The following is a 57,671-nucleotide window of genomic DNA, read 5'->3' on the forward strand; positions in this document are numbered from 1 at the left end:
CCACGTCACGCCACGGCAGGCCGGCGGTGAGCACCAGGCGGTTGAAGGCGTCGTTCTCGGCGTCGCCCTGGACGATGTGGACGAAAGCGTCCTGCAGCACGTCGTTGAGCTGCTGGATGTCCAGGCTCAAGCCTTCGCTGTAGGTGAAGGCGAAGTCGTGGATCCAGTACTCGCGACCACTGGCGTGGCGCAGGCGATACGGGAACTCGCCAAGCACGCGCAGGCCCAGGTTTTCAAGAATAGGCAGCACGTCCGACAGCGCCAGGGGGGTGTCGGCGTGGTACAGCTTGCAATGCAGCAGGCGTTCGCCCAGGCGCGTCAACGGCTGGTAGAAGCTCATCGCCAGTGGCTTGCTTTCGGAGAGTGCCAGCACGTGCTGCAGGTCGACCACTGCCGAGTGCGCAGCGAAGCGCTCGCGGTAGCCGGCCGGGAAGCCTTTGGGGAAGTCGGCAAGGATGTTGGTGCCCTGGGCCTCACCGAAGTTTTCGACCACCAGCGCCGAATAGTCGTCGTGCCACGAGCGGCACGCCTGGATCACTTCGTTTTCCAGCTGCTGCGGGTCGATGTCGATACGGTTTTTCGGGTCGACCCGCAGAATCAGCTGCACGCGCGCCAGCACCGATTCGGAGAAGAAGGTCCAGAACTCGCAGTCGCTGGCCTTCAGGCGCTCCATCAGCACCTGCTGGATCTTCTGCCGCACTTCGGTGGAGTAGATTTCCCGCGGCACGTAGGCCAGGCAGTAGCAGAAGCGGCCGTAAGGGTCCTTGCGCAGGAACACGCGGATCTTGTTGCGCTCCTGGATCTGCACGATCGACATCACGGTGCTGAACAGCTCGTCGATCGGGGTCTGGAACAGGTCATCGCGCGGCAGTACTTCGAGTACCTGGGCCAGCTCCTTGCCCAGGTGGGCTTTCGGGTCAAAGCCCGAGCGGCGCTCGACTTCGGCGACCTTGACGCGGATATACGGGATGGCATGCACGCTCTCGCCGTACACCGAAGAGGTGTACAGGCCCATGAAGCGGTGCTCCTTGATGACCTTGCCGTCGGCGTCGAGCTGGCGAATCGACACGTAGTCAGGATAGGCCGGGCGGTGCACGCGGCTAGGCAGCGCGGCCTTGGCGAACGACAACAGCAGCGGCTCGGCCAGGTAGGCTACGGCGTAGTCTTCGATACGCAGTTCTTCAGGGGTCAGGCCTACGCGCAAGCGGCGTGGCAGGCCGAGGAAGGAGTGCTCGTCGTAGAGCATCTGGCCGCCGGCGCTGCCGCCCTGCACGGTGAATTCTTCATAACCGAGGAAGGTGAAATGGTTGTCCAGCAACCATTCGAGGAACGCCTTGACCTCGCCCTTCTCATGCTGGACCGGCGCAAACGGAGTCTGCTCCACCAGTGCCACGACTTCCCGCAGCTTGGCCTTCATCGGCTCGAAATCGGCCACGGCCACGCGCACTTCGGCCAGCACCTGCTCGATCTCGCGTGTCAGCACGTTCAGTTCGGCGGCGTTGGCGCAGCGGTCGATTTCCAGGTACATCAGCGACTCGTGGCGCACGCCTTCGCCGTGGGTGCCCTTGGGCAGCAGTTCGAGCAGCTCGCCCTTGGGCCCGCGGCGCACGCTGAGCACGGTGGTCTGCAAGGTATGGATGCTGTAGCCACGGCGGTTCAGCTCGGTACGTACCGAGTCGACCAGAAATGGCAGGTCATGGTGCAGCACTTCGACCACGGTGTGGGTCGATTGCCAACCGTTGCGCTCGTAATCAGGGTTGTACACCCGCACCTGCGGTTGTTCGGGGTCGAAGCGCTCGATGATACGCCAGGCCGACAGGGTGCAGCCGGCAAGGTCCGACAGCCTGCGCTGAGTGAGTTCGTCCAGAGAGATGATGCCGAAGAACTGCTCGGCAAACAGCGCCACTTGTGGCAGTGACTGTTCGCTGATGTGCTGCGCCAGGGCCGCCTGCAGTTGATGCTGGAAGTCGGCTTTGCTGGCTGCGGTGAAGAACGCCATCTGTGGTACTCCGCTTGGGCTTTGTATTGATTGAAGCGTCGCGTACGTCCGACGTTTACGGATCAACGATAGCCAACCCGTGGCAAGCCGGACGTAAAGTTCAGGGCTCGCCGAAGCTTAACGACTGATCGGTCATTGCCGCTTGCAGCGCTGCGACAATTTCGGTCAAGGGGCGGTAACTTTACGTTTATGGATACCCACAACACTGTCAGAATTCCCTTTCATTTCATTGACCCGAGCCCGCCATGCAAATCAATACCGCCCTGCTCTTCGCCACCCCCTGCGACGACGAGGAAGACAACATGGCGACCTTGTGCTGCCACAGCGACAAGGGGCAGATGTTCCTGCTGACCCGCTATCCGGACGAGGACACTGTCGACCTGACCCTGGATGACGAGCCGTCGACGCTGGATGGTTTGAAGGTGACCTTGAGTGCGCAGCGGCTGCTGATCGAGGTGGCGGCTGGGGATCGGGATGCGCTGAAGGGGGATGAGGCGTTGGAGATCGTGCTGACCTCAGCGGGCACTGACCTGGAAGAGGTCGCGCTGACCTTGCGTAATATTCTTGATGGCACCGGGACGTTCATCAGCGAGCTTTGAGTTGCCTGCACTGGCCCCATCGCCGGCAAGCCGGCTCCCACAGGAACACCACAGGCCCGAGCAGTGCGGGGCCCCTGTGGGAGCCGGCTTGCCGGCGATAGGGCCCTGCCGAACACCCTCATAACCTTCTGAAATCATTGACATCCCACACCCTCGACAGGCATTGTCTGACAACCTGACCACTAGGCAACCGCTTCCATGCTTGAGCTCCAGCGCCCCGACACCCTGGTCGAACGGGTCGTCAGCGCCATCCGCGCCGAGATCGATTCCGGTCGCCTGGCCGCCGAATCGCGCCTGCCCACCGAACAGCAACTGGCTGAACAGCTCAATGTCAGCCGCTCGGTGGTGCGCGAAGCCGTGGCGCAGCTCAAGGCCGATGGCGTGCTGATTGCCCGCCGCGGGCTTGGTTCCTATATCTCGCAAACCCCCAACGGCACCGTGTTCCGCTTCCCCGGCAGCCAAGGGCGCACGCCAGACCTGGTGCAGATGTTCGAGATGCGCCTGTGGATCGAAACCCAGGCCGCAGCCATCGCCGCGCGCCGACGCGACGCGGATGACCTGGCGAACATGGCCAAGGCCCTGCAGGCCATGCTCGACAAAAGCAGCGACTTCGCCACTGCCTCGGCCGCCGACGTGGCCTTCCATCGGGCCATCGCCGAAGCCAGCAAGAATGACTACTTCGTGGCCTTCCACGACTTCCTCGGCGGCCAACTGGCCAGCGCGCGGCGCACCGCCTGGGAAAACTCCGCCGTCCATTCGGCCGGGGGTTCGGCCGATGCCAGCCGTGAGCACCAGGCGCTGTACCAGGCCATCGCCGACGGCGACCGGCAAGCAGCGGCCGCCTGTGCCGAAGCTCACCTGCGCGCCTCGGCCAAACGCCTGAAAATCGACCTTCCCGCCCTCGACTGACCCTGGAGACCGGATCGCGGCCTGGCGAGGCATTTCGCACGCACTACTTAGTCTGACAACCTGATAAGCAGATCCACCGACAAGAACACCAAGGTACCCCTGCATGACTTACGACTACTGCATCATCGGCGGCGGCATCGTCGGCCTCGCCACCGCAATGGCCCTGCTGCAACAGCGCCCCGGCGCGTCCCTGCTGATTCTGGAAAAGGAAGCCAGCCTCGGCCGCCACCAGACCGGCCACAACAGCGGCGTGATCCATGCAGGCATCTACTACGCCCCCGGCAGCCTCAAGGCCGAGTTGTGCAAGCGCGGCGCCCAGGCCACCAAAGACTTCTGCCGCGAACACGACATCGCCTTCGACGTCTGCGGCAAGCTGCTGGTAGCCTCCAACCCGCTGGAAATGCAGCGCATGGAGGCGTTGTACCAGCGCTCACAGCAAAACGGCCTGAAGGTCGAGCGCCTCGACGCCGGTGAGCTGAAGCGCCGCGAGCCCAACATCGCCGGGCTCGGTGCGCTGTTCGTCGACGCCACCGGCATCGTCGACTACAAGCAGGTGTGCTATGCCATGGCCAAGGTCATCGAGCAGGCTGGCGGCGAAGTGCGCCTGTCCACCACCGTGCAGGCCATCCGCGAACTGGGCGAGCACGTCGAGATCCGTGACCATGAGCAGACCTGGCGCGCCCGCCAGCTGGTCGCCTGCGCCGGCCTGCAGTCCGACCGCCTAGCGCGCCTGGCCGGGGTCAGGATCGACCACCAGATCATCCCCTTCCGCGGCGAGTACTACCGCTTGCCGGCCAGCAAGAACCAGATCGTCAACCACCTGATCTACCCGATCCCCGACCCGGAGCTGCCGTTCCTCGGTGTGCACCTGACGCGCATGATCGACGGCAGCGTGACCGTGGGCCCCAACGCCGTGCTTGGTTTTGGCCGGGAAAACTACCGAAAGTTTGCGGTGAACTGGCGCGATGTGGCCGAGTACGCGCGCTTCCCGGGGTTCTGGAAAACCCTCTGGAACAACCTCGGCTCCGGTACCGCCGAGATGAAGAACTCGCTGTTCAAGCGCGGCTATCTGGAGCAATGCCGCAAGTACTGCCCGTCACTGCAGGTAGATGACCTGCTGCCCTATGAAGCCGGCATCCGCGCCCAGGCGGTAATGCGCGACGGCACCCTGGTGCATGACTTCCTGTTCGCCGAGACGCCACGCATGGTGCATGTCTGCAATGCCCCGTCGCCGGCTGCCACGTCGGCCATCCCGATCGGCCAGATGATCGCCGAGAAGATCCTCAAGGCCCGCTGAACACTGCTGCAACACACCACTACAAAGACAATAAGGAACCTCTGATGTCGGTACACGAGGCGGCGCTGGCCGCAACCGAAACCCCGCAACAGCAACGCAAGCGCCTGCGCAAGGTGGCCGCGGCGACCATCTTCGGCTCGATGCTGGAGTGGTATGACTTCTATCTCTACGCAACCATGGCGGCGATCGTGTTCTCGAAGATCTTCTTCGATGCGAGCAACCCGGCGGTGGCCTCGCTGCTGGCGTTCTCCACCTTCGCCATCGGTTTCATCGCCCGCCCCTTCGGCGGCGTGCTGTTCGGCTACCTGGGCGACCGTTTCGGGCGCAAGCACGTGCTGGTCATCACCTTCTGCATGATGGGCGTGTGCACCGCGCTGATCGGCCTGATCCCGAGTTACGCCGCGATCGGCATCTGGGCGCCGATCCTGCTGGTGGTGATCCGCATCATTCAGGGCCTGGGCGCCGGTGCCGAGCTGTCGGGCGCGGCAGTCACCTCCTACGAGCATGCCAGCGAAGGCAAGCGCGGCAGCCAGGGCGCCTGGCCGGCACTGGGGTTGAACCTGGGCCTGCTGCTGTCGTCGTTGACCGTGTACTTGCTGACCATGAACGGCAATGAGTTCCTGCTGTCCGGCGGCTGGCGCATTCCGTTCATCGCCAGCATCGCCCTGGTGGCGATCGGCCTGTGGGTACGCAAGAGCATTCCAGAAACGCCGGACTTCGAAAAGGCCCATGACAAGGCCGACGACAAGCCCCAGGTGTCGCCACTCAAGCTGCTGTTCAAGAACGACCTCAAAGGCCTTGGCGTGGTGTTCTTCGTGGCCATCGGCTACAACGCCCTGAGCTACATCTTCAAGACCTTCTCCCTGGCCTACCTGACCCAGTTCAAAGGGGTCGAGGCCCACGTCACCTCGCTGTCGGTGACCATTGCCAGCCTGGTGGCGATCTTTACCGTACCGTTCTTCGGCTGGCTGTGCGACCGCTGGAGCAGCAAGACCGTGCTGATGCTCGGCGGTGTGCTGTCGGCACTGTTCGCCTATCCGTTCCTGGAGCTGCTGAGCACCGGCGAGCCAACCATGATCTACCTGGCCATCGGCATCGGCACCGGCATCCTCGCACCGATGATGTTCGCCCCGCAGGGCTCGTTCCTCAGCCGCCAGTTCCCGACCCAGACGCGCTCTTCAGGGTTTGGCACCGGCCGGGAGATCGGTACCGCCGTGGCCGGTGGCCTGGCGCCACTGGGCGGGCTGGCCCTGGTGGCCGGGTCAGCGACCCACTCCACCGATGGGGTGGCGTTGATCCTGGCGATTTCCGGGGTGTTGGTGGTGTTGTTCGCGCTGTGTGACCAGGGCCGAAAGCACTCGACCTCGAAGAATTGAGGCTGTGCGGCAGTATTGGTCTCGTCGCAGAGGCCAATACTGCCGACCTCGCAGATCAATCCAGCGGATTCTCATGCATGACCCGGCCACTCTCTTCCGGCCGGTTGATGTACAGCATATCCAGCGAACTGTTGCGCATCCCCGCCAGCGCATTCCAGTGCGCCGATGTATGCACATATTTGCTGTGCAACAAGGCGCGCTCGGCAAGGGTCAATTGCAGCTCAGGGCAACGCCCCAGGGCAAAGTCATGCAATTTATCGCTGATCACCTGCAGCTCCTCAGGCAGCCGATGTGCTTCATCCTCACCCAGCACAGCGAACGGCACCCCGCTCCTCACGGCCAGTTCGCGCATGATGCTCAGGTACACCCGCGACAAATGCCCACTTACTTCACGTTCCCGATACACGGCGACGTAGACCTGTTTTTCGGGACCATCCCGCTTGGCGCGATCCGTGGCAACAGGTTCCTCCCACACCTGCAGGCGCGGCCGAGGCTCGCCCAACTCCGCGAACGCCGAGGCCAGCAAGGCCTCTACAGCTGCATAAGCGCGGGTGCGCTCAGGCGCAGTGGTTGCAGGCACCCGGTTCGATTGCGGCTTGCACAGCAGCACCTGCTCGCGCACGGAGGCTGGGTAACCGCCGCCGATGTTCGAGTGCACGCCGGGCACGACAATGTCGTTACCACTGCGTAACAACGGGAAATTGTGTCGGCGCTCGTCGCCCGCCACCAATTGCACCAGGTGCCGTGCAATACCCTGGCCTAGCCCCAGCAGCAGGCCGTCGTAATTGTCATTGGCAGGGTCGAAGTTGCCTCGCAACGGCGCGACGATCGCCGCCACGGTGTCGAACAGGCCGATGAACTCGATCACCTTGTGACTTTGCAGCTCGCTCGGCAGGGTCAGCGTCTCCCTGGTCAACCTGTTGGCCAAGTGCCTGGCGGCCGTGGCGCCGCGGCTGAAACCGAACAGATCGAAGGCGATATACCCCGGCAATACCTGCGAGCAATTCGCCAGGCATTGGCGAACTTGTTGCGCCACCTCCAGTAACGCCTGATCCACGCGGGCCCGAACACCTGTTCTGCCTCTGCCGGTCATCCCGTCAAATGCCGAGTCGGACGCACCTGCAGTAGTACCGATGCCCTCCACATAGTGCTTGAGGAAGAATTGGTCACCTACGCGGCCGCTGGGGTATAGCGCGTGCAAAAGGGCGATGTTGCTCAGGGCTTTGCCGTAACTCCCCGTTTCATCGGTTTCAATGGCCTTGGTATTGGCCTGATTGTTGCCGGTTCCGTCAAAGAATATGCCCACCCGTAACCTGGCTGGGCCGTGCTGCTTTTCCATCGTCACGCTCCTGGATGATTTGGAGCGTGTAAGCAAGCGATAGCAGGCGCCGGGAGAAAATCGGCAAATGCCGCAAACATCGAGCGCAGATTTCGACGTGGCACCGCGGATGCATTAAAGTATCCCCCCTTGCCAGGTCAGTTGCCTTTCGCGCTCGCCCTGGCCCCATTCCAGGAACCGCCACCGATGGAACACCGTGAAGCGCTGATCGCGCTACGCACCTTTCTTTCCACTCAGATCCTCGGCCAGGAGAAACTGGTCGAACGGCTGCTGATCGTGCTCCTGGCTGACGGCCACATGCTGGTGGAAGGCGCACCAGGCCTGGCCAAGACCAAGGCCATCAAAGAGCTGGCCGAAGGTATCGAGGCGCAGTTCCATCGCATCCAGTTCACCCCTGACCTGCTGCCGGCGGATATCACCGGCACCGAAATCTATCGCCCGGAAACCGGCAGCTTCGTGTTCCAGCAGGGGCCGATCTTCCACAACCTGGTGCTGGCTGACGAAATCAACCGTGCGCCAGCCAAGGTTCAGTCGGCCCTGCTCGAAGCCATGGCCGAGCGCCAGGTCAGCGTCGGCCGCAGCACCTACGACCTGTCGCCGCTGTTCCTGGTGATGGCCACCCAGAACCCGATCGAGCAGGAAGGTACCTATCCGTTGCCCGAAGCCCAGCTCGACCGCTTCCTGATGCACGTGAAAATCGGCTTCCCCGACGCCGCCGTGGAGCGGCGAATCCTCGCCCAGGCCCGCGGCGAGGCCCTGGGTGGCGAAGTGAAGCCCGAGCGGCGCGTCAGCCAGTTGGCAATTTTCGCCGCACGCAAGGAAATCCTTGGCCTGTACATGGCCGACGCAGTAGAGGAATACCTGGTGCAACTGGTCATGGCCACCCGCACCCCGGCCAAGTTCGACAGCGAACTGGCCGACTGGATCGCCTACGGCGCCAGCCCGCGTGGCTCCATCGCCCTGGACCGCTGCGCGCGTGCCCATGCCTGGCTGGCCGGGCGCGACTTCGTCAGCCCCGAGGATATCCAGGCCGTGCTGTTCGATGTACTGCGCCACCGCATCATCCTGTCGTTCGAGGCCGAAGCTGCGGGCATCGACCAGGACCGCGTGGTCCAGCGCATCCTCGACGTCGTTGCCGTTGCCTGAGCCCATGCCCACCGCGCAGCAGGCTGAACCCGGCATCCGCATCGGCCTCGCCGAGCTGATCGACATGCGCCACCGCGTGCGCGAGATTCAGCTGTTTTCCCGCCCGGGCCAGCGCAGCCCGCTGGTCGGCCTGCACCATTCCAAGCTGCGCGGACGGGGCGTGGACTTCGACCAGGTGCGCGTCTACCAAGCCGGCGACGACGTGCGCAACATCGACTGGCGTGTCACTGCCCGTACCCAGGAGCCGCATACCAAGCTGTTCCACGAAGAGCGCGAACGGCCTATTTTCATCTTGGTCGAGCAGAGCCAACGCCTGTTTTTCGGCTCGGGGCTGATGTTCAAGTCGGTGCTGGCGGCCGAGGCGGCAGCACTGTTCGGCTGGGCCGCGCTGGGCCATAACGACCGCATCGGCGGCCTGGTGTTCGGCGACAACGAACACCACGAAATCAAACCGCGGCGCAGCAAGCAGAGCCTGCTTCAGTTGCTCAACCGACTGGCCAAGGTCAACCAGGCGCTGCACACCGAAGTTTCGCCCCAGACCGACAGCCTGGGCCTGGCCCTGCGCCGCGCCCGTGAAGTGCTGCGCCCGGGCAGCCTGGCCATCGTGATTTGCGATGAGCGCTCGCTCACGCCCCAGGCCGAGCAGCACCTGGCCATGCTGTCACGCCATTGCGACCTGCTGCTGATGCCGGTCTCCGACCCGCTTGACCACGCCTTGCCGGCCGCCGGCCTGCTGCGCTTCGCCCAGCGCGGCGCGCAACTGGAGCTCGACACCCTGGACGCCAACCTGCGCCAGGCCTACCGACAACAGGCCGAAGCGCGCATTGAACGCTGGGACTTGATGGCGCAGAAGCTGCGGGTGCTGCTGATGCCACTGAGCACCCAGAGCGAGATGATCGAGCAGTTGCGCGAGTACCTGAACGCCCAGCGTCCAGGGAGCAGCCAATGAACCCCCTGGATCAGTTGCAACCGTTGATCGCACCGCCTGCAATCGGCCTGTGGCCACCGGCGCCCGGCTGGTGGCTGCTGCTCGCGGTGCTGCCACTGTTAGCCTGGGGCCTGTGGCGGCTGCGCCGCTGGCGACCGGGCAAGCGCCCCGTGGTGCGCGCCGAACTGCCGCTCGACCCAGTGCGGGTGGAAGCCCTCGCCGAACTGGCCCGCCTGCCCCGCCCCTACGACGGCGCCCCGGCGGGTGCCTGGCTGCAGCAAATCAATGCACTGCTCAAGCGCTTGTGCCGCAACCACTACCCCGGCGCCAACAGCCATACCCTCAACGGCCGCCAGTGGCTGGCATTTCTCGACAACCGCTGCCCAGCCGCCGGCCTGACGCGCTGGATGGTGCTGGTCGAAGGCGCCTACAAACCCGAGTGCAAGCTCGACGACAAGGCCATTGCTGGGCTCAGCCAGGCCGTCGAAACCTGGATCCGCAAACATGTTTGAACTGGCCTGGCCGTGGATCTTCCTGCTGCTGCCGCTGCCCTGGCTGGCACGCCTGCTGCTGCCGGCCGCCGACAGCGGCGAGCCCGTGCTCAAAGTCGGTTTTCTCGACGAGCTGGAAAGCCTGGCCGGGCGTCGGGCGCGCCTGAACCTGCCGACCTGGCGGCAGCAGGCACCCTACGTGGTGATCTGGCTGTTGCTGCTACTGGCCGCTGCCCGCCCGCAGTGGCTGGGCGACCCGGTACCAGTGGCCGCCAGCGGCCGCGACCTGCTGGTGGCGGTGGACGTGTCCGGCTCCATGGACTTCCCCGACATGCAGTGGAAGGGCGAAGACATCAGCCGCCTGGACCTGGTCAAGATGCTGCTCGGCGACTTCCTCCAGGACCGTGAAGGCGACCGGGTCGGCCTGATCCTGTTCGGCAGCCAGGCCTACCTGCAGGCCCCACTGACCTTCGACCGACGCACCGTGCGCACCTTCCTCGACGAAGCGCAGATCGGCATCGCCGGCAAGAACACCGCCATCGGCGATGCCATCGGCCTGGCAGTCAAGCGCCTGCGCCAACGCCCGGCGCAGAGCCGGGTTCTGGTATTGATTACCGACGGCGCCAACAACGGTGGGCAGATTCACCCGCTGACCGCCGCCCGGCTGGCGGCCCAGGAAGGCGTGCGCATCTACACCATCGGCATCGGTGCCAACCCCGAGGCCAGCGGCACACCAGGCCTGCTCGGCCTCAACCCGAGCCTGGACCTGGACGAAGCCTCGCTCAAGGAAATCGCCGACATCACCCACGGCGCCTACTTCCGCGCCCACGATGGCGCCGAACTGGACGCCATCGGCGACACCCTTGACCAACTCGAACCGGTCGCCCAGCAGCCCACCCAGGCACGTACTGCCAAAGCCCTGTATGCCTGGCCATTGGCCCTGGCACTGCTGCTCAGCGTGCTGCTGGTGGTGGCCGTGCAATGGCCGGACAACCTGCTGCAACGTACGCTGCGCCGCCCGCGCTTTCTGCAACCCCACCCAGAGTGGCGTGAGCGCCTCAAACGGCTGCGCCTGAGGAAGCGGCGATGATCGATCTCTGGCCGCAATGGCTGCGCCCACTCTGGCTGCTTGTCGTGCCGCTGCTCGCCTGGCTGCTGTTCAAGCTATGGCACCGGCGCAAACGGGCCGGGCGCTGGCAAATGATCTTGCCGCCGGCTTTCCACCCGGTGCTGCTCGGTGGCGGCAGCGGCAGCAACAGCAAGCTGCCCTGGGTGGCCCTGGGCCTGGCCTGGCTGCTGGTGGTACTGGCCCTGCTCGGGCCGAGCTGGCAACGCCTGGAAGAAACCCGCCAGCGCCCGGCCGACCCGCTGGTGATCCTGCTTGAACTGACCCCACAGATGCTCGCCGAAGACATTGCCCCCAACCGCCTGGAACAGGCCCGGCGCAAGATCCTCGACTTGCTCGAACACCGCAACGACAGCCAGACCGCCCTGATTGTCTACGCCGGCAGTGCACATACCCTGGTGCCACTGTCCGACGACCTGGGCACCACACGCAACCTGCTCGAAGCGATCGACCCGTCGATCATGCCGCAACCTGGCCAACGCGCCGACCTGGCCGTACAAAAGGGCCTGGCCCTGCTGGCCCAGAGCGGCCTCGGCCAGGGCCGTCTGCTGCTGATCGGCTCGGGGCTGAGCGCGCCGGAGCGTCAGGGCATCGTCCAGGCCCTGGGCCGGCAGGGGCCAAGCCTGCTGATGCTGGGCATCGGCAGCGCCGAAGGCGCACCGGTGCGCCAGGCCAATGGCGAATTCCTCAAGGATGAGCAAGGTGGCATCCTCGTGCCACGCCTGGACAGCCCAGGCCTCAAGGCGTTCATCAGCGGCACCGGTGGCCGCTACCGCCATGCCCGTATCGACGACCTCGACCTGCGCGGCCTGGGCCTGTTCGACAACCCGCGCAGCCTGCGTAACGACGGCCACAACGTGCAACTCGACAGCTGGGCCGACCAGGGTTACTGGCTGCTGATCCCCCTGCTGCTGCTGGCCGCCTGCGCCGGCCGCCGTGGCTGGCTGTTCTGCCTGCCGCTGCTGCTGGCCTTGCCGCAACCGAGCCAGGCATTCGAGCTCGACGACCTGTGGCTACGCCCCGACCAGCAAGGCCAGCGCCTGCTGGAGCACAATCGCCCTGTCGAAGCCGCTCGACACTTCCAGGACCCGCAATGGCTCGGTATGGCCCTGTACCAGGCCGGTGACTATGCCGGGGCTGCCAAGGCGTTCGCCCAAGGCAACAGTGCCGCGGCACACTACAATCGAGGCAATGCCCTGGCCCGTGAGGGTGAGCTGGAAGCTGCCCTGGATGCCTACGAACAGGCCCTGGAGCGCCAGCCCGACCTGCAACCGGCCTTGGCCAACCAGGCGCTGGTCCAGCAGCTTCTGCAGCAGCGCCAGGCGCAGGCCGAGGAACAACCGGCCAACAGCGATGCCCAAGGCACGCCCGGCAGCGAAACCGAGGGCAACAGCAGCTCGGCCAGCAGCCCGACCCAAGGCACGCCCGGTCAAGAACAACCCGCCAGCGCCGATCAGCCCGGCGAAGGCAACAGCGACAGCCAGGCAACACCCGGCAACCAGGCAGGCGATGACGACAGCGTGACCCAACCGCCCCAGCGGCCGGTCTCGACCAGCCTCGACGCCGAGCAGCGCCAGGCCCTGGAACAATGGCTGCGGGAGATCCCGGACAACCCGGCCGAGCTGCTGCGGCGCAAATTCTGGTATGAACAGCAATTGCATCAGGAAACCCCACGATGAGTCGCCTCGGCGTCTTGATTCTCGGCCTGTTGTGGGCCCTCCTCGCCCAGGCCGAACCGACCCTGCAGGCCAGCGTCGACCGCGCGCGCCTGGAAGCGGGCGAAACCCTGGAACTGACCCTGGAAAGCCAGGACGTCACCCAGTTCGGCAAGCCAGACCTACGTGCCCTGGAAGGCGACTTCGAGGTGCGCGGCACGCGCCAGCTCAATAGCCTGCATACCCTCGACGGCGAGACCCGCGCCAGCACCCGCTGGATCATCACGCTGCTGCCACGGCGCAGCGGCAGCCTGCGCATTCCCGAACTGCAACTGGGCCAGTCGCACAGCCAGGCCATCGACCTGCAGGTACTGCAGGCCGACGCCAACCGGCAGGACAGTGCATCCCAGGTGTTCGTCGAAGCCACCCTCGACAGCAACGAGGTGTACGTCCAGGCCCAGGCCGTGCTGACCTTGCGCATCTACCACTCGGTATCGCTGTACGACGACAGCAGCCTCAGCCCGCTGCAACTGGAAAACGCCAAGGTCGAACCGCTGGGCGAATCGCGTACCTATGAAAAAGAAATCAATGGCGTGCGCCATGGGGTGATCGAGACCCGCTACGCCGTGTATCCGCAGCAAAGCGGCAGCCTTGAAATTCCGCCCCTGACCTTCACCGCCACCGCTGCCGACAACCCGCAACCCTCCAGTGGCACGGCGCGGCCAGGCCGCCAGGTGCAGGTCAGCTCGCTGCCTCTGCGTCTGGCCGTGCGCCCCATCCCCGCCGACTGGCCGGCTGGCGCGCCCTGGCTGCCAGCGCGCAGCCTGACCCTGGAAGAACACTGGAGTCCCGACCCGAGCAGCCAGCAGCCGCAGATCGGCGACTCCCTGACCCGTAGCATCACACTGCGCGCCGAGGGCCTGTCGAGCACCCAGCTCCCGCAGTTGCCGGCCACCGAAATCGTCGGCCTGCGCCGCTACCCGGACCAGCCGGTGCTGCGCAACGAAATCAGCGAACGCGGCATGACCGCCAACCGCGAGGAGCGCGAGGCGCTGGTGCCGACCCACAGCGGCGAACTTGCCCTACCCGCGCTGGAAGTGACCTGGTGGAACACCCGGGAAGACCATCTGGAGCACAGCAGCCTCCCCGCACGCACCTTGAACGTGCTGGACAACCCGGCCCTGAGCGCGGAAACCCCGGCCGACGACAGCAGCGGCGTTCGCCACCTGCTGTGGCCCTGGCAGCTCGCCACCCTGCTGTTCGCCCTGACCACCGTGCTCGGTTTCGCCCTGTGGTGGCGCGCCCGTTCGCAACCGGCGGTGCTGCGCGCCGCCCAGAACGGCCCGAGCCCGCGTACCCTGCTGGACGACCTGAAGCGCGCCTGCCTGGCCAACGACCCCCAGGCCACGCGCCAGGCGCTGGATGCCTGGGCGCGACAGCAGCCGGAGACCCTGGCCGAGATGGCGGCGCGCTTCGTGCCGTTGTCGGATGCGCTGGATGGGTTGAACGGGGCGTTGTATAGCGAGAGTGGGCAGTATTGGCAGGGTGAGGATTTGTGGCGAGCGATCGGGACCATTCCGCCGGCGGAGCAGGTGTTGTTGCCGGCAAGTGAGAGCGGAAACCTGCCGCCGCTCTACCCCAAGTAATCCAAGGCAACCACTGCCTCCAAAGACCCACCACAGGCCTGGAGAGCAGTGGCGTACCTGTGGGAGCCGGCTTGCCGGCGATAGGGCCCGTACACTCAGTGCAACCCCATGGTGTTCAGCCCGAGAGAATGCACCAGCGCCTTCTGCCCAAATTGCCCAAAGCCATGACCGGCTTCTGCCTGCACCGGCCTCATCGCCGGCAAGCCGGCTCCCACTGGGCCTCTAGACTCAGATGGCTTTGTGCCCCTCGAACGGATTCCAACCCTGCTGCCCCTTACCCTGCTTCAGGTAATAGGCATAGTTGGTCAGGTTGGCATACACGAATGCGAAGGCCATGCTGATACCGTTGTCCAGCGCCTGAGGCACCACATTACCGGTCGCTGCCTCGTAGACCGCTTCCAGCACGCCAACGGCCACGATGATCCCCAGCATCACCAGGTTCTTTTTCCACAAACCCAGCACGAACCAGTAGATCGGGCCGAAGAAGAAGGCGATGACATTGAAGTTGATCAGCAGCTTCTTGCCCAACGGCAAGGCGCGAAATGCGGCTTTGTAGGTCGCAGCGGCTGGGCCACCGTGCTGGTCGAAGAAGGCGAAACGCTCTTGCCATTTGGGCTTGAGGTGGGTCGAGCGAGCTTCGGTTTGCGGGGTAGTTTCCATGATGACTCCTGTCTGCTTTTTCCGAGGATGACTGGCCTTGCGGTGGCCAGCGGGGCGGAGATTAAATGAGCGACCTGCCTGACACAAGCCAAAAGGCAGGTTGAGTGGGAACGGGTTCACAGCTTGTACACCGCGGCTGTCGCGAGAGAGTTAGAAAAAAATCTATATCCGCATGAGTCAGAAAGTCATCAGATTTGAAGCCATGAGTGCCCTACCACACCTGCTTTATTACATATCCGACCAACCAACTAATTAACAAACCAATCAGCATTCAACCACACGGACGGCGCCCCCCTAAACCCAAGACATCCATCACATCGCAATAAAATCAGGCGAATCGCGACAAGTCCACAGGCGCACGATTACTATTTAGCGTATTGATCTCTTGATCTGAAAGCAAATCATCAAACGCATTACCACCAAATTCTTCAATGAAAACCCGCTCCTCCTCATAAGTCGAGATGCACTGCAGCCAATTTATCTTTAGCGAATTATATTTAAGCTCTGGAAAATGAGCATCATTCCACATAAACGGGATTGTCAAATAAATATGCGGCATCTTAGGCTTATCCATATAATCACTAAAAATATTAGCGATCACATCCCCAGGCATTACAAAACGCTGATGCCGCTTAATATGGAAAGCAGCGGAAGCCACAGCTTTCTCCCAAAAAATCTCTTCGGTAAGCGCACCAGCGCAAAGCTCAACTCGCGTGGCGAACTCCTCACCATTATCAATAAGCAGAGGGACTTCCGAAAGCCCTATCGTGCCTATAGATTTTACGCCAACATGCAATGAATCAAGCGTAGTCAACAGGTCCACAGAGATACTTTTACTATCATCGTAGTAAGCCTGAACTTTCAGACTTCCCCCGAATACTTGCAAGGCATGTTTAGCCGCCGCCTTACACAGCGCACTTTGAGTAATCATTTATGACTCCAACTTCCCATACAGAATCTAGAGCCGGAGCTCGCAATCAAAATTCGTATGCTATTAAAGATAATTACCAACCTAGGTGTTTATACCTTGCAGATTCACTCAGCCAAGACAAAATTACTCAAAGCCTCGATCAACTGCGAATATAGGCAATACAACATCCTTACTCACCATATCTTGAACTTCTTTACTCGGCGTCTTCGCTCGCAACTTCTGGCAAAGATCTGGCGACATCACTCTCTTGGGTGCGAGCGCAGGCGCAGCCCGTTTTACAACTTTAACACTCCCGAGGTTGGAGCCAAACCCTTGAGACCGGATCTCATATCGGGCGTCAATCGCCTTACCGCCTTTAGGGATTCTCCGATCAAGTCAGCACAGGTCAGATGGCATGTACTGACTTGATCGGAGAATCCCTAAATCCTACTCATTGCGTCACGCAGTTAAACGAAAGGCAATTACAACTCGCAAGCGTAAGAAATTTTACTTCAGCTAAAAATTCACCTTTCCAGTAGTATAGTCAGCAATAAGACGCGCCTGAATAATGAGCTTTAAAATAGCGCACACTCACAAAACACAAACAAAGCCAAACTTAATTAAACCGAATAATATGCGAATACTTAAGCAGCGCATCTCTATATTTCTGCGCATAAACAGACTTCATGATAACCTCCCCTGGCTCAGCCAATATTTTTTTTAAATGCACCACCGACAAGTCAACTCCCAACGACTTCTTTATGCCAACAACCTCTTCGAGACTTGGCTTACAACCTCCTATGGTGATGATATCACCTACACCCGCCCCTGAATCACCTTCCTCGCCCTCTTCTATAAAATCTAAAAGTTTTTCTAGCGATTCGAATCTATCAAATTCGTCTAGTGACACACTACCTGAATCCACCAGCCAAAACCCAGGCACTCCGCTTTTATCGATCAATATCATTCTGCCACCAGAATCATCCCCGACAGCAATCTTACCTTTAAAATTTTTATCGACTTCAAATGTACTATTACGCTCCTCGATATCCCCCACTGAATAAATCATAACCTGATCATTCAGGAGCGCTCCGTCACTCACCTTCCAAAAACCAACCACCCATGAGTCACTAGCAAGCCCAAGGCGCTTGCTTGAAGCCTCAATATCTTTATCAGAAGCAGCATCGCGACGCTCAGTATGAACTACCATTAATTAAATGCTCCCAAAGCCTCATAGTATTTATAAGATTTACTTGCTGCACGTTTTGCTGCACCAGGGCTAACCCCGGCGCCAATCATTTCCTTGTATGCAACATTGAATTCGTCGCGCAATGTCCCTCCAAACCCAGATCCGCTACGCCTCGACCGTTGCATGGCAGAAATCATAGCATGTGGCTCACCCGTGCTACTCTTTAGCAAAATGGCTGGCGCGCTATTCCTCTTGTATCCTTTTACATTAAGCCTAGCCCACTCATGTTGGATAAAGTGGTGGGACTGTACAAAACCATCTGCGGCAACATTCTTATTCCCGACTGCCCTGTTCACTTGCGGCGATAGGTTACCGTGTACATCGACATCACCAGATTTATATCCACCGGGCTTATTGCAAGCCCAGCCCCATGGATCCACCCAGCCAGTCGGATTTGGAACGTAACGATAGAGATTGAACCCACCCTCTATACTGATCGGGTCTTGAGTAGTGAAGCGACCTACTTCGGGATCGTAGTAGCGGAACGTGTTGTAGTTCAGCAGTGATTCGCTATCTAGGTATTGGCCCTGCAATCGTAGATTTTGCTCGACTTCATTTACGGCCAGATGCTCGATCGAACCCCAGGACCGATACGTCGCCTGCCAAACAATCTCACCCTCAGCGTTAGTCAACTCCAGCGGCGTACCGATCTGGTCAGTGTGGAAATAGTAGACCTTCTGCGCTTCACCTTCAGCCTGATCAACCCGCGCCAAAGGCGCATAGCTACCCGGCTCATACAGGTACAAGATGTTCTGCCCAGGCGTCTCCTCACGCAGCATCCTAAGCCCTTGCCAAAGGAACCGCTTCTGCTCCACCACTCCATCGATTTCAGCGTGCTTGGCCACCCGGCGCCCGAGGCTGTCGTAACGGTACAGCCCCGTACTCTCCAACTTGCCATTGCGCAGCGTTTCCGTCCGAACCAGCCGGTTCTCGCAGTCATAGCTAAAGCTCTGCAGCTTGCTATGCCCCGAGCACTTCTCGATCAGGTTGCCCCATGGGTCATACCGATACTCCTGATCCCGCCAGCGCTTGATCCGGTTGTCTTTGACCTGGTCAAACTGCCGCGCGTTGAAGTCCAAACGGTTGGCCGCCGCGTCATAGCGAAACTCTTCGCTGCCCACCAGCGAACCGGTGTCACGACTGCGCAACTGGCCGTTGGCCTCGTACGCGTACTTGATCTCGCCACGCAGCTTGTCCAGGGTGCGCACCAACTCGCCCGCCGGATCGTACTGATAGCGGCGGTGAATCGGGTTGTAGGCATGCTCCACCAGCAACGAGGTGTGGATACCCGCGTTGTGCACCTGGGAGAGTTTGTCGGCGGGTAACGTTGACGCAAACTGCCACGCCTTGCGCCCCATGGCGTCGTAACCGAAGCAACTGGTGAGCTTGCCTTGGGTCCGGTACACCTCACGGTGCAGGTCATCGCGTTCTATGTCGCTGATCACCTGCCCGTCCAGGTTCAACTGGTGCAGGTGGCCGCTGCCGTAGTACAGATGGTTGAGCTTGCGCCCGTCCGGCAGGGTCAGCGTGGTCAAGTTGCTGAGCGCGTCGTACTCATAGTCCAGCGCGCCGTCCGGCGTAAGTTCCTGAGTAAGCCGGCCCAGCAGGTCATAGCTGTAACTCAGTTTCTCCTCGGTAATACCAAGCCGCTTGCCTACATTGGTCGGCTGGCGGTGGATGCTCAGAATCCGATCCGCTTCGTCGTACTTGAAATTCTGTCGTGCATCGTGGTTGATCTTGGCGATCAGACGGCCAATGGCGTCGCGATCGAACAGCGTGTCGCGTTCAGGGCGCTCGCCATTTTCGCCATAGCCAATCTCATCCATGCGTACCAGGTGGCCGCCCTCGTTGTAGCTGAAGCGCCGAGTGAGGTTATCCACCCGCACTTCTTCAATCAGTCGATCCGACGCATCGTAGGCAAAGCGATAACTCGCGCTGTTCTCGTTGACCAACGCGGTAAGGCGCAGGGCCTTGTCGTACTCGTAGCGGATCCACTGCCCTTTGGCATCCTGGCGGCTGCTCGGCAGGCCGCGGGAGGTACGCTGCAGGCTCGTGGTCTGGCCCTTACCGTCGGTATGCGTCAGCACTTGGCCGAGGGTGTTGTAGGTGAAGCGTTCGGCCGTGCCATCGGGGTGCTGAATGCGCAGCACTTCACCGTCAGGTTTGCGCTCCAGGGTCGTGGTGGTGTTCAGCGCATCGGTGACGGCCACCAGGTGCTGGCGATCGTCGTAGCGGTAATAAGTACTCTTGCCTGAACAGTCTTCGAAACGCTCGACCTGGGCGTAGGCGTTCCACCAGAGGTACTTGGACTTGAAATTGGCGTCAATGATCGTGTGCGGCAGACCGTCATCACTATTGAGGTACTGGGTCTTGTTGCCGAGCGGATCGATCTCGGTGAGCAGATTGCCTTTGGCGTCATAGCGCGACTGCCAGACGCTGCCATCCGGGAAACGAGTTTCGGTTACCAAGGGCGTGGCGAAGTGGTGTTTGTAGCTGATGGTGCGGCCCAGCGGGTCGGTTTCCTCGATCAGCCGGGAGAAGTCATCGTACTTGAGCGCGAGCTGGTTGCCATCGGGCAAGGTGATGCCGACCAGGTTGCCGGAAGCGTCCAGGTCCATAGCGTAGCGTTCACCGCCGAAGTCGCGGCTGGCAATGACGCGGTTGTCTTCGTTGTAGTGGATCTCCAGCTCGCGGCCCAGTACGTCCGTGGCCCAACTGGTGCGGCTAGCGAAGTCGTATCGGAAGTGATAGTGCTCGCCGTCACTGGTCCAGTGCTCGACTACCCGTGGTTTGTTGCCTTGGTTTTCCCATCGATACTCGCAGATCAGGCCCAGCGCGTTGGTGTGCCGGGTCATGACATTTTCGGCATAGCCGAAGTGGCGCACCGAGTCGCCGTTGCGGTTGATCACTTCTGCGAGTTGACCATTATCGTCATAGCGGTAACGCACCAACGTTTCGACCGCACGCTCACCGATTACACGTTTCACATCAGTAAGACGGCCGAGAGGATTGTCGTAGTGCAAATGCACGCGCACAGCCCCAGGTGCAGTAATGTCCGTCAGACGGCCGTCGGCAGTACGGGTGAAATGCAGATAGTGACCAAGCGCATTTTCCAGGCGCTGCAGGGGCACCCCCGTATTGTCGTTCGGCACTTCGCCAAAGTAGAAAAAGACATTATCAAGCGTTTGCAGGACATAGTGCCCACCCTGGGTACGCACCAGATGGATGCGCTCATGGGGGTTGTAGATGCTTTCGCCGGGCTCAAGATCAATGAACGGGACACTGCGACCCTGGTTGTCAGTGTGATAGACAAAGCCACCGCTACGACGCAGGCTCTGTTCCCAAGGTAAAATCCAACCTTGGCCCAATACGCTGTCGACGGTAAGGTCGCTGGCATAGAAGCGGGACCAGTCGATTGGCATCAAACCCGGCAAAACGAAGTCCACTTCGTTGGCCAGGAGTTTGCGGCCGCGGGTCATGTCTACTGGATTGCCGGTAAAACCACCAATGGCCCGCTCCACGGCGGGCCCGATGATGAAGCGCCCGGCAAGATAACTAGCAGCGATGGTGGCGCCGGTCTGTAATGCGCATGGGCCGGCGGCTTTGAGTCCAGACTGCAGGCCCAGGCGGCCAATCGAATACACCGATCGCCCCATGGACGCCACAATCATCAATACATCGACCGTGACGCGTAGCCATTCTGGAACTTCATCATCCACGGGCAAGTAGCGCTCCGTGCCTCCGCCGATGAAGACGTTATGGGAGCCTCCGGCAATCTTGGCTCCGCAAGTAAGCTTGTCACCCTTGCGAGAGGCCGCGACACCGTTGATGAATACGTTGGAGGAGCCTTCTGCGACCAATACAGGCGCAGGATGTTTCTCGCACTTGGCGGTACTCAACGTAGCGTGGGCCGCATTACGGTTGTTGATGAACACGTTCGTCGAACAACCGGCCAACTCTATCTGCCCCGCCGGTGAGCTGGACTTCGCGCCATACCTTTCACCCAACCCTGGTAGCATGCCGGCGCCAATGCCAATAGCCGCCACCAACAGAAAACTACCGAAGCCTACGGTGCATATCGCAAAGGCAGCCGCCGTAGCGATTGCCAAGCCAACCACTGCTCCAGCCAAAAAGCCTGCCAAGGCATTGGTATGTTCAATCTCGTCATGTAGCCGCGCAGCTTCGAACATAGGTTCAATCCTGCGCTGTATTTTCTGTGGCGCCGACCTGGCGAGGCTCGAAGCTGTTCAACAGGTCTAACCAATTGTCGTTCTGTTTTCCGCTGAAGTCGGCCTGGCTTGTCGTGGAGAAAACCAGGATGCGCCCCGGAGCCACCTCGAACGCCGCCTGACGCTGATAAACAGGCCTGCCGTCCTTTAGGTAATAGCCATCAACCTGGATACCGGCCTGTGGCTGGGTGGAGGACAGCTGTGCAGGTATTTTGCCGAGGACCGTGTATCCGCGCAGTTGTGCTGCGATCAGCTTGACCTGGCGCTCGATATAAGCTTTCAGGTCTTCACCTGGCAGCAGGTTGTCACGCGAAACGGTGAAGTTGAGAGGAGCTGGAATGCTGTCTCCCAGGATGAACATATTGACGGTTCGATCCGTGAAGCCCTCGGGCAAGGTGATAGATCCTTCCTGCAGCGGGTAGTCCATTGAATATCTATTCCATGAAAGGTAAAAAATTGCGCGTTACTGCGCTGTCATGCCGGCAAGCATCGCGTCGAATTCAATGAGCCATTCGGCCAATAGTGATTGGCTTGGGTCGATGACCGTAGAAACGTCCAGCCACTGCCGCGTATTGCCATCAGCAGAGACGATGATCGCGCATACCGCACGCCCGTGGCGGCGCTCTGGGCCATCATAGAATTGGTAGTCGAGACTGATCGCTGGATGGCCTGCAAGGAGCGATTCAGCCTGACGTACCACGGTCATCTCGGCATGGCGCTCACGCAGCTTCTTGGTAAACAACTCGACTGCCTTGCTCAGGTCGAGGCCCTCTGGCGCGGCGCGGCGCCGCGCACCGAACGACACATGGCAACCGGCGCGTTCAAGCGTGGTTTGGATATCGCGAAAAGCGAAGCTTTGCGCAATGAGCAGGTTCAGGCCGGCAATACGCAGCGCATTCTGCTCTGGCGCCAGTTCCAGCACGGGCGGTGCCTGCACAACTGCGGCTGCAGCCTGCTCTGCAAGGCGTTGTTGCTCCGCTTGTTGTCGGGCAAGCGCCTCGGCGGCTTCCCGCTTCTGGGAAATTCTGTCGTAGATGCTAGGTTTGTACATCAGCGTGCACCTTACTCGTTGATATCAACGCGATCACCTTTGACAAAGGTGTTCTTGCCAAGAATGTCGATCTTGTCGGCTTCGATAGTGATCCCTCCTGGCGTGAGGGTGATCTTGCTGCCCCCCACCTGAAGCAGAATGCTTTCCATTGCACTCACCTGGATAAACTTCTGATCTACCTTCAGGGTGTAACTGCTCTCCTGCACATTCACCACGGTATCTTTCTTGATGACCTCGGCGTGCGTTCCACCTACCTTGATTGACCGGTTGTTCCCCACTTGGTGGGTCTCATCCAGCTCGATCTCGGTATCCATGTTGCGCTCGGCATGCATGATGATCTGCTCGGCGCCGGCCTTGTCTTCGAAGCGGAAGAAGTTGGCGGTTCCGCCGTCACCCTTCATCGACCGGGTCAGGAAGCCGCTCTGGGTCTTGTTCGCCGGCAACGCCCACGGCGGGGTGTTGGTGCTGTTGTACAGGCTGCCCATGATCAGCGGGCGGTCGGGGTTACCGTCGAGGAACACCACCACCACTTCATCGCCGACGCGGGGGATCTGGATGCTGCCAAAGCCACCGCTGGCGCCGGATTGGGCGACGCGGACCCAGCAGGAGCTGTGGTCGTTGAACTGGCCCTGGCGGTCCCAGTGGAATTGCACCTTCACCCGGCCCAGTGCGTCAGTGAAGATCTCCTCACCAGGCGGGCCGACGATGATGGCGGTCTGCGGGCCGGAGATGGTCGGCCGTGGGGTGCTCAGCTGCGGGCGGAACGGGATCTTCTTGCGCACGCAGCTGAAGGTGTTGAAGTAGCTGGCTTGCTGGCCGGTGAGGTAGTTGTTGTGGCCTTCGCTTTCAACGCTCATCAGCAGGAACTGGCGGTCTTCGATGGCGCCCCGTTCGTGGGCGTAGTGCTGCAGCAGCTCGAAGGTGTAGCCAGGCTTCATGGCGCGGCAGTTACTGGCCCCTTCGAATTTCTTGCCACGCAGTTCCAGGGCCTCGATACGCAGGCGCAGCAGGGTTTCGCCTTCGTCGTAGGTACCGTGGGTGTAATGGCCGGGAAAGTCGTAGACCTCGAAGCGCTCCACCTCGCCTTGCTGATTCTTGCTGTTCATCGCCACCGGCAGGCGGTTGTTGGGCTGGCGGTAGTCGAAGGTTTGCGTGGCCATCTTGCCGGATTGCAACTGGCGGTTGCCGGTCCATTGGGTGATGGCGTCGGCGGTCTCGGTGACCGAAGCGCTGTGGAAGCGGATCTGCGGTTGTTCGGGGATGTCCACGAGGGTGCTGGAGTCATCGCAGATGATCATGGTGTGGCCTTCGGCGGTGTGCTCGAAGTAGTAGAACATCCCCTGTTCCTCCAGCAGGCGCTGGACGAAGTTGAAGTCGGTCTCGCGGTACTGGGTGATATAGGTGTAGCGCTTTTGCGGGCGGGTCAGGCGGAACGCGTGGCGGGAGAACGCCGGGCACAGGGCGAACACTGCGCTGACCACTTCCTCGACCGTGTTGCCCTGGAAGATGCGCGTGTCGAAGCGGTTCTTGAGCATCGAGAACCACGGGTTGAGCGTGGCGGTGTAACGAGCCATGCCGCCGTCGCTGCCGACGCTGGCAAAGCGCGTGAGGTAACCGGTGATGTGGCGCGGACCGCCTTCGGACAGCTCGATTTCGATGCTGACTAGCTGGCCCATCATCGACTTCAGTGGCACGCCGGAGTCTTCGCACACCAGCAGCAGTTCGTAGTTGAAAGCCTGCGACAGCGCCTCGGTGCCTTTGAAGGTTTCCAGCAGCAGCTCCTGCTCGGGGTCGGCCAGATGGTGAAACTTGAACAGTCGGCGGTGCTGCGGCGACGGCCGCACGGCCAATTCCCTGATCATTGCGCTCTCTCCTTGTCGGCACGGTTGTGGCACTCGTGCGTTGAAGGGGCGCAGGTTAGGTCAACAGGTAAGCGCAGCCAATGAACATGGCGTTGAGGGGAAACGGCCGCGTGTAGGGTAGATCCTACGGTGAGTTTCATCGCTTCTGAGGGAAGCGATCGGCCCACTTTAAAGCGGGAGGGGGCAGCGCAGTAATGGCGCAGGATTCAGGCATCCGGGGGCTGGCCCTTGATCGCGTATCAATCCGCTTCTACAAGGGCGCGCTGAATCAGCCGGTTACAAAGTTGTTGAAGAACGTCCGAGCCGCCAGGTACGACTGCATCCTCGCCCCGGGTTGGGTTACCATACCCGGCTCCGCGAAGCCCACCCTTCAAGCCAAGCCCTGCGCTTGCCTGACTCGACACCAACAGGTCATTCATGCGTCTGTTTCACACCTCCGACTGGCACCTGGGCCAAAGCCTGCACGGCCAGGAACGCGACTTCGAACACGCCTGCTTCCTCGACTGGCTGCTCGGCCAGTTGCGCCTGCGCCAGCCTGATGCGCTGTTGATCGCGGGCGATATCTTCGACACGGTCAACCCGCCGGTCAAAGCCCAGGAGCGGCTCTACGACTTCATCGTCCAGGCCCACGAGCAGCAGCCGAAACTGGACATCGTGATGATCGCCGGCAACCACGACTCCGGCTCGCGCATCGAACTGCCCGCGGCGCTCATGCGCCGCCTGCGCACCCATGCGCTGGGCCGGGTGCACTGGCTCGACGAAGGCCAGCTGGATGCCGAGCGCCTGTTGATCCCGCTGACCAACGGCCGCGGCAAGGTCGCCGCCTGGTGCCTGGCCCTGCCCTTCCTGCGCCCGGCCGAAGTCACCGGCCCGCAGCTAGGCGACGACTACCTGCAGGGCATCACCCAGGTGCACCAGCAACTGATCGCCGCCGCGCAGAAAAAGCGCAAGAAGGACCAGGCGCTGATCGCCATCAGCCATGCGCACATGGCCGGTGGCGCGGTGTCCGAGGATTCCGAGCGCAGCCTGATCATCGGCAATGCCGAAGCCTTGCCGGCCAAGCTGTTCGACAAGGCCATCAGCTACGTTGCCCTGGGCCATCTGCACAAGCCGCAGAAGGTCAATCGCGAAAGCCGCATCCGCTACAGCGGCTCGCCGATTCCGCTGTCGTTCGCCGAAATCAATTACCCGCACCAGGTGCTGGAAGTCGAGCTGCAGGGCAGCGAACTGCTCAGCGTCGAAGCTCGCCCGGTACCCCGCGCCGTGGCATTGCAACGGCTCGGCCCGGCACCCTTGGGCGAGCTGCTCGAAGCGCTCGCCGAGCTGCCAGTGATCGACCTGCTGGAAGACCCCAACCGGCAACCCTGGCTGGAAGTGCGCGTGCAACTGGATGAGCCGCAACCGGACCTGCGCCAGCAGGTCGAGACAGCCCTGCAAGGCAAGGCAGTACGGCTGGTGCGCATCAGCGCCGAGTATGCCGGCCGTGGCGGCCAGGACGATGACGCGCTGGCCTTCGTCGAACTGTCGCAGATGACCCCACAGGACCTGTTCAGCCGTGCCTGGGAACAGGCTTACGGCAACCCCGTCGACGAGCAGGTGCTGGCCGACTTCGCCCTGCTGCTGCAGGACGTCCAGCAGCAAGAGGAACAGCCATGAAGATTCTCGCCATCCGCCTGAAGAACCTGGCATCCCTGGCCGGCCCGGTCGATATCGACTTCACCGCAGAGCCCCTGGCCAGCGCGGGCCTGTTCGCCATCACCGGGCCCACCGGGGCCGGCAAGAGCACCTTGCTCGACGCCCTGTGCCTGGCGCTGTTCGGCACCGTGCCACGGCTCAATGACATCGGCCGTGAAGCCAAAGTGCCCGACGCCGACGGCGACATCCCCACCTCCGACCCGCGCAACCTGCTGCGCCGTGGCTCCGGCAATGGCTATGCCGAAGTCGATTTCGTCGGCATCGACGGCCACCGCTACCGCGCCCGCTGGGAAGCCAACCGCGCCCGCGACAAGGCCAACGGCAAACTGCAGAACAGCCGCCAGAGCTTCTACGACCTGGACAGCGAACAGCTGCTGGGCAGTGGCAAGAACGAATACAAGCAACTGGTCGAAGCCCGGCTGGGCCTTAACTTCGAGCAGTTCACCCGCGCGGTGATGCTGGCCCAGAGCGAGTTCGGCGCCTTCCTCAAGGCCGACGACCGCGAGCGCAGCGAGCTGCTGGAGAAGCTCACCAACACCGCCATCTACACCCGCCTCGGCCAGCGAGCCTTCAGCAAGGCGCGGGAAACCGGCGAAGCGCACACTGCCCTCAAGGACCGCGCCAGCCACCTGCTGCCGATGGCCGCCGAAGCACGCACCGAGCTGGACCAGCGCCTGGAGCAGGCACTTGCGCAGTTCAAGGCCGACCAGGCCAACGAACGGCAACTGGAGCAGCAACGCAACTGGCTCAATGAGCAGCGCCAGTTGCACGCCCAGCATGCTGAAGCCAGCCAAGCCCTGGCGGCCGCCGAACAGCGCTGGCAGGACCTCGCCGAGCAACGTCTGGACCTGCAGCGCCTGGAGCGCCTGGCGCCACAGCGCCACCAGTTCCATCGCCAGCAGATGCTGAACGCGCAACTGGCGCCCCTGGCCGCGACCCTCACCGATCAGCAGCGCCAGCAAGGCGAACTGCTGACGCGCACCAGCGAACTGGAGCTGGCACTGCAGACGGCACGCCAGGCACTGGCACACCACCAGACCCAGCACAGCGAACAGGCCCCACGCGTGCGCCAGGCCTACGCCGCACAGGACAGCCTGGCGCGCCTGGAGCAAGAGCAAGTCGCGCAGCGCAGCGCCAGCGAGCACGCCGACCTGCAGGTTGCCGAAGGCCAGCAGCAACTGCAGCAACTGGAAGACCATCAACAGCGCAGCCTGCAGCAGTTGGCACAGGTCGACACCGCCCTGGCCGACAGCCAGCACCTGGAGAGCCTGGCCAATGCTTGGCAGGCCTACCTGCCGCAACTCAAGCAAGTGATGCTCACGGGCGGGCGCCTGGCCAAGGGCCGCGAAGAACTGCCCGGCCTGCAGGCTCAGGTCAGCCAGGCCAACGCCAAGCTGCAGGCCGAGCGCGACGCCTTCGACCTGTTGTTCCAGGAAGCTGGCGCCGAGCCCCAGGCGCTGGCGGAGCAGATCGACCTGCTCGGCGGCATGCTGCAGGACAACCGCAAACAGCAACGCGCCGTCGAGGAGCTGTCGCGGTTGCATGGCCGCGAGCTGGAACTGCGCCAGCAGCTCGATACCCTGCGCGAGCGCCAGCAACAGGCCATGCAACAACGCCAGCAACTGATCGGCGCAGGCACCGCGGCCAAGGCGGAGCTGGAAGCAGCCGAGCAGGCGCTCACCCTCACCCGCCAGTTGCTGGCGCGCCAGCGCCTGGCCCGTAACACCAGCGTCGAGGAACTGCGAGCCCAGTTGCACGACGGCGAGCCGTGCCCGGTGTGCGGCAGCGCCGAGCACCCGTTCCACCAGCCCGATGCCCTGCTGCAGAGCCTGGGCCGCCACGACCAGGCCGAAGAGGACGCCGCGCAGAAGCAGGTCGAAACCCTCAACAACAAGCTGGTGGAGCTGCGCACCCAACTGGGCGTGGTCAACGCCCAGCTCAAGGACTACCAGCAGCAGCATGCCCAACTGGGCGAGCAACTGCAGCCTGTGCAGGCCCAGGTGCAGGCCCACAGCCTGTGGCCAGCCCTTGCGCCTCAGGATGACCAGGCGCGCAGCACCTGGCTCGACAGCCAACTGCGCCGGCTCAACGATGAAATCAACCAGGACGAGAAGCGCCAGGGCGCCCTGCTCACCCTGCAAAAGGAATCTGCCCGCCTCAACCAGCAGCTGCAAGCGGCGCAGCAGGCCCAGCAGCAGGCGCAGCATCAGCTCGATCACCAGCACCAGGCCCTGGCCACTGACGAGCAGCAACTGCAGCAAGGGCTGAGCGACCTCGCCAGTGTTCTGCCGCAGGATGTGCTCAAGGCCCTGAGCGACGACCCGGCCCACGCCTTCCTCGCCCTCGACCAGCAGATCGCCCAGCGCTTGCAGCACCTGGAACAACGCAAGGACGAGCAGCAGGAGCAGCAGGCGCGCCAGGTACAGCTCGACAAGCTGCGCGACCAGCAGCAGGCACGCCTGCAGACGCAGCAGCAACTGCAGCACAAGCTCGCCGCGCTGGACGAACAGCGTCAGCAGGCCCAGGCGTCACTCGAGGCACTGCTGGGCCAGCACGCCAGCGCCGACGCCTGGCAGCAGCATCTGGATGCGCAGCTCGAACAGGCCCGCACCGTCGACGCCGACACCGCTCAACGCCTGCAGGACTTGCGTACCCAAGGCGTGCAACTGGCCAGCGAACTCAAGGCCAATACCCAGCAGCAGCAAGCACTGGAAAGCGAATGCCAGCAACTGCAAGGCGACATTGCCCAATGGCGCGCAGCACATCCGGAACTGGACGATGCCGGCCTGGACCGCCTGCTGGCCATGGACGATGCCCAGCTCAACGACTTGCGCCAACGCCTGCAAGGCGCCGAACGGGCCATCGAACAAGGCCGCGTGTTGCTCCAGGAGCGCGACCAACGCCTGCTGCAGCACGCGGCGCTGATGACCGTGGAAAGCTCGGCCGAAGCCTTGGAACAGGCCCTGGGCGAACTGCGTGAGCGGCTGGCGGGCCATGAGCAGCAGTGTGCCGAGTTGCGCGCGCAGCAGGCCGACGACCAGCGACGCCAGCAGGCGCACCAGGCCCTGGCCGGCGAGATCGAGCAGGCGTACCAACAATGGCAGCGCTGGGCACGCCTGAATGCCCTGATCGGCTCAGCGTCCGGCGATGTCTTCCGCAAGATCGCCCAGGGCTACAACCTTGACCTGCTGCTGCACCACGCCAACGCCCAGTTGCGCCAGCTGGCGCGCCGCTACCGCCTCAAGCGTGGCGGCAGTGCCCTGGGCCTGCTGGTGATGGACACCGAGATGGGCGACGAGCTGCGCTCGGTGCATTCGTTGTCCGGTGGCGAGACCTTCCTGGTGTCGCTGGCCCTGGCCCTGGGCCTGGCGTCGATGGCATCGAGCACCCTGCGCATCGAGTCGCTGTTCATCGACGAAGGTTTCGGCAGCCTCGACCCCGAGTCGCTGCAACTGGCCATGGACGCGCTCGACGGCCTGCAGGCGCAGGGGCGCAAGGTCGCGGTGATTTCCCACGTGCAGGAAATGCACGAGCGCATTCCGGTGCAGATCCAGGTCCGCCGCCAGGGTAATGGCTTGAGTGATGTGGAGGTGTGCGGGTGATGCTCTACTCGTTCCGCCGCTGCCCCTGGGCCATGCGCGCGCGTCTGGCCCTGCGCTATGCCGGGTGCGCCGTGGAAATATGCGAAGTGACGATGAAGAACAAGCCGGCCGAGTTGCTGGCCCTGTCGCCCAAAGGCACGGTACCGGTGCTTGATACCGGCGCAGCCGTGCTGGAGGAAAGCCTGGACATCATGCGTTGGGCGCTGCAGCAGCACGACCCGGATGACTGGCGCCTACAGGCCGACCCTGCCGCCGCGCAGCAGGCCGAGGCACTGATTGCCCGTAACGACAGCCAGTTCAAGGCCCAGGTGAACCTGTACAAGTATGCCGAGCGTTACCCTGAGCATTCGCGAGCGCATTACCGCCAGCAGGCCGAGCCTTGGCTGGCGACGCTGGAACAGCTGCTCGAAGGCCGGCCTTACCTGCTGGCCGAAAACCCGAGCCTGGCCGATGCCGCGTTGCTGCCCCTGATGCGCCAGTTCGCCGGGGTCGAACCGCAGTGGTTCGCCGAGGCGGCTTATCCGCGGGTGCGGAGCTGGCTGGAGGGGTGGTTGGCATCAGAGCTGTTCAAGGCAGTGATGGCTCGCTGAATTCACTGGCCCTATCGCCGGCACGCCGGCTCCCACACGTACCCCACAGGCCTTGAACATTGTGCTGTGCCTGTGGGAGCCGGCTTGCCGGCGATAGGGTCGGTGCAGCTTTCAAGGATGGTGCTTGCCACTCAATGCCGCATGGTAATGGGCGCTTTGACGCAGGTACTGCTCGGTGTAGCTGTGGGTTGCAGACGCCTTGGGGCTGCTGTCGGCATGGGCATGGGCCGGCAGCACGACAGAGGCAGAAATGGCGGATGCGGCAATGACCGGGAAGAGATTGAAGTTCATCTGGGCTGACCTCGACTTTCGGTAGTTTGACGGTAGCCCGTGTGGGCCTTGAGCCAAACTTACGCCGCGCAGGTCGGCTGCAGAAATTCATTGCGCTGCTAAGGATTATCACGCGTATCGATAGTCACTCGATGAACTTCAGGTCCGAAGGGGCCGCCTGTTCCATCGTCTGCACCGTCTCCCCCAGCTTGCCGCTACGCGGATCGCGGCGCATGACCACGATCTGGTTGCTTTTCTGGTTGGCCACCAGCAGGAAGTTGTCACTCGGGTCCAGGGCGAATTCGCGCGGATGGTCACCCTCTACCGAGCGGCGCTGCAAGAACGTCAACCTGCCATCGTCCTTGCCCACACTGAACGCCACGATTTCATTGGCCGTGCCGCGGTTGCTGACATACAGGAAACGCCCATCGGCCGACAGGTGCAGGCCGCCAGCGGCCTTGGCTGCGGCATCCTGTTGATCGGTGAGCGGCAGGCGCTGGCGTTCGAGCAAGGCATCATTCTCGACATCGAACACGACTACCTCGGCGCTCATTTCCAGGGTCAGGTAGGCATGCCGCCCTTTGGCATCGAACAGCAGGTGACGCGGCCCGCTGCCAGGTGGCAGGTCCACTGCGGCGGGGATTGCCGGGGTCAACGGTTTGTTCGGGCTGGCGCCGTCGTAACGGTAGATGAACACCTTGTCGGCCCCCAGGTCGCAGGCATACACGTGCTGGCCGTCCGGGGCCAGCACCAGCGAATGCACATGGGCCCCGGCCTGGCGCTCGGGGTTCACGCCACTGGGCTTGTGCCGCAGCTGCTGCACCACATCCTTGAGCTTGCCGTCCTTGGCCACCGGGATCACCACCAAACTGCCACCCGGATCGGGAGCGACGGCATAGTTGGCGACGAACAGGTAGCGCTGGTCGCGGCTGAGGCTGGCGTGGGTCGGCTCGTCGCCACGGGTGGCAACGCTGCTGAGCGGCTTGATCTCGCCTTTGCTACTGACGCTGAAGCTGCTGGCGTGACCCTGGACGGTTTCGTTGACCGCGAACAGTTGCCGCTGATCGGCCGAGAGCACCAGCCACGAGGGGCTGACGCTCTTCACCACTTGCAGCGGTTTGGGGGCGATCTGCCCACTCTTGCTGTCGAACGCATAGCGGTAGATGCCCTGGCTGGTACCGTCGGTGTAACTGCCGACCAACAAGGTGGCGGCGTGGGTGGTGAGGGTCAGGCTCATCAGGCTAGCGGTCAGCAGGCTCGTCCAGATCCGGTTCATCTTCGTCCTCATCCGGGGCGCGAAAGGCACTCATACAGACTAGACGATGCTCGCCCTCGGTATTGCTGAGTTGCCATTGCTCACCTGCCCCGGTGGCGGCAGCGACCTGCTCGGGGGTGAAGGACCAGCGGCGGTGCTGGCGGCCGTCCATGCATTCGACCGTGAGGCCGGTTTCGTCGGAGGTGAATTCGAAGGCGTGCAGGCCGTCGATCAGCAGCATGTCGCAGGATGCGAGGGCGGTGGCGAGGGGGGACATGGGGGTACTCATCTGGAATGAGCGGGGATTATAGCCTTGGGGCTGCTTTGCAGCCCAATCGCTGGCAAGCCAGCTCCTACAGGTACAGCACAATGTTCAGACCTATGGGAGCTGGCTTGCCAGCTCCTATAGGTACAGCACAATGTTCAGACCTATGGGAGCTGGCTTGCCAGCTCCTATAGGTACAGCACAATGTTCAGACCTGTGGGAGCTGGCTTGCCAGCGATTGGGCCGCAAAGCGGCCCCCTTCATTCAATGGGCGAAGATCGAGCCCCCCGCCTTGCCCGCCATCTTCTCCGGCTTGATCAGGAACCTGGCCAATGCCGGCAGCAGCCACAGCGCACCGAACATGTTCCACAGCAGCATGAAGGTGAGCATCAGGCCCATGTCGGCCTGGAACTTGATCGCCGAGAAGATCCAGGTGCACACGCCTATAGCCAGGCACAAGCCGGTGAACAGCACCGCCTTGCCGGTCGAGCGCAGGGTTTCGTAATACGCCTCCTGCAACGGCATCCCGGCACGCAGGAAACTTTCCAGGCGGCTGTAGATGTAGATGCCGTAATCCACGCCGATGCCGACGCCCAGCGCCACTACCGGCAGGGTCGCGACCTTTACGCCGATCCCCATGTATGCCATCAGCGCGTTGCCCAGCACCGAGGTCAACACCAACGGCAGCACGATGCACAAAGTAGCGGCGAAAGAGCGGAAGGTAATCAGGCACATCACCGCGACGCAGATGTACACCAGCACCAGGATGGTCAGCTCGGCCGACTTGATCACCTCGTTGGTAGCCGCCTCGATCCCGGCATTACCGGCCGCCAGCAGGAACTGCAGGCCATCCTTGTTGTGGCTGTCGGCGAACGCCTTGGCCACCTGGGTAACCCGCTCCAGGGTCTCGGCCTTGTGGTCGTTGAGGAACACCAGCACTGGCGCCAGTGAGCAGTCGGCGTTGTACAGGCCGTCGGCACGGGCGATGGAGTTGTTGAGGACGTCCGGGTTGCGCGACAGGGTTTCCCATTTCAGGCTGCCCTCGTTCATGCCCTTGATCACCTGCTTGGACACGGTGACCAGGGAAATCGCCGACTGCACGCCAGGGGTGTTCTCCATCGTCCACATCAGCTCGTCGATGGGCGCCATGGTGGTGTGGATCGAGCAGCTCTCCGCCGGCGTCTTGACCATGATCACCAGCACATCCGAACTGGTGGAGTAGTTGCTGATGATGAAGTTGTTGTCCTGGTTGTAGCGCGAGTCAGGGCGTAGCTCCGGGGCACCCTGGTCGAGGTCGCCGATCTTCAGGTTCTGGCTGTACCACAGGCCGCCGCCGAACATCATCAGTGCCAGGATGACAGACACCGGCGCCACCTTGGCACTGGCGAAGTTCGATAGCAAGCGCCAGAACGGGTGCTCGCGGGTGGCGTCCTTCTTGCTGCGCTCCACGGCCTTCTTGCTGATGCCGACATAGGAGATCGCCACCGGCAGCAGGATCAGGTTGGTGAAGACGATCACCGCCACGCCGATCGACGCGCCGATGGCCAGTTCGCGGATCACGCCGATGTCGATGATCAGCAAGGTGATGAAGCCCACCGCGTCGGCGAGGATGGCGATCATCCCTGGCAGGAACAGCTGGCGGAAGGTGCGCCGGGCAGCGGTCAGGGCGTTGTCGGCGCCACTGGACTGCAAGGCGATGCCGTTGATCTTCTGCACCCCATGGGAGATGCCGATGGCGAAGATCAGGAACGGTACCAGCATCGAGTATGGGTCCAGGCCGAAGCCCACCGCATGCATCAGGCCCAGTTGCCAGACCACCGCCACCAGGGTGGTGATGAGCACGGCGATGGTGCTGCGGATGCACCAGGTGAACCAGTACAGCAGGATCCAGGTGATGACCAAGGCCACGCCGAAGAACATCGCCACCATCACCAGGCCGTCGATCAGGTCGCCGACCTTCTTGGCGAAGCCGACGATGTGGACCTTCACGTTGGGGTTCTGCGCCTGGAACTTGTCGCGGATCTGCGCTTCGAGCTGGTGGGAGAACTGCTGGTAGTCGAGCTTGACCTGCCTGCCCGGGTCCTGCGGGTCGGGGAAGCTTTCCAGCAGCGGGATATCGACGATGCTGGACTTGAAGTTGTTGCCCACCAAGCGCCCGACCTGGCCGGATTTCAGCACGTTGTCACGCAGCGTATCGAGGCTTTCGGCCGAGCCATTGTAGGTATTGGGGATCACTTCGCCGCCGGAGAACCCCTCCTCGGTCACCTCGCTCCAGCGCACGCTGGGACTCCACAGCGACTTCAGGCCGGCGCGGTCGACGCCAGGGATGTAGAACACTTCGTCATGGATCTGGCGCAGCGTCTCCATGTAGTCCTTGTCGAAGATGTCGCCGTTGACTGCCTCGACCGAGATGCGCACGGTGTTGCCCAGGTTGGCCAGGTCATTGCGGTGCTCCATCATCTGCTCGATGAAGGGGTGCTGCAGCGGGATCATCTTCTCGAAGCTGGTCGAGGGCCGAATCTGCGTGGCCTGCCAGAACAGGAAAATGCTCACCAGCAGGCACAGGGCGATGACCACCGGGCGGTTGTTGAAGATCAGGCGCTCCAGCAACGTGGCCTTGTCCTGGTGGTGCGGGTGCATGGTAATGCTCTCCCTGCTAGTCATGGACGCAGCTCCTTGTCGGCGTGGTCGGCACCTTCAGCGGTGGCCAGATGTACCCCTCCCTGCCCCACCAGCAGCAGGCCGCCATCGGCCAGGCCACTGACACCGGCCAGGGCGATACGGTCGGCGCGGTTGTACACGCTGAAGGTCTGCCCGTCGTCATGGCTGCGCAGCACGCTGCCGCCATTGCCGACCAATACCAGGCTGCCATCATCGAGAAGCGTAGCGCTTGCCAGGCCGAATTCGAGGTTGCCGCGGGCGGCCTTGAGCGCGATGGGCTGCCAGCTATCGCCGAAATCGGTGGAGCGGAACAGGTTGCCGCGCAGGCCGTAGGCCAGCAGCGTGCGGGCGCTGGCGGTGCCGATCACGCCGAACAGCGAGCCCTCGTAGGGGCTTTCGAGCTTGGCCCAGGTCTGGCCGTTGTCGCTGGAGCGGTACATGCCGCCCTGCTCGCCGACGATGAACAGCCCGCCGTCCTTGACCACGGCGATGCCGTTTAGGTGGAGCTGGTCGGGGTTGTCCAGGCGCTCGCCGACATCCTGCCAGTGCTGGCCGCCATCGGCGGTTTCCAGCAACGCGCCATAGGCGCCGACGGCAAAGCCGCGCTGGGCGTCGAGGAAGGCGATGTCGAGCAAGGGTGCTTCACGGGAGAGGTCTTCGAACTGCTTGGTCCAGGTCGCGCCACCGTCGTTGCTGGTGAGGATCTGCGCATCGTGGCCGACCGCCCAACCACGCTTGTCATCGAGGAAGAACACGGCGGTAAGCAGTTGCCGGGTGGGTACCCGGGCCTGGGTCCAGGTCTTGCCCTGGTCGTCGGAGAACAGAATGTGGCCGCGATCACCGACCACCACCAGGCGCGCGCCGGCATGGGCGGTATCGATCAGCAGGCTCTGGCTGGCCTTGGCCGATTCGCTGGAATACTCGTCGGCGGCAGCCGCTTGTGCGCTGCCTGCCCCGATGCCCAAAGCCAGCGCCAGCATCGCGCTGGCCGCCAGTGGCCAGGCACCGCGCCTGGCCTGCGTCGTTACCCGCTCCCTCATGACCGCCCCCTGTTTGTTCTTGTTAGTGGGTCTGTGCCTTGCAGGTACTGCGAAAAGCCTGTGGTAGAGGCCTGCAATAGCTTGGGGCCATCGTATCGGGGGGGATCGGGAGATTACAACGCACGCTGCGTTATGTTTTGTTAACCAGAAAAAACGGGGGCCGCCTTGCGGCCCATCGCCGGCAAGCCGGCTCCCACAGAGGACGCACCTGCGCTGTACCTGTGGGAGCCGGCTTGCCGGCGATGGGCTGCAAGGCAGCCCCAGGTTCTACCTGGCTCACGCCAGGCTTTTGCTCACCACCTCATACACATCGCTGGACAGTGCACCAGAAGCGAGAATGCGCTCCAGCTCACCCTTCATCAGCGCCTGACGCGCATCGTCATACTTGCGCCAGCGAGTCAAAGGCGCCAATTGCCGCGAGGCAATCTGCGGATTCAGCGCATTCAGCTCGATCACCAGGTCCGCCAGGAAGCGGTAACCGGAACCATCGGCGGCATGGAAGTTGACCAGGTTCTGCCCGGCAAACGCGCCAATCAATGCCCGCACCTTGTTCGGGTTCTTCAGGGTGAATGCCGGGTGCTGCATCAGCGCCTTGACCCGCGCCAGCCCGCCCGGCAAGGCGCTGGCGGCCTGCACGCTGAACCACTGGTCCATGACCAGCGGGTTGTCCTTGAAGTGCTCGGCGAAGCTTTCCAGTGCCTTGGCGCGTTCGGCTTCGAACGGCGAGTTGACCAGCACCGCCAGCGCCGTCAGGCGTTCGGTCATGTTGTCGCACTGGTCGAACTGTTCCAGGGTCGCTTCCAGCACCTGCGGCTTGCCGCTCTGCATCAGGTACGACAGGGCGATGTTCTGCAGACTGCGGCGGGCGAAGTGCTCGGCGGCGGCCACGTAGGCGGTGTTGCGCGAGACCTCGCGGTTGGCCTGGTAGCGCGCCCAGAGGGCATCGAACAGCTGCTCGGCGATCTGCTGGCGAGCGAACTCGCGGGCCGCGTGGATGGCATCGACGTCCGCCACCTGGCTGATCTCGGTGAGGTAGGCCTCGCCCGGTAGCGAGAGCATCTCGGCGACCATGGCGGCGTCCAGCGATGGGTTGCCCAGCACGGTGCCCAACGCCGTGATCAGGCGCTGGTCGAGCTTCAGTGCTTCACCGCGCTGGTGCTGGCCGATCAGTTCCTGCAGTACCTGCACCGACAACTGCTGCCCCGCTTCCCAGCGGTTGAAGCCGTCGCTGTCGTGCTGCATGAGGAACATCAGCTGGTCGCGGTCGTAAGGGAAGCTCAGCTTCACCGGCGCGCTGAAACCGCGCAGCAGCGACGGCAGCGGCTTGGCCGTGTTGCCCTCGAAGGTGAAGGTCTGCTCGGCTTCGGTCACCGACAACACGCGGCTGGTGCCGACGGCGGCCGATTCACCTGTCAGGCGCAGCGGCAGGTCGTTGCCCTGGGCATCCAGCAGGCCCAGCTCCACCGGGATCACGAACGGCAGTTTCTCGCCTTTGTCCGGGGTTGGCGGGCAGCTCTGGCGGAAGCTCAGGCTGTAGGTCTGCGCGGCACTGTCATAGGCCTCGCTGACTTCCAGGCGCGGCGTGCCGGCCTGGCTGTACCAGCGCTTGAACTGGGTCAGGTCGACGCCGTTGGCGTCTTCCATGGCCTTGATGAAATCATCGGTGGTCACGGCCTGGCCGTCGTGGCGCTCGAAATACAGGTCGCTGCCTTTGCGGAAGCCATCGGCACCCAGCAGGGTACGGACCATGCGCACCACTTCGGCGCCCTTCTCGTACACGGTCAGGGTGTAGAAGTTGGAGATCTCGATGAAGCTGTCCGGGCGCACCGGGTGGGCCATGGGGCCAGCGTCTTCGGCGAACTGATGGGTACGCAGGTAGGCCACGTCCTCGATGCGCTTGACCGTACGCGAGTTCATGTCGGCGCTGAACTCGGCGTCACGGAACACCGTGAAGCCTTCCTTTAGCGACAGCTGGAACCAGTCGCGGCAGGTCACGCGGTTGCCCGACCAGTTGTGGAAGTACTCGTGGGCAACCACGCCTTCGACGCGCTGGTGGGCGGCATCGGTGGCGGTTTCGGCGCGGGCCAGCACGCAGCTGGAGTTGAAGATGTTCAGGCCCTTGTTTTCCATGGCGCCCATGTTGAAGTCGTTGACCGCGACGATCATGAAGATGTCCAGGTCGTATTCACGGCCGTACACCTCTTCGTCCCAGCGCATGGACTTCTTCAGGCTGACCATGGCGTGGTCGCACTTGTCGATGTTCTCGGGCTCGACGTAGATACGCAGGGTCACGTCGCGGCCGGACTGGCGAGTGAAACTGTCTTCCACGCACCAGAGGTCACCGGCCACCAGGGCGAACAGGTAGGCCGGCTTCATGAACGGGTCTTCCCAGGTCGCCCAGTGCCGGCCATCTTCTGCCGGCCCACTGCCGATCGGGTTGCCGTTGGACAGCAGCACCGGGTAGCGATGCTGCTCGGCGATCACCGTGGTGGTGAAGGTACTCATCACGTCCGGGCGGTCGAGGTAGTAGGTGATCTTGCGGAAGCCCTCGGCTTCGCACTGGGTGCAGAACATCTTGCCGGACTTGTACAGGCCTTCCAGCGCGGTGTTGCTCTCTGGGTGGATCTTCACGCTGGTGTCGAGGGTGAAGCGCTCGGCCTTAGGCTGCACCGTCAGGCTGTCGGCCTCGAGCTGGTAGTCGCCTGCCTGCAGTTCCTGATCGTCCAGCGAGGCGCGCAGCAGTTCGATCTGCTGACCGTCGAGCACCAGCGGCGGCAGGCCGGCACCGCGTGCCGGGTTGCGGCGCATGACCAGTTGCGCATGGACCAAGGTGTGGTCCTCGAACAGCTCGAAGGTCAGGTGCGTCTCGTCGATCAGGTACTCGGGCGCCTGGTAGTCCTTGAGGTAGATCACTCGCGGTTGTTCGGTACGCATGAGCAGGTCCTTTTTACTGGAGCACGGCCAACTGGTAGGCCGTGTACTTGCGAATGTTGATCACGCCGGTGTCGAAGATCAGGTACTGGCCCTTGATGCCCAGCAGCGTGCCTTCCACCACCGGGTCCTTGTCGAGGTTGAAGCTGACGATCTTTTTCGGATACGCCTCGACCGGGTATTTCATCTCGACCACTTCGGCGTCCGGCAGCGACTGGATCGCCTGCAGGCCGAAGCGCCCTTGCAGTTCACGCAGGCCATCGGCGCAGGCGTCGAAGATCTGTTCGCGGATGGCCACCAGGTCGAGCACTTCGGCATCGCCCTTGAGCAGGGTGCGCCAGTTGGTGCGGTCCGGCACCTGGCTGCGCAGCACGTCTTCGACCAGGCCTGATTGCTGACGGGTGGCAACGCGCATGATCGGCAGCGCCTGGCTGGCGCCCTGGTCGAGCCAGCGGGTGGGCAACTGGGTGGCGCGGGTGATGCCGACCTTGATCCCCGACGAGTTGGCCAGGTACACCACATGGTCGGTCATGCAGAACTGTTCGCCCCAAGACGGCTCCCGGCAGGTGCCGGCGTCGTAGTGGCATTTTTCCGGGGCCATGATGCACACGTCGCACTGGGCCAGCTTGGTCATGCACGGGTAGCAGTAACCCTGGCTGAAGCTGGTCTTGGTGCGCTTGCCGCAATGGCTGCAGTGGATGGCGCCCAGGTACTCAAGGCGCAGGCGCTGGCCGATCATCGGGTTGACCGGCACCTGGCTGTCATCCAGGCGCAAGCGGTACTGCACCAGCGGTGCCTCAAGGCTTACCGCCATCTTGCTCAAAGAGCCACGAGCGAGTTCGATCAATGTACCGAGTCCGACTTGAACAGAATGTTGGCAATCGGTGCGGATTTCGACGCGCACTCCTGCGGGCCCATGTAACCGGTGCGCTGGTCTTCGGGCAGGTTTTTCATCTCCCAGGCGATGACGGCCTGCAGCGACAGCTCCTTCTGCTCGGGGGTGAGCTTGCGGCCATCGGACCATTTGCCGATTTCCACCGCCGTTTTCAGGCTTTGGTAGATTTCCGGGGTGATGTTTTCGATCATTTGCGTGAACGTGGACATAGCGTCTCCTAAATCAAGCGGACAGTTTACGCCGGGCCAGCGCCCCGCCCAAGAGGCCCGTCAGGCATCCGATGAGCAGCCCGCCGACGTGGGCGGCGTTGGCGATCTGGCCAAAGCCGAGCTGGCCGACCACGCCGGTCAGGCAGATCACCAGCCAGACGAGCATCATGACCAGTACGCCCTTGGGCAGGCTGAAGAAACGGTTGGGCGCCAGCCACTGGTACAGCCAGACATGGCCGAGCAGACCGTACAGCACGCCAGACAGGCCGCCGAACAGGCTCGGGCCGCTGGTGTAGTGCTGGGCGAGGTTCGATACCAGGCTGAACAGGAGGGTCAGGCTCAGCAGCATCCAGGGGCCCTGGCGCAGTTCGATGCGCTTGCCCAGCTCCCAGTACCACAGGCCGTTCATGGCCAGGTGCAGAACACCGAAGTGCAGCAGCATCGGCGACACCAAACGCCACCACTGGCCTTCTGCCAGGCTCTGGGCCAGTGGGGTGAAGTGCAGGTATTCGCCCTGGACGCGGAAGTCGAGGAAGGTGAACCAGCTGATGGTGGCGAGGTTGTCGCCCAGGCTGGTGAGGCCGGCGACCACCACGCACAGGAACAGAATGAAAGCGGTGACCTTGCAGGCTTTTGCCTGTTCGGACAGGGTGGGGCCTTTCGCCGGCAAGCCGGCTCCCACAGGGTCGGCTGTGACTTCGATGTCGGCGTTGCCATCCGGATAGCGCTGGTAAAGCTGGAGGACGTCTGCGGCCAGGGTATCCGGGGCCCAGAGCACTTGCACCTCGCCCTCTTCGCTGACCCGGTGCGGCACCTGCAGGCGCTGCAGCAGGTGGACGAAGCCGCTGAGGTCGACCGACAGCGGCAGGCGCATCACTTCGACGATATTCATTGGCTGGCCTGCGGGCGGTCAACGTCGACCCAGACGAACTTGTGCGGGTCGATACGGGTTTCATCATCCAGCCGATAGGCCGCCAGCTTGCCGTACAGCACCGCGCTGTAGTCGAGGCAGGCCAGGTTGCCGCGAATCGGCGCCGGGCGGCCGCTACGCCAGTAATGGCCGACGAACAGCAGCGGCTCATCCTCGGCATAGCGTAGCAAGGCATTCTTCTCGGTGTGGCTCAGAGGCGTGCGCGCCACTTCGTCCGGTAGCGCATCGGGCTGGAATACGATGTCGCCGTATGTCTGCGGGTCTTCTTCCCAGAACTTGGTGCGGAAGAAGGCACGGGTCAGGCCATCGCCACCGGTCAGTGTCAAACCGTCGGGCAGGCGCATGTCGGTGCCGCGCAGCAGGCGGTTGCAGACGGTGGCGGCGAAGCTGCCGGACACCGCCGAGGCCTGGATGAAATGCTCGTCGATGCGCCCGTCGGGGTACTGCTGGCGCAACGGCTCGATCAGCCGCGGGTCCCAGCAGGCATGCACCAGACGGAAGCGCCCGGCGTCGACGAACAGCGGCATGTCGTAGAACCACTTGAGGAAGTCGTGCCAGTCGCCGGGGTGGTGGGCGAACTGGGTCAGGGTTTCGTCGATCAGGCGGGCATGGCGTGGGGTGTGCTCGCGTACGAAGGCCTTGCCACTGCCGGGCAGGGCCGGGGTGACCCAGCCCAGGGCGTTGTATTCGTGGTTGCCCATGATACAGAACGCCTGGCCGGCCTCGACCATGTCGTGGACGATGTGCAGCGCCTCGCGGATACGCGGGCCGCGGTCGACGATGTCGCCGAGGAACAGCGCCTGGCGCCGCGGGTGACGCCACACGCCGCCAACACGCTTGTAGCCCAGGGCGTCGAGGAGGCGTTCGAGGGTCAGTGCACAGCCATGCACGTCACCGATGATGTCGAAACTTCGCGCCGGATCGAGCATCAGTCGTCCCTGCCTCCCAGGCGGCTGCCCCAGCCGAGCTTGGTGCGGCAAACCTCGTAGTAATTGTGGTCGAGCGGATGGATCAGGCGCAGCTTCTGCGGCTTCTTGCTTACCGTGATGGTGTCGCCGGGGGCGCAGGTGAAATGGTTCTGGCCGTCGCAGGATACCTGGGGGTAGATCTGCAGGTCCTTGGACACCACGATCTTCAGCTCACTGTTGCCGTCCACCACGATCGGCCGGCCCGACAGCGTGTGCGGATACATCGGCACAATGACGATGGCGTCGAGCTTGGGGTGCATGATCGGGCCGCCGGCCGACAGCGCGTAGGCGGTCGAGCCGGTGGGGGTGGCGACGATCAGGCCGTCGGCCTTCTGGCTGCAGACGAACTGGCCGTCGATGTAGATCTCGAACTCGATCATCCGCGTCGACTTGCCCGGATGCAGGACCACGTCGTTGAGCGCATCGCCCTGGCCGATGGCCTCATTGTGGCGGCGCACCTCGGCTTGCAACAGGAAGCGGTTTTCCACCAGGTAATGGCCGTCGAGTACTTCGGCGACCTTTTCTTCCAGCTCATCGGGGCGGATATCGGTGAGAAAGCCCAGGTTTCCGCGGTTGATGCCGAGCACCGGGATGTTGTGCCGGGCCAGGGCGCGGGCCGCGCCGAGCAGGCTGCCGTCGCCGCCGACCACGATGACCAGGTCGCAGACCTCGCCCAGCAGCTTGCGCGTGGACGTCTGCAGGCCATGGCCAGGCAGGACTTCGGCGATGGTGTCCTCGAGGATCACGTGCAGGTGGCGATCGAGGAGGAATCTTTTCAGTCGGCGTATGGTGTCGAGCACCTGGGAGCTGCCAAGGCGGCCGATGATACCGATATTGCGAAATTGCTCCATGGGGCTCCTGCGAGGCTCTGCGGCGGGGTGACGATGCCGGGATTATGGGCGAAACGACCGGCCAGCGGCAAACCGGCTATGCTCGCAGCATGATGCCTTTCGCCGAGCTGCACGCGCTGCCCCGCCAATTGCGCCGCCTTGCCGTGCGTGACTTGGCCTGGGCCCTGCTGTCGCCCCCGTTGCTGAGCGCCCCGCCCTGCCCCCAGCGCCACCCGCTGGCAGGCAGTGCCTGGGCGGCGGATCCACAGCGCCTGAAGGACTGGTTGCTGGCGCTGGACTGCGACGAACAGCCGCTGCTCGACTGGCTGGCAACACTCACCAGCCGGCGCCTGGGCCTTTACTACGAACGTTTGTGGCAGTTTGCCCTGGGCCAGGCTCCGGGCATCGAACTGCTGGCCGCCAACCTGGCGATCCGTGACCACAGCCGCACTTTGGGTGAGCTGGACATTGTGCTCAGGGACGATGACGGTACCCATCACCTGGAGCTGGCCATCAAGCTTTACCTGGGGCCTGCAGACGGCGATGGCCGTGACCCTGCGAGCTGGCTGGGGCCCGGCTGCCATGATCGGCTGGGCACCAAGCTGGCGCACCTGGCCGGCCATCAGTTGCCCATGTCGGGGCAGGCGCACAGCCGCCAAGCGCTGGCCGGGGTTGGGGTGCAGCAGGTGCAGGCGCATCTGTGGCTGGCGGGTTATCTGTTCTATCCATGGCCTGGGCAAGCCGAATCGCCTGCGGGGGCCAATTCGCAGCATCTGCGTGGGCGCTGGATACGGCGCCGGGATTGGCCGATGTATACCGCTGAACGTTGGCAGCCGCTGCCCCGCCAAGCCTGGCTGGCACCGGCGCGGGTCGAGGCAGATGAGTGCTGGGTGCCACTGCAGTTCGCGGTGTGGTTGGCGGCGCTGGACCCGCAGGCACCAGCGCAGATGCTGGTCAGGCTGGAGCCGGATGCCGATGGCGTCTGGCATGAGGCTGAGCGGGTGTTTCTGGTGTCCGATAGCTGGCCGCAGCTGCCTGGTTTCTAGAGGGGCTGCACCGGCCCTGTCGCCGGCAAGCCGGGCCCCACAGGGACACCACGATATGCAAAGCCTGTGCTGTACTGGTGGGAGCCGGCTTGCCGGCGAAAGAGCCGGGTCAGACACCCCGGATTTCACCGACCCAGCGCAAAGCTTTATTCACCCCAGGCGGTTAAAGTGACAAGCGAGCGCCACCAAGAGCGCCACCAATGACCTGATGACGAGGACCGCCCATGGTTTCATCCACCCCCGCGAACCACTATTCGCGCCTGTCCATCGCCCTGCACTGGCTGATGCTGGTGCTGCTGGCCGCCGTCTACGCCTGCATCGAGTTCCGCGGCCTGTTCCCCAAGGACAGCGCCGAGCGCAACCTGATGAAAGACCTGCACTTCATGCTTGGCCTGAGTGTGTTCGTACTGGTGTGGCTGCGCCTGGCCGTACGCCTTGTCCGCCCTGCCCCGCCCATCGTGCCCAAGCCACCGGCCTGGCAGACCGGGTTGGCGCACCTGATGCACCTGGCGCTTTACCTGTTGATGATCGGCCTACCGCTGGCCGGCTGGCTGATTCTCAGCGCTGCCGACAAGCCGGTGCCCTTCTATGGCCTGGAGCTGCCGCACCTGATCGGACCGGACCCAGACCAGGCCAAGTTCATCAAGGGCTGGCATGAGCGCGTGGCGACCTGGGGCTACTGGCTGATCGGCCTGCACGCACTGGCCGGGCTCTACCATCACTACGTGCAGCGCGACAACACGCTGCTGCGCATGCTGCCCTACAAGTAACCGCGTCGCCCCTGCAGACCGCCGGTATGCAGGAAGATCAGTCGGGTGCCGGGCGCGAAACGCCCGGCCTCGACCTGGTCTCGCAGGGCCAGCAGGGCCTTGCCCGTGTAGAGCGCCTCCAACGGCAAGCCCGCATCGCCTTCTGTTTCGTTGATGAATGCCAGAAGGTCATCGTCGACTCTGGCGAAGCCGCCACGGCAGGCCGCGTGCAGCTGGTAACCGCGTGTACCCGCCAGCGCCGCTACCGTCTCAGGCACACCATGATCCCATGGCACAGCCAGGGCGCCATGCACCTCATGCACACCCGCCTCGGCCAGCACCAGGCCAGCCAACGTGGTACCCGTGCCGGCAGCCAGCCACCAGGCGTGATAATCCGACCAACCCAGTGCAGCCAATTGCGCACGGGCCTGCTCGACGACCAATGCACATCCTTGCGCTCCAGCCATGCCGCCACCGCCCTCGGGTATGCAGTGCCAACGTGGGTATCGCGCTTGCCAAGGCGCCCAGAACCCGGCGTCGTGACGGGCGCGGTAGCCGCCGTAGCCAAGCCAGTGCAGCTCCATGCCCAGCGCCTGCAGATCTCGCACCGTGGGGGTGTCCTGGGCATGACCGCGCAGCAGGCCTGCGGTCGCGAAGCCAAAGCGCTTGCCTGCGGCGGCCAAGGCGTGGAGATGGTTGGAATGGCTGCCGCCGAGGCTGATCAGCCCTGGCGCGCCGGCTTCATGGGCTTGCTGCAGGTGATGGCGCAGCTTGAACCATTTGTTGCCGCTGATCAGCGGGTCGATCAGGTCAAGGCGCAGGATGGCGACCTGGATGTGGGCGGCGTCCAGCCAAGGCAGGCGCAAGGGCTGCAATGGGGCTTGAGGGAGATCAAGGAAGTGAGCGGTCATGGACAGCAGTCTACAGGGAAACCCTGGGGGCGCATCCCGCCCCATCGCCGGCAAGCCGGCTCCCACATGCACCCCGCTTACCCTCTGTGGGAGCCGGCTTGCCGGCTCTCACATGCACCCCGCTTATCCTCTGTGGGAGCCGGCTTGCCGGCGATGGACCGCACGGCTATCTCAAAGCTCAGCCGCCAACCGCGACCCTTGGTTGATCGCCCGCTTGGCATCCAGCTCCGCCGCCACATCCGCGCCACCAATCAGGTGCACCGACTGCCCCGCCGCCAGCAGCCCTTCATGCAGCTCGCGCAGCGGCTCCTGCCCGGCGCAGATCACCACGTTGTCCACCGCCAGCACCTGCGGCTCGCCGTCGCCGACCCGGATGTGCAGGCCGGCGTCATCGATCCCGAGGTACTCGACGCTGTTGAGCATCTGCACGTGTTTGTTCTTCAGCCCGGTGCGGTGGATCCAGCCAGTGGTCTTGCCCAGACCATCACCGACCTTGGACTTCTTGCGCTGCAGCAGGTACACCTGCCGCGCCGGCGCATGCGGCTGGGCCTTGACCCCCGCCACGCCACCCCGCGCCTCGAGCTGGGTGTCGATGCCCCACTCCTTCCAGAAGGCATCGCGGTCCTGGCTGGTGGCCACGCCCTGGTGAACCAGGTACTCGGACACATCGAAGCCGATGCCACCGGCACCGATCACCGCAACCGCCTCGCCCACCGGCTTACGCTCAAGCAGTACATCCAGGTAGTTGAGCACCTTGGCATGCTCGACACCGGGAATGGCCGGAGTACGCGGGGCAATACCGGTGGCCAGGATGACGTCGTCATAGGCACCGTCCACCAGTGCCTGCACATCCACTCGGGTATTCAGGCGCAGGTCGACGCCGGTGCTCTGTACCTTGTTGCGGAAGTAACGCAGAGTCTCGAAGAACTCTTCCTTGCCTGGCACGCGCTTGGCAACGTTGAACTGCCCGCCGATTTCGCTGGCGGCATCGAACAATGTCACCTCATGACCGCGCTCTGCTGCGACGGTAGCCGCCGCCAGGCCAGCCGGGCCGGCGCCGACCACGGCAATGCGCTTGACGGTGCGCACCGGCAGGTAGTTGAGCTCGGTTTCATGGCAGGCGCGCGGGTTGACCAGGCAACTGGTCAGCTTGCCGCCGAAAGTGTGGTCCAGGCAGGCCTGGTTGCAGCCGATGCAGGTGTTGATGGTCTCGCTGCGCCCTGCCGCGGCCTTGTTGACGAAGTCCGGGTCGGCAAGGAAAGGCCGGGCCATCGACACCATGTCGGCATCGCCCTCGGCCAGCACCGCCTCAGCCACTTCCGGGGTGTTGATGCGGTTGGTGGTGATCAGCGGGATCCTCACCGCCCCCCGCAGCTTGGCGGTGACCTTGCTGAAAGCTGCACGCGGCACCTTGGTGGCGATGGTCGGGATACGCGCTTCGTGCCAGCCGATGCCAGTGTTGATCAGCGTGGCGCCAGCCTGCTCGATGGCCTTGGCCAGTTGCACGATCTCATCCCAAGTGCTTCCACCCTCCACCAGGTCGAGCATCGACAGGCGGAAAATGATGATGAACTCAGGCCCAACCGCATCGCGCACCCGGCTGACGATCTCCACTGCCAGGCGCATACGGTTCTCGTAGCTGCCGCCCCAACGGTCGGTACGGTGGTTGGTGTGGGCGGCGAGGAACTGGTTGATGAAATAACCTTCCGACCCCATCACCTCGACACCGTCATAGCCAGCGCGCTGCGACAGCACGGCGCAATTGACGAAGTCCGCGATCTGCTTCTCGATACCCGCCTCGTCCAGTTCCTTGGGCTTGAACGGGTTGATTGGTGCCTGGATCGCGCTCGGTGCCACCTGGCGCGGGCTGTAGGCGTAGCGCCCAGCATGCAGGATCTGCAAGCAGATCTTGCCCCCCGCGGCGTGCACCGCTTCGGTAACGATGCGGTGCTTGTCGGCTTCTTCCTCGGTGCTCAGCTTGGCCGCGCCGGAGTACACGCCACCTTCATCGTTGGGCGCGATACCGCCGGTGACCATCAGGCCGACGCCGCCCCTGGCGCGCTCGGCAAAATAGGCCGCCATACGCTCGAAACCACCTGGGCGCTCTTCGAGACCGGTGTGCATCGAGCCCATTAGGGTACGGTTGCGCAAGGTGGTGAAGCCCAGGTCGAGCGGGGCCAGCAAGTGCGGATAACGGTCGGCAGCCATGGAAAGGTTCCCCAGGTGGCGTGATCACGGAGTGCGGGTGCCTCGGCGGGCCCCGTCGTTTATGCCAGTGACATTAAACAGCCGTTTGAACGCGCTCAATGATCGAAACTGACAACTTATTGATCCTCCTGCGCAGCAGGACTACCCTAGGTGATCTTTTCTTCTAGGCGCTTTACCGCTGCATGCGAAAACTCCTGGCAAGCGCCCTGGCGCTGGTGATGATCGCCGCGCTCAGCGGCTATGTCTTCTGGACCCAACAGCGCCCGGAGGGCCATTACCTCTCCGACCTGCGCATCGAGCTGGCGCTCAACCACGGGGTACCTGGAGCGCGCGGCAACCTGCTGGGCGTCGAACCGCTGCTCTACCCCAGCGACTACCAGAACCTGCAACGCCTGCACCGCAAGCTTGCGGCCTACCTGGAGCAAGCCCGTGCCCAGGGCCTGATCGGCCCGCGCACAGTGGTGGTACTGCCAGAGCACATCGGCACCTGGCTATGGGCCCGTGGCGAGAAGAACGAGCTGTACCAGGTGACCCACAGCCGTGAAGCCGAGCAGTGGCTGGAGCTGAGCAACCCGCTGCGCTACGGGCTGGCCATGTTGCGGGCCAGCGGCGATGACCGCCGCGCCGATGCACACTTGCGCATGAAGGCCAAGCAGATGGCCAGCGACTACCAGCAACTGTTCGGCGGCCTCGCCCGGGAGTTCGGTGTCACCCTGGTGGCCGGCTCCATCGTGTTGCCCGCCCCCTATGTCGAACAGGGCGTACTGCATGCCGGCAGTGGCCCGCTGTTCAACAGCAGCCTGGTGTTTGCCGCCGATGGCTCGCTGCTGGGCCAGCCTCAGCGCCAGCAGTACCCCGACAGCGAAGTACGACGCTACATCCACCATGGCCGGCATTTCCCGCTGCAGGTGGTGCAGACACCGGCCGGGCGCCTCGGTGTGCTGATCGGCAGCGACAGCTGGTATCCGGAGAACCAGCACCAACTGGAGCAACAACAGGTACAACTGGTGGCCAATCCGGTGTTTCTCAGCGGCAAAGGCAGCTGGGAAGCACCTTGGCGTGGCAATCGGCACCAGGACGCCGCTGCCGAGCTGGCACTGCAACGTGGCGAAGTCAGCGAACAAACGGCCTGGCAACGCCTCACCCAGGCCGCAGGAAGCCAGGTGAGCAGCATGAGCGTATTCATGCGCGGGCAGTTCTGGGAGCAGGGCAGCGACGGTCAGGGCTTTGCCCACCAGGCCGGCGAGCTGCTGGCCGGCCCGCCCAGCCATGGCGCGCGCCTGCTGAACCTGTGGTTGTAGGTCGATGGCCCGCCCCCGCGTGCGCCTGGGCGACCTGTCGGTAGGGTTCGTCCAGCCTCTGGCCGAAGCCCTGCACGACCTGGGCCACGATCCGGCCCCACTGCTGCGCCGGTATGGGCTGGACGCCACCCGCCTGGCCGAAGCCGGCGCGCGCTTGTCCATTCCCCGCTACATGCACCTCGGGCATGCCGCCATCGCACTCAGTGGGCAGCCGGCGCTGGGGTTGCACATGGGGCGCCTGAGCCGCCTGGCCCAGGCCGGCCTGGCGGGCGTCACGGCAGCCCAGGCCCCTAACCTGGGCGAAGCCGCACGCACCCTGCTGCGCTTCGAACCGCTGTATGCCGCCAATTACCGTGGCCATTCGAGTTTTCTCGAGGACGCCCAGGGGGCATGGCTGCGCTTTTATTCGATCAGCCCCTATAACACCTATAACCGCTTCGTGGTCGATTCGCTGCTCGCCGGTTGGCTGGCCCAACTGGGCGCGCTGGCGGGCGGCCCGTTGCAGGCCGAACGCCTGGAGATAGAATTCGACGCCCCCGACTATGCCGGCCACTACCAGTCGCTATGCAGCAGCACCGTGCAGTTTGGCGCCAGTGGCAACCAGTTGCGCCTGAGCCGCGCCACTCTGGAGTTGCCCAACCCGCAACACTGCCCAAGCACCTGGCAGCACCTGCTGCAATTATGCGAAGCGGAAATGCTCCAGCGCACCCGGGTGCGCAGCCTGGGCGAACGCATCACTCACCTGCTCGGCCCGTTGCTGCATGGTGGACGTGAACCAGATCTGGAAGAAGTGGCGCTGCATCTGCAACTGCCCACCTGGACACTGCGGCGCAAACTGGCCGAAGAAGGCACCCGCTACCGCAGCCTGCTCAACGACACGCGCCGCGACCTGGCCGAGACCTACATCCGCGACACGGAACTGGCCTTCGGCGAGATCGCCTATCTGTTGGGATTTGCATCGGCCGAAGCCTTCCAGCGCGCATTCAAGCGCTGGACGGGCGTCACGCCGGGGGAGTTTCGCCGCAGCCAGCGGCAGGTAAGCTAAAGCTCGGTCGCGTCGTCGGCCGGCTCCGGGGTGTCCAGCTCATAGGCCTGATACTCGAGCAGCTCTTCCTGATAGTCATCCATTGCCTGCGTCCTCTTCACTCTATGTCTACATGGGTCATGCCTTCACGCTAGGCGAGCGGGATGAAGGCATGATGACAAGCTCATGAGTGATAAACGTAGCAGGTGCCAGGGAAGTTATCCCCGGCTCATCTGTAACACCGGATGTTTACAGGCGGCGCCGAGGCGTTTCACGGTGCGGGTGGCGTCGCCTCGGCAGGCTGGGCGTCCTGCTGCACCTGAATCGGCGCAGCCTCGGACGGCGGTGCAACCGGCTGCGAGCCCTGGCTGTCATCCACCTGAGGCGCTGGCGCTGCTTCGCTTGCGGGAGCAACTGATGCGGGGGCAGGTTCTGCTGCGGCAGGAGCCTCGACCACTGGCGCCGCAGGCGCAACAGGTGCCGCCGAAGCCTGCTCCGGCAGCCCGAGGTCAGGCGCCGGCTTCTCCGGCTTGGGCGCGGGCGCCTCGACCTTGGCCTTGCTGACCTTCTTCGACTTGGGCAGGTAGCTTTCCACCAGGGCGAAATAACGCTCGTAGAACTGTGGTGCGGTGACTGTCTCGCTGGCGACCTTGACCATGGAGTCGTCGCTGGAGCCGATCGGCATCGACACCGACCCCAGAATGCCTACACCCAGGCTTGCCGAGGTATTCGACTTTTTCAGCGCATAACGATCCTGCAGGGCATTGGCGAACACGGTCGAGCGCTGCTCGTCACTGCTGTCGGGCGCGCAGGTCACGCTGAAGCTGATCTGCAGGTGGTTCTCGTTGTTCTGCTGGAAGCTTTTGTTACCCGCAACCTGGTTGGCGCCACTGCTGGTAATGATGTACCCCTGGCTCAACAGCGCACGGCGAGCAGCCTCGCACGAACCTGCCTCGGTGACCGGGAAGCTGCGCGAATAGGTGCCCGAGTCATCGAAGTTCTCATGCTCGTAGATCGCAGTTTTTTTCGAGGAGCAACCGGTCACGCCCGCCAGCACCAGGGCCAGCCCGAGCGCACCAAAGACGGATGATCTGGTCATTGCGAATTCCGGATATGTCGAGAGGTGCCTATTGTGCATCACCACACCCGCACACTGAAACCGTTCATCAGTGAAGAGTCTGTCAGCTTCGTGTAAAAGTGCCTTTCGCGGAGCCGGAAACGAAAAAAGCGACCCTAAGGTCGCTTTCTCGTTGTGCTTCGAGGCGTTCAAGGGGCCTCGAGGCGAAGATGGCGCAGCGGACGGGACTCGAACCCGCGACCCCCGGCGTGACAGGCCGGTATTCTAACCGACTGAACTACCGCTGCGTATCATCCAGGCTTGCGCCCGGTTGAAACCTGGGTCTACCCTTCCGGCGCCAAGGCCTCAGGGCAGGCACAAAAAAAGCGAAACCTGTTCGCTTCCTTTGTGTGTGCATCGAGGCGTTCATGGGGCCTCGAAGCAAAGATGGCGCAGCGGACGGGACTCGAACCCGCGACCCCCGGCGTGACAGGCCGGTATTCTAACCGACTGAACTACCGCTGCGTATCGTTCAGGCTTTCGCCCGATTGAAACTGGGTCAGCCTTCGGCATGTTTGCCGTTGGCTTCAGACCGGTGCCAGGCACCCATCTGATACTGAAAATGGCGCAGCGGACGGGACTCGAACCCGCGACCCCCGGCGTGACAGGCCGGTATTCTAACCGACTGAACTACCGCTGCGCAGTGTGGACTTACGTCCTGTTCCTCTCTGGCCGTTGGCTTCTTTCGAAACCGCTTGCGTCAGGAACAACCTCAGGAAGTGGTGGGTGATGACGGGATCGAACCGCCGACCCTCTGCTTGTAAGGCAGATGCTCTCCCGGCTGAGCTAATCACCCTCGCGATGTTGCTTGTTGCGTTTGCTTCGCTGAGGCCGCGAAATTTACGCAGGTGCCGATGCTAAGTCAATAGCCCCGTTGGATTTTTTTTGAAAAGGCGTGAAAAGATGGGCTTGGCTTGACGTTTGTGGTGATGCGCAGATCGAGCGCCGCGCGGGCGGTGCTCGATCTCGATCACACCGCAAAGTCAACGGCGAACACCAACGACTCAGGTGTAGATCATCTTGCGGGTCATGCCGCCATCGACCACGAATTCCTGGCCGGTGACGAACGCCGCCTGGCGTGACAGCAACCAGGCCACCATGGCCGCCACATCCTCCACGGTCCCCACCCTGCCCGTCGGATGCTGGGCATGATCGGCCTCGGTCAACGGTTCGGCACGGCGCTGGGACGGATCACGCGCATCGATCCAGCCCGGGCTCACCGCATTTACGCGAATCTCTGGGCCAAGGCTCATGGCCAGCGCATGGGTCAAGGCCACCAGGCCGCCCTTGCTCGCCGCATAGGCCTCGGTGTCCGGTTCGGACTGGCGGGCGCGGGTGGAGGTCAGGTTGACGATCGCGCCATTGTGCGCGCGCAGGTACGGCGCGCAATGCTTGGCCAACAGCATCGGGCCATTGAGGTTGACCGCCAGCACCCGGTTCCATTGGGCCAGGCTCAGGCTTTCCAGGGTCTGGTTGTGCGGGTTGGCAATGGCCGCGTTGCAAACCAGCGCATCCAACCGCCCGAACTGCCCGAGCACCTGCGACACACCAGCACTGACCTGAGCTTCATCGGCCACATCCATGGTGATGAACCAGGCGTTGTCACCCAGGGCCTTGGCCACCTTGGCACCACGCGGGCGGTCAAGGTCGCTGAGCACAACCTGCCAGCCTTCGCAGATCAGCCAGGCGGCGATACCCAGGCCGATGCCGCGCGCGGCACCGGTTACCAGGGCAACCCGGCCATTATGGCCCGGCGCGCCACCCTTCCAGTCGATCACAGTACGGCCAACCCACGAGCCAGGTCCGCCTTCAGGTCGGCCACGTCTTCGAGGCCGACGGCAACACGGATCAGGCTGTCACGAATGCCCGCAGCCTCACGTTCCTGCGGCGTCAGGCGGCCGTGGGAAGTGGTGGCCGGGTGGGCGATGGTGGTCTTGCTGTCACCCAGGTTGGTGGTGATGGAAATGACCCGCGTGGCATCGATGAAGCGCCAGGCGCCCTCTTTGCCACCCTTGACCTCGAAGCTCACCACTGCACCGAAACCGCTCATCTGGCGCTTGGCCAGTTCGTGCTGCGGGTGGCTTGGCAGGCCGGCGTAATGCACCTTCTCCACGCCTTCCTGCTGCTCAAGCCATTCGGCAAGCAACTGGGCGCTCTCGCAGTGCGCACGCATGCGCAGCTTCAGGGTTTCAAGGCCTTTGGTGAAGATCCAGGCATTGAACGGGCTGAGCGTAGGGCCAGCGGTGCGCAGGAAGCCCACCACTTCTTTCATCTGCTCGGCGCGCCCTGCGACCACACCGCCCATGCAACGGCCCTGGCCGTCGATGAACTTGGTGGCCGAATGGAACACGATATCGGCACCCAGCTTGAGCGGCTGCTGCAAGGCCGGGGTGCTGAAGCAGTTGTCGACCACCAGCATGGCGCCACGGGCATGGGCGATCTCGCTGAGCGCGGCGATATCGACCAACTCGGCCAGCGGGTTGGACGGCGACTCGACGACCAGCAGCTTGGTGTTGGCCTTGATGGCCTTTTCCCAACCGTTGAGGTCGACCAGCGGCACGTAGTCAACCTGCACGCCAAAGCGCTTGAAGTACTTCTCGAACAGGCTGATGGTCGAGCCGAACACGCTCTGCGACACCAGTACATGGTCGCCCGCGCTGCACAGCGACATCACCACGGCCAGCAGTGCTGCCATGCCGGTGGACGTCGCCACGGCCTGCTCGGCACCTTCCATGGCCGCCAGGCGCTCTTCGAAGACACGCACCGACGGGTTGGTGTAACGCGAATAGACATTGCCCGGCGTTTCGCCGGCAAAACGCGCAGCCGCATCGGCGGCCGTGCGGAACACGTAGCTGGAGGTCAGGAACAGCGCTTCGCTGTGCTCCGCCTCCGGTGAACGGCTTTGACCGGCGCGCACCGCCAGGGTGTCGAAACCGACACCCTCGAGGTCACTGTCCAGTCGCCCGGCATCCCATTGATCCGTCATGCCGCTGCTCCCTGATCAGTTGTTGTAGAGGTCGATGATTGCGCTGACGGCCTGATTCTTCACCTTGGCCAGGTCGTTACGGGCCTGCTCGATGCGATCGAGGTAGGCTTCGTCGATGTCGCCAGTGACGTATTCACCGTTGAACACCGCGCAATCGAAATGCTCGATCTTGATCTTGCCGCCACCGACCGAGTCGATCAGGTCTGGCAGGTCCTGGTAGACCAGCCAGTCGGCGCCGATCAACTCGGCCACCTGTTCGGTGGTGCGGTTGTGGGCGATCAGTTCGTGAGCGCTCGGCATGTCGATGCCGTAGACGTTGGGGTAGCGCACCGCGGGGGCCGCGGAGCAGAAGTAGACGTTCTTGGCACCGGCTTCCCGGGCCATCTGGATGATCTGCTTGCAAGTGGTGCCGCGCACGATCGAGTCGTCGACCAGCATCACGTTCTTGCCGCGGAACTCCAGCTCGATGGCGTTGAGCTTCTGGCGTACCGACTTCTTGCGCGCAGCCTGGCCGGGCATGATGAAGGTGCGGCCGATGTAGCGGTTCTTGACGAAGCCTTCGCGGAACTTGACGCCCAGGCGGTTGGCCAGCTCGAGTGCGGCAGTACGGCTGGTGTCCGGGATCGGGATGACCACATCGATGTCGTGTTCCGGGCGCTCGCGCATGATCTTGTCGGCGAGCTTCTCACCCATGCGCAGACGTGCCTTGTACACCGAGATACCGTCGATGATCGAGTCAGGGCGGGCCAGGTAGACGTGTTCGAAGATGCAAGGCTGCAGTTTCGGGCTTTGCGCGCACTGCTTGGTGTACAGCTGGCCTTCTTCGGTGATGTACACCGCTTCGCCCGGCGCGAGGTCGCGGATCAGGGTGAAACCGAGCACGTCCAGGGCCACGCTTTCCGAGGCGATCATGTATTCCACGCCTTCGTCGGTGTGACGCTGGCCGAACACCACCGGGCGGATACCGTTGGGGTCACGGAAGCCCACGATGCCGTAGCCGGTGACCATTGCCACCACGGCATAGCCACCCACGCAGCGGCTGTGCACGTGGGAGACCGCAGCGAACACGTCTTCTTCGGTCGGCTGCAGCTTGCCACGCACGGCCAGCTCATGGGCGAACACGTTCAGCAGCACTTCCGAGTCGGAATTGGTGTTGACGTGGCGCAGGTCGGATTCGTAGATCTCCTTGGCCAGCTGCTCGACGTTGGTCAGGTTACCGTTGTGCGCCAGGGTGATGCCGTACGGCGAGTTGACGTAGAACGGCTGGGCTTCGGCCGAGGTGGAGCTGCCCGCAGTCGGGTAGCGCACGTGACCGATACCCATGTGGCCTACCAGGCGCTGCATGTGGCGCTGCTGGAAGACGTCGCGCACCAGGCCATTATCCTTGCGCAGGAACAACCGGCCGTCGTGGCTGGTCACGATACCGGCAGCGTCCTGGCCGCGGTGCTGGAGGACCGTAAGCGCGTCATACAGCGCCTGATTGACGTTCGACTTACCGACGATACCGACGATGCCACACATGCGACGCAACCCCTACATTGATGAAACTTGAACGAAAGGTACTCAAGGCTTTGCAGGCCCGAGCAACTGTTCCTTGAACGGAAGATCAGCCGGAGTGCTGATCACCCCACTGGACATCCACTGGCTGGTGAAACCCAGGATCAGGTTCTTCGACCAGTCAGCGACCAATAGAAATTGTGGTATCAGGCGTGATTCCTGCCACCAGGTATCTTGTTGCACCGGCCCCAGGCTGAGCAGGCCGATGGCCACCACTACCAGCAAGGCACCGCGCGCGGCGCCGAAGGCCATGCCGAGGAATCGATCGGTGCCGGACAGCCCGGTCACGCGGATCAGTTCACCGACCAGGAAATTGACCATCGCGCCCACCAACAGGGTGGCGACGAACAGAATGGCGCAGCCGGCGATGATGCGCATCGACGGGGTCTGGATATAGCTTTCAAGGTACACCGAGAGCGACCCGCCGAACATCCAGGCAACCGCACCGGCAATGATCCAGATGAGCAGGGACAAGGCTTCCTTGACGAAGCCGCGCTTGAGACTGATCAGTGTGGAAACGGCGATGATCGCGATGATCGCCCAATCAACCCAGGTAAATGCCACGGTGCTGCCTGCAGACGTTTGAGGCGGCGCATTTTACCAGAGCGGCGGGCCGGGGGTAAGCAGAATGTCAGGTCGTTTGGCGGAGCCGCTTTTGCGGCGCAGGCCCGCTCCCACGGGCTTTTCGTGGACTCTGAAGTCAAGAAAACCCCAATGGAAGCGACGTTGTGGCCATAGGCCTCAAGCCTCAGCCGCGCTCCGGCTGGAAGCGCACCACAAAGCCCTTGAGGTTCTGCTGCCGATTGATCACATCCCGCAGCTTCTCGGCCTCGGCACGCTCGATCAGCGGCCCGACATACACCCGATTCATGCCACCAGCCGAACGGATATAAGCGTTGTAGCCCTGACTGCGCAGGGTCTTCTGCAGGCTTTCGGCACCGGCACGGTTGGACAGGCTGGCCAACTGGATCGACCAGCTCACCGGCAAGCCGTTGGCGTCGATCTTCGACGGCGCGCTGGCGGTGGCGGCCGGCGCGGGCGTCGCAGCTGGGCGAGTTTCGACCTTGGCCGCCGGGGCAGGTGTCGAGGCCGCTGTCGGCACCGGCGTCTGCGGCTTGGGCTGAACCTGCGCCTGGGTCTGGGCCTGCGGCGATGGCGTGATCGGCTGGCTGGGCGTTGCCACCGGCGCGGTGGATTCGTTGACCACCACCGGCGGCTGTTGCGGCTCCTCCGGCAGCGGCTGCGGCTCGGGCACTGCAACCGGCTCAACCTTGACCTCGGGCAGCGTCGGCATCGCCGGGGCCTGTGGGGCGTCGACGCGCACCTGGCGCATCTCGTCCTCGCGGGTGAACAGCATCGGCAGGAAGATCACCGCCAGCGCCACCAGCACCAACGCACCCACCATGCGCTGTTTCATCCCTTTATCCAGCACTGCCATTTACTCACCCCTCCAGGGCCTGCCGCTCCAGCCACTCCAGGGCCTGGGCGACACAGAAAAACGAACCGAACAGCAGGATCTGGTCATCCGCCGTCGCCTGCGCGCATTGCCCTTCGAGGGCGGCGTCGACGCTGGCATAAGACTTCACCGCGGCACCGCAGTTCGTCAAGGCACTGGCCAGCTCGGCAGCCGGACGGCTGCGCGGCGTGTCCAGCGGTGCCACAGCCCAGTCGTCTACCAGCGCCTGCAACGGCGCGATGACGCCCTCCAGGTCCTTGTCGGCGAGCAGGCCGAACACCGCCAGGCGGCGGCCTTTCAGCGGGCGTGACGACAGGCGACGCGCCAGGTACTGCGCAGCATGAGGGTTGTGCCCAACATCCAGCATCAGATCCACGCGCTTGCCCTGCCAGTTCACCGTACGCCGATCCAGACGCCCAGTGATGCGGGTAGCCAGCAATGCCTGGCGCAATTGCCCGGCATCCCAAGGCAGGCCCATCAGCAGGTAGGCTTGAAGCGCCAGTGCGGCGTTTTCCATCGGCAGGTCGAGCAATGGCAAGTCGCGCAGTTGCACCGGGGTGCCATCCAGTGCGACGCCACGCCAGTGCCAGACGCCTTCGGTGCTTTCCAGGTCGAAGTCACGCCCGCGCAGGAACAACGGGGCAGCCAGCTCGCGCGCCTTGTCCAGCAACGGCTGGGGCGGATCGAGGTCACCGCACAGCG

General features: G+C 63.2%; 46 protein-coding genes and 4 tRNA genes (2 of these 50 running past the window's edge). 17 read left to right on the plus strand and 33 right to left on the minus strand.

What is annotated here, in order from left to right; genetic code table 11:
* On the minus strand, positions 1 to 1,999 hold the beginning of the coding sequence (locus KU43P_RS19070) for an NAD-glutamate dehydrogenase (protein WP_317659021.1). 2,867 nt of this gene lie to the left of the window's left edge; only the first 1,999 of its 4,866 coding nucleotides appear in the window; the start codon lies at positions 1,997 to 1,999; the stop codon falls past the left edge of the window.
* Between the two features lie 245 nt (positions 2,000 to 2,244).
* Between KU43P_RS19070 and KU43P_RS19075 the strand changes: the two genes are divergently transcribed.
* The 4 genes from KU43P_RS19075 (at position 2,245) to KU43P_RS19090 (ending at position 6,180) form a co-directional block, all read left to right on the plus strand.
* Positions 2,245 to 2,598, plus strand: a complete 354-nt coding sequence (locus KU43P_RS19075; RefSeq protein WP_317659022.1) for a hypothetical protein — start codon at positions 2,245 to 2,247, stop codon at positions 2,596 to 2,598.
* Positions 2,599 to 2,796: 198 nt separating this feature from the next.
* The gene (locus tag KU43P_RS19080; protein WP_317659023.1) at positions 2,797 to 3,507 is read left to right on the plus strand and encodes a FadR/GntR family transcriptional regulator; all 711 of its coding nucleotides are present in this window, start codon (positions 2,797 to 2,799) and stop codon (positions 3,505 to 3,507) included.
* Between the two features lie 103 nt (positions 3,508 to 3,610).
* Positions 3,611 to 4,804 (plus strand): L-2-hydroxyglutarate oxidase, encoded by a 1,194-nt coding sequence (lhgO, locus tag KU43P_RS19085; protein ID WP_317659024.1) that lies wholly within the window; start codon positions 3,611 to 3,613, stop codon positions 4,802 to 4,804.
* Positions 4,805 to 4,848: 44 nt separating this feature from the next.
* Positions 4,849 to 6,180 (plus strand): MFS transporter, encoded by a 1,332-nt coding sequence (locus KU43P_RS19090; RefSeq protein WP_317659025.1) that lies wholly within the window; start codon positions 4,849 to 4,851, stop codon positions 6,178 to 6,180.
* Between the two features lie 55 nt (positions 6,181 to 6,235).
* On the opposite strand, the gene KU43P_RS19095 is transcribed toward KU43P_RS19090, so the two are convergent.
* A complete protein-coding gene (locus tag KU43P_RS19095) occupies positions 6,236 to 7,519 on the minus strand; it encodes a T6SS phospholipase effector Tle1-like catalytic domain-containing protein (RefSeq protein ID WP_317659026.1) in 1,284 nt (427 codons plus the stop codon).
* A gap of 186 nt (positions 7,520 to 7,705) precedes the next feature.
* On the opposite strand from KU43P_RS19095, the gene KU43P_RS19100 reads away from it, so the two are divergent.
* The 6 genes from KU43P_RS19100 to KU43P_RS19125 are packed head-to-tail and all read left to right on the plus strand — an operon-like array spanning position 7,706 to position 14,511.
* Positions 7,706 to 8,665 (plus strand): AAA family ATPase, encoded by a 960-nt coding sequence (locus KU43P_RS19100; protein ID WP_317659027.1) that lies wholly within the window; start codon positions 7,706 to 7,708, stop codon positions 8,663 to 8,665.
* 4 nt (positions 8,666 to 8,669) lie between these two features.
* Complete coding sequence (locus KU43P_RS19105; protein WP_317659028.1) at positions 8,670 to 9,614, plus strand: DUF58 domain-containing protein; 945 nt, start codon at positions 8,670 to 8,672, stop codon at positions 9,612 to 9,614.
* The gene (locus KU43P_RS19110; protein ID WP_317659029.1) at positions 9,611 to 10,105 is read left to right on the plus strand and encodes a DUF4381 domain-containing protein; all 495 of its coding nucleotides are present in this window, start codon (positions 9,611 to 9,613) and stop codon (positions 10,103 to 10,105) included. The genes KU43P_RS19105 and KU43P_RS19110 overlap by 4 nt, the downstream gene beginning before the upstream one ends.
* Positions 10,098 to 11,174 (plus strand): vWA domain-containing protein, encoded by a 1,077-nt coding sequence (locus KU43P_RS19115; protein WP_317659030.1) that lies wholly within the window; start codon positions 10,098 to 10,100, stop codon positions 11,172 to 11,174. Before KU43P_RS19110 ends, KU43P_RS19115 begins: the two co-directional genes overlap by 8 nt.
* Positions 11,171 to 12,889, plus strand: coding sequence for a tetratricopeptide repeat protein (locus tag KU43P_RS19120; protein ID WP_317659031.1), 1,719 nt, complete (start codon positions 11,171 to 11,173; stop codon positions 12,887 to 12,889). The genes KU43P_RS19115 and KU43P_RS19120 overlap by 4 nt, the downstream gene beginning before the upstream one ends.
* Positions 12,886 to 14,511 (plus strand): BatD family protein, encoded by a 1,626-nt coding sequence (locus KU43P_RS19125; RefSeq protein WP_317659032.1) that lies wholly within the window; start codon positions 12,886 to 12,888, stop codon positions 14,509 to 14,511. The genes KU43P_RS19120 and KU43P_RS19125 overlap by 4 nt, the downstream gene beginning before the upstream one ends.
* 228 nt (positions 14,512 to 14,739) lie before the next feature.
* On the opposite strand, the gene KU43P_RS19130 is transcribed toward KU43P_RS19125, so the two are convergent.
* The 7 genes from KU43P_RS19130 to tssI form a co-directional block, all read right to left on the minus strand.
* The gene (locus tag KU43P_RS19130; protein ID WP_317659033.1) at positions 14,740 to 15,171 is read right to left on the minus strand and encodes a DUF2628 domain-containing protein; all 432 of its coding nucleotides are present in this window, start codon (positions 15,169 to 15,171) and stop codon (positions 14,740 to 14,742) included.
* A gap of 328 nt (positions 15,172 to 15,499) precedes the next feature.
* Entirely contained in the window at positions 15,500 to 16,102 is a 603-nt protein-coding gene (locus KU43P_RS19135) for a suppressor of fused domain protein (protein ID WP_317659034.1), read from the minus strand.
* 595 nt (positions 16,103 to 16,697) lie between these two features.
* Complete coding sequence (locus KU43P_RS19140; RefSeq protein WP_317659035.1) at positions 16,698 to 17,291, minus strand: SMI1/KNR4 family protein; 594 nt, start codon at positions 17,289 to 17,291, stop codon at positions 16,698 to 16,700.
* Positions 17,291 to 21,520 carry an RHS repeat-associated core domain-containing protein gene (locus tag KU43P_RS19145; RefSeq protein ID WP_317659036.1) on the minus strand — a complete coding sequence of 1,410 codons (4,230 nt, stop codon included), beginning with the start codon at positions 21,518 to 21,520 and terminating at the stop codon, positions 17,291 to 17,293. The genes KU43P_RS19140 and KU43P_RS19145 overlap by 1 nt, the downstream gene beginning before the upstream one ends.
* Before the next feature lie 4 nt (positions 21,521 to 21,524).
* Entirely contained in the window at positions 21,525 to 21,986 is a 462-nt protein-coding gene (locus KU43P_RS19150) for a DUF1795 domain-containing protein (protein WP_317659037.1), read from the minus strand.
* Positions 21,987 to 22,022: 36 nt separating this feature from the next.
* Positions 22,023 to 22,610, minus strand: coding sequence for a hypothetical protein (locus KU43P_RS19155; RefSeq protein WP_317659038.1), 588 nt, complete (start codon positions 22,608 to 22,610; stop codon positions 22,023 to 22,025).
* An 11-nt stretch (positions 22,611 to 22,621) separates the two neighbouring features.
* Positions 22,622 to 24,472 carry a type VI secretion system tip protein TssI/VgrG gene (gene tssI, locus KU43P_RS19160; protein WP_317659039.1) on the minus strand — a complete coding sequence of 617 codons (1,851 nt, stop codon included), beginning with the start codon at positions 24,470 to 24,472 and terminating at the stop codon, positions 22,622 to 22,624.
* A gap of 417 nt (positions 24,473 to 24,889) precedes the next feature.
* Here tssI and KU43P_RS19165 point away from each other — a divergent pair, with 417 nt between their 5' ends.
* From KU43P_RS19165 to KU43P_RS19175, 3 genes are read left to right on the plus strand one after another with little or no spacing between them, the layout of a single operon-like run.
* Positions 24,890 to 26,128, plus strand: a complete 1,239-nt coding sequence (locus KU43P_RS19165) for an exonuclease SbcCD subunit D C-terminal domain-containing protein (protein ID WP_317659040.1) — start codon at positions 24,890 to 24,892, stop codon at positions 26,126 to 26,128.
* Positions 26,125 to 29,769, plus strand: a complete 3,645-nt coding sequence (locus tag KU43P_RS19170) for an AAA family ATPase (RefSeq protein ID WP_317659041.1) — start codon at positions 26,125 to 26,127, stop codon at positions 29,767 to 29,769. Before KU43P_RS19165 ends, KU43P_RS19170 begins: the two co-directional genes overlap by 4 nt.
* Positions 29,766 to 30,359 carry a glutathione S-transferase gene (locus KU43P_RS19175; protein ID WP_317659042.1) on the plus strand — a complete coding sequence of 198 codons (594 nt, stop codon included), beginning with the start codon at positions 29,766 to 29,768 and terminating at the stop codon, positions 30,357 to 30,359. The genes KU43P_RS19170 and KU43P_RS19175 overlap by 4 nt, the downstream gene beginning before the upstream one ends.
* A gap of 111 nt (positions 30,360 to 30,470) precedes the next feature.
* On the opposite strand, the gene KU43P_RS19180 is transcribed toward KU43P_RS19175, so the two are convergent.
* The 11 genes from KU43P_RS19180 to KU43P_RS19230 form a co-directional block, all read right to left on the minus strand.
* The gene (locus KU43P_RS19180; RefSeq protein ID WP_317659043.1) at positions 30,471 to 30,650 is read right to left on the minus strand and encodes a hypothetical protein; all 180 of its coding nucleotides are present in this window, start codon (positions 30,648 to 30,650) and stop codon (positions 30,471 to 30,473) included.
* 124 nt (positions 30,651 to 30,774) lie between these two features.
* On the minus strand, positions 30,775 to 31,905 hold the full coding sequence (locus KU43P_RS19185; protein WP_317659044.1) for a lactonase family protein: 1,131 nt from the start codon (positions 31,903 to 31,905) through the stop codon (positions 30,775 to 30,777).
* The gene (locus KU43P_RS19190) at positions 31,871 to 32,161 is read right to left on the minus strand and encodes a DUF5629 family protein (RefSeq protein WP_317659045.1); all 291 of its coding nucleotides are present in this window, start codon (positions 32,159 to 32,161) and stop codon (positions 31,871 to 31,873) included. The genes KU43P_RS19185 and KU43P_RS19190 overlap by 35 nt, the downstream gene beginning before the upstream one ends.
* A 252-nt stretch (positions 32,162 to 32,413) precedes the next feature.
* Positions 32,414 to 34,789 (minus strand): RND family transporter, encoded by a 2,376-nt coding sequence (locus KU43P_RS19195; protein WP_317663868.1) that lies wholly within the window; start codon positions 34,787 to 34,789, stop codon positions 32,414 to 32,416.
* Positions 34,790 to 34,809: 20 nt separating this feature from the next.
* A complete protein-coding gene (locus KU43P_RS19200) occupies positions 34,810 to 35,850 on the minus strand; it encodes a WD40/YVTN/BNR-like repeat-containing protein (protein WP_317659046.1) in 1,041 nt (346 codons plus the stop codon).
* A gap of 276 nt (positions 35,851 to 36,126) precedes the next feature.
* The gene (pepN, locus tag KU43P_RS19205) at positions 36,127 to 38,784 is read right to left on the minus strand and encodes an aminopeptidase N (RefSeq protein ID WP_317659047.1); all 2,658 of its coding nucleotides are present in this window, start codon (positions 38,782 to 38,784) and stop codon (positions 36,127 to 36,129) included.
* Between the two features lie 13 nt (positions 38,785 to 38,797).
* A complete protein-coding gene (locus KU43P_RS19210) occupies positions 38,798 to 39,628 on the minus strand; it encodes a DUF2797 domain-containing protein (RefSeq protein ID WP_317659048.1) in 831 nt (276 codons plus the stop codon).
* Complete coding sequence (locus KU43P_RS19215; protein ID WP_008090060.1) at positions 39,625 to 39,885, minus strand: YeaC family protein; 261 nt, start codon at positions 39,883 to 39,885, stop codon at positions 39,625 to 39,627. The genes KU43P_RS19210 and KU43P_RS19215 overlap by 4 nt, the downstream gene beginning before the upstream one ends.
* 13 nt (positions 39,886 to 39,898) lie before the next feature.
* Positions 39,899 to 40,777, minus strand: coding sequence for a rhomboid family intramembrane serine protease (locus tag KU43P_RS19220; protein ID WP_317659049.1), 879 nt, complete (start codon positions 40,775 to 40,777; stop codon positions 39,899 to 39,901).
* Entirely contained in the window at positions 40,774 to 41,745 is a 972-nt protein-coding gene (locus KU43P_RS19225; protein WP_317659050.1) for a metallophosphoesterase, read from the minus strand. Before KU43P_RS19225 ends, KU43P_RS19220 begins: the two co-directional genes overlap by 4 nt.
* Entirely contained in the window at positions 41,745 to 42,635 is an 891-nt protein-coding gene (locus KU43P_RS19230; protein ID WP_317659051.1) for an NAD(+) kinase, read from the minus strand. The genes KU43P_RS19225 and KU43P_RS19230 overlap by 1 nt, the downstream gene beginning before the upstream one ends.
* 44 nt (positions 42,636 to 42,679) lie before the next feature.
* Here KU43P_RS19230 and KU43P_RS19235 point away from each other — a divergent pair, with 44 nt between their 5' ends.
* Both KU43P_RS19235 and cybB read left to right on the plus strand, forming a co-directional pair.
* Entirely contained in the window at positions 42,680 to 43,660 is a 981-nt protein-coding gene (locus KU43P_RS19235) for a DUF1853 family protein (protein ID WP_317659052.1), read from the plus strand.
* A 224-nt stretch (positions 43,661 to 43,884) separates the two neighbouring features.
* On the plus strand, positions 43,885 to 44,430 hold the full coding sequence (gene cybB, locus KU43P_RS19240; protein WP_317659053.1) for a cytochrome b561: 546 nt from the start codon (positions 43,885 to 43,887) through the stop codon (positions 44,428 to 44,430).
* On the opposite strand, the gene KU43P_RS19245 is transcribed toward cybB, so the two are convergent.
* Both KU43P_RS19245 and KU43P_RS19250 read right to left on the minus strand, forming a co-directional pair.
* Complete coding sequence (locus tag KU43P_RS19245) at positions 44,421 to 45,320, minus strand: 1-aminocyclopropane-1-carboxylate deaminase/D-cysteine desulfhydrase (RefSeq protein ID WP_317659054.1); 900 nt, start codon at positions 45,318 to 45,320, stop codon at positions 44,421 to 44,423. The two genes, cybB and KU43P_RS19245, sit on opposite strands and share 10 nt — an antisense overlap.
* 171 nt (positions 45,321 to 45,491) lie before the next feature.
* Positions 45,492 to 47,528: an NADPH-dependent 2,4-dienoyl-CoA reductase gene (locus tag KU43P_RS19250; RefSeq protein ID WP_317659055.1), complete on the minus strand. Its 2,037-nt coding sequence runs from the start codon at positions 47,526 to 47,528 to the stop codon at positions 45,492 to 45,494.
* 182 nt (positions 47,529 to 47,710) lie between these two features.
* Here KU43P_RS19250 and KU43P_RS19255 point away from each other — a divergent pair, with 182 nt between their 5' ends.
* Positions 47,711 to 48,829 (plus strand): nitrilase-related carbon-nitrogen hydrolase, encoded by a 1,119-nt coding sequence (locus KU43P_RS19255; protein WP_317659056.1) that lies wholly within the window; start codon positions 47,711 to 47,713, stop codon positions 48,827 to 48,829.
* Positions 48,830 to 48,833: 4 nt separating this feature from the next.
* Complete coding sequence (locus tag KU43P_RS19260; protein ID WP_317659057.1) at positions 48,834 to 49,874, plus strand: AraC family transcriptional regulator; 1,041 nt, start codon at positions 48,834 to 48,836, stop codon at positions 49,872 to 49,874.
* Between the two features lie 250 nt (positions 49,875 to 50,124).
* Here KU43P_RS19260 and KU43P_RS19265 read toward each other — a convergent pair whose 3' ends face one another.
* The 11 genes from KU43P_RS19265 to folC all read right to left on the minus strand — a co-directional run.
* Positions 50,125 to 50,952 (minus strand): DUF2242 domain-containing protein, encoded by an 828-nt coding sequence (locus tag KU43P_RS19265; protein WP_317659058.1) that lies wholly within the window; start codon positions 50,950 to 50,952, stop codon positions 50,125 to 50,127.
* A 189-nt stretch (positions 50,953 to 51,141) separates the two neighbouring features.
* Positions 51,142 to 51,218 (minus strand) — tRNA-Asp (locus KU43P_RS19270).
* A 140-nt stretch (positions 51,219 to 51,358) separates the two neighbouring features.
* Positions 51,359 to 51,435 (minus strand) — tRNA-Asp (locus KU43P_RS19275).
* Positions 51,436 to 51,533: 98 nt separating this feature from the next.
* A tRNA-Asp gene (locus KU43P_RS19280) sits at positions 51,534 to 51,610 on the minus strand.
* Positions 51,611 to 51,690: 80 nt separating this feature from the next.
* Positions 51,691 to 51,766, minus strand: a tRNA-Val gene (locus KU43P_RS19285).
* A 208-nt stretch (positions 51,767 to 51,974) separates the two neighbouring features.
* Positions 51,975 to 52,748: an SDR family oxidoreductase gene (locus KU43P_RS19290; RefSeq protein ID WP_317659059.1), complete on the minus strand. Its 774-nt coding sequence runs from the start codon at positions 52,746 to 52,748 to the stop codon at positions 51,975 to 51,977.
* Entirely contained in the window at positions 52,745 to 53,956 is a 1,212-nt protein-coding gene (locus KU43P_RS19295; RefSeq protein WP_317659060.1) for an O-succinylhomoserine sulfhydrylase, read from the minus strand. Before KU43P_RS19295 ends, KU43P_RS19290 begins: the two co-directional genes overlap by 4 nt.
* Positions 53,957 to 53,971: 15 nt before the next feature.
* Positions 53,972 to 55,477, minus strand: coding sequence for an amidophosphoribosyltransferase (gene purF, locus KU43P_RS19300; RefSeq protein WP_317659061.1), 1,506 nt, complete (start codon positions 55,475 to 55,477; stop codon positions 53,972 to 53,974).
* 42 nt (positions 55,478 to 55,519) lie between these two features.
* On the minus strand, positions 55,520 to 56,077 hold the full coding sequence (locus KU43P_RS19305; RefSeq protein WP_012313468.1) for a CvpA family protein: 558 nt from the start codon (positions 56,075 to 56,077) through the stop codon (positions 55,520 to 55,522).
* Between the two features lie 184 nt (positions 56,078 to 56,261).
* Complete coding sequence (locus KU43P_RS19310) at positions 56,262 to 56,951, minus strand: SPOR domain-containing protein (RefSeq protein WP_317659062.1); 690 nt, start codon at positions 56,949 to 56,951, stop codon at positions 56,262 to 56,264.
* A 4-nt stretch (positions 56,952 to 56,955) separates the two neighbouring features.
* A protein-coding gene (folC, locus tag KU43P_RS19315) for a bifunctional tetrahydrofolate synthase/dihydrofolate synthase (RefSeq protein WP_317659063.1) crosses the window boundary here: on the minus strand, positions 56,956 to 57,671 show its 3' portion. 571 nt of this gene lie beyond the right edge of the window; the window shows 716 of its 1,287 coding nt (coding positions 572-1,287); its start codon lies off the right edge, out of view; it ends in the stop codon at positions 56,956 to 56,958.

Source organism: Pseudomonas sp. KU43P, from assembly GCF_033095865.1.
In the GTDB taxonomy this organism is placed as follows: Bacteria; Pseudomonadota; Gammaproteobacteria; order Pseudomonadales; family Pseudomonadaceae; genus Aquipseudomonas.

Coding starts and splice junctions, on each gene's coding strand:
- KU43P_RS19295 (WP_317659060.1), bottom strand. CDS start 53,956: ATGACGGATCAATGGGATGCCGGGCGACTGGACAGTGACCTCGAGGGT.
- KU43P_RS19125 (WP_317659032.1), top strand. CDS start 12,886: ATGAGTCGCCTCGGCGTCTTGATTCTCGGCCTGTTGTGGGCCCTCCTC.
- tssI (WP_317659039.1), bottom strand. CDS start 24,472: ATGATCAGGGAATTGGCCGTGCGGCCGTCGCCGCAGCACCGCCGACTG.
- pepN (WP_317659047.1), bottom strand. CDS start 38,784: ATGCGTACCGAACAACCGCGAGTGATCTACCTCAAGGACTACCAGGCG.
- KU43P_RS19145 (WP_317659036.1), bottom strand. CDS start 21,520: ATGTTCGAAGCTGCGCGGCTACATGACGAGATTGAACATACCAATGCC.
- lhgO (WP_317659024.1), top strand. CDS start 3,611: ATGACTTACGACTACTGCATCATCGGCGGCGGCATCGTCGGCCTCGCC.
- KU43P_RS19190 (WP_317659045.1), bottom strand. CDS start 32,161: ATGTCCCCCCTCGCCACCGCCCTCGCATCCTGCGACATGCTGCTGATC.
- KU43P_RS19250 (WP_317659055.1), bottom strand. CDS start 47,528: ATGGCTGCCGACCGTTATCCGCACTTGCTGGCCCCGCTCGACCTGGGC.
- KU43P_RS19265 (WP_317659058.1), bottom strand. CDS start 50,952: ATGACCAGATCATCCGTCTTTGGTGCGCTCGGGCTGGCCCTGGTGCTG.
- KU43P_RS19180 (WP_317659043.1), bottom strand. CDS start 30,650: ATGAACTTCAATCTCTTCCCGGTCATTGCCGCATCCGCCATTTCTGCC.
- KU43P_RS19215 (WP_008090060.1), bottom strand. CDS start 39,885: ATGTCCACGTTCACGCAAATGATCGAAAACATCACCCCGGAAATCTAC.
- KU43P_RS19135 (WP_317659034.1), bottom strand. CDS start 16,102: ATGATTACTCAAAGTGCGCTGTGTAAGGCGGCGGCTAAACATGCCTTG.
- KU43P_RS19195 (WP_317663868.1), bottom strand. CDS start 34,789: ATGCACCCGCACCACCAGGACAAGGCCACGTTGCTGGAGCGCCTGATC.
- KU43P_RS19090 (WP_317659025.1), top strand. CDS start 4,849: ATGTCGGTACACGAGGCGGCGCTGGCCGCAACCGAAACCCCGCAACAG.
- KU43P_RS19170 (WP_317659041.1), top strand. CDS start 26,125: ATGAAGATTCTCGCCATCCGCCTGAAGAACCTGGCATCCCTGGCCGGC.
- KU43P_RS19140 (WP_317659035.1), bottom strand. CDS start 17,291: ATGGTAGTTCATACTGAGCGTCGCGATGCTGCTTCTGATAAAGATATT.
- KU43P_RS19080 (WP_317659023.1), top strand. CDS start 2,797: ATGCTTGAGCTCCAGCGCCCCGACACCCTGGTCGAACGGGTCGTCAGC.
- KU43P_RS19255 (WP_317659056.1), top strand. CDS start 47,711: ATGCGAAAACTCCTGGCAAGCGCCCTGGCGCTGGTGATGATCGCCGCG.
- KU43P_RS19260 (WP_317659057.1), top strand. CDS start 48,834: ATGGCCCGCCCCCGCGTGCGCCTGGGCGACCTGTCGGTAGGGTTCGTC.
- KU43P_RS19075 (WP_317659022.1), top strand. CDS start 2,245: ATGCAAATCAATACCGCCCTGCTCTTCGCCACCCCCTGCGACGACGAG.
- KU43P_RS19220 (WP_317659049.1), bottom strand. CDS start 40,777: ATGAATATCGTCGAAGTGATGCGCCTGCCGCTGTCGGTCGACCTCAGC.
- KU43P_RS19165 (WP_317659040.1), top strand. CDS start 24,890: ATGCGTCTGTTTCACACCTCCGACTGGCACCTGGGCCAAAGCCTGCAC.
- KU43P_RS19115 (WP_317659030.1), top strand. CDS start 10,098: ATGTTTGAACTGGCCTGGCCGTGGATCTTCCTGCTGCTGCCGCTGCCC.
- KU43P_RS19310 (WP_317659062.1), bottom strand. CDS start 56,951: ATGGCAGTGCTGGATAAAGGGATGAAACAGCGCATGGTGGGTGCGTTG.
- KU43P_RS19235 (WP_317659052.1), top strand. CDS start 42,680: ATGGGCGAAACGACCGGCCAGCGGCAAACCGGCTATGCTCGCAGCATG.
- purF (WP_317659061.1), bottom strand. CDS start 55,477: ATGTGTGGCATCGTCGGTATCGTCGGTAAGTCGAACGTCAATCAGGCG.
- KU43P_RS19120 (WP_317659031.1), top strand. CDS start 11,171: ATGATCGATCTCTGGCCGCAATGGCTGCGCCCACTCTGGCTGCTTGTC.
- KU43P_RS19230 (WP_317659051.1), bottom strand. CDS start 42,635: ATGGAGCAATTTCGCAATATCGGTATCATCGGCCGCCTTGGCAGCTCC.
- KU43P_RS19100 (WP_317659027.1), top strand. CDS start 7,706: ATGGAACACCGTGAAGCGCTGATCGCGCTACGCACCTTTCTTTCCACT.
- KU43P_RS19150 (WP_317659037.1), bottom strand. CDS start 21,986: ATGGACTACCCGCTGCAGGAAGGATCTATCACCTTGCCCGAGGGCTTC.
- KU43P_RS19110 (WP_317659029.1), top strand. CDS start 9,611: ATGAACCCCCTGGATCAGTTGCAACCGTTGATCGCACCGCCTGCAATC.
- KU43P_RS19095 (WP_317659026.1), bottom strand. CDS start 7,519: ATGGAAAAGCAGCACGGCCCAGCCAGGTTACGGGTGGGCATATTCTTT.
- KU43P_RS19200 (WP_317659046.1), bottom strand. CDS start 35,850: ATGAGGGAGCGGGTAACGACGCAGGCCAGGCGCGGTGCCTGGCCACTG.
- KU43P_RS19185 (WP_317659044.1), bottom strand. CDS start 31,905: ATGAACCGGATCTGGACGAGCCTGCTGACCGCTAGCCTGATGAGCCTG.
- KU43P_RS19130 (WP_317659033.1), bottom strand. CDS start 15,171: ATGGAAACTACCCCGCAAACCGAAGCTCGCTCGACCCACCTCAAGCCC.
- KU43P_RS19225 (WP_317659050.1), bottom strand. CDS start 41,745: ATGCTCGATCCGGCGCGAAGTTTCGACATCATCGGTGACGTGCATGGC.
- KU43P_RS19245 (WP_317659054.1), bottom strand. CDS start 45,320: ATGACCGCTCACTTCCTTGATCTCCCTCAAGCCCCATTGCAGCCCTTG.
- cybB (WP_317659053.1), top strand. CDS start 43,885: ATGGTTTCATCCACCCCCGCGAACCACTATTCGCGCCTGTCCATCGCC.
- KU43P_RS19105 (WP_317659028.1), top strand. CDS start 8,670: ATGCCCACCGCGCAGCAGGCTGAACCCGGCATCCGCATCGGCCTCGCC.
- KU43P_RS19155 (WP_317659038.1), bottom strand. CDS start 22,610: ATGTACAAACCTAGCATCTACGACAGAATTTCCCAGAAGCGGGAAGCC.